Origin of the sequence: Rhodovulum bhavnagarense (genome assembly GCF_004343505.1) — a bacterium.
Lineage (GTDB): Bacteria > Pseudomonadota > Alphaproteobacteria > Rhodobacterales > Rhodobacteraceae > Rhodovulum > Rhodovulum bhavnagarense.
Genome location: NZ_SLXU01000018.1, coordinates 1 through 52,943 on the forward strand (window position 1 = coordinate 1; position 52,943 = coordinate 52,943).

54 protein-coding genes are annotated in these 52,943 nt (G+C 65.5%); 32 read left to right on the forward strand and 22 right to left on the reverse strand.

The features are described from left to right. The 4 genes from bchO to EV663_RS13610 form a co-directional block, all read right to left on the reverse strand. A partial coding sequence (gene bchO / locus EV663_RS13595) for an alpha/beta fold hydrolase BchO (RefSeq protein WP_132952777.1) occupies positions 1-548 on the reverse strand: 548 nt, incomplete at its 3' end. Between the two features lie 11 nt (positions 549-559). Beyond that, positions 560-2,260, reverse strand: a complete 1,701-nt coding sequence (locus tag EV663_RS13600) for a magnesium chelatase subunit D (RefSeq protein WP_132952779.1) — start codon at positions 2,258-2,260, stop codon at positions 560-562. Further along, positions 2,257-3,261: a magnesium chelatase ATPase subunit I gene (gene bchI, locus EV663_RS13605; protein ID WP_132952781.1), complete on the reverse strand. Its 1,005-nt coding sequence runs from the start codon at positions 3,259-3,261 to the stop codon at positions 2,257-2,259. Before bchI ends, EV663_RS13600 begins: the two co-directional genes overlap by 4 nt. Further along, a complete protein-coding gene (locus EV663_RS13610) occupies positions 3,258-4,034 on the reverse strand; it encodes a spheroidene monooxygenase (RefSeq protein ID WP_132952783.1) in 777 nt (258 codons plus the stop codon). The genes bchI and EV663_RS13610 overlap by 4 nt, the downstream gene beginning before the upstream one ends. Positions 4,035-4,164: 130 nt before the next feature. Between EV663_RS13610 and EV663_RS13615 the strand changes: the two genes are divergently transcribed. The 3 genes from EV663_RS13615 to tspO are packed head-to-tail and all read left to right on the forward strand — an operon-like array spanning position 4,165 to position 7,284. After that, positions 4,165-5,733: a phytoene desaturase gene (locus tag EV663_RS13615; protein WP_132952785.1), complete on the forward strand. Its 1,569-nt coding sequence runs from the start codon at positions 4,165-4,167 to the stop codon at positions 5,731-5,733. A gap of 1 nt (position 5,734) precedes the next feature. Beyond that, positions 5,735-6,793: a 15-cis-phytoene synthase gene (crtB, locus tag EV663_RS13620; RefSeq protein WP_132952787.1), complete on the forward strand. Its 1,059-nt coding sequence runs from the start codon at positions 5,735-5,737 to the stop codon at positions 6,791-6,793. 5 nt (positions 6,794-6,798) lie between these two features. Next, entirely contained in the window at positions 6,799-7,284 is a 486-nt protein-coding gene (tspO, locus tag EV663_RS13625) for a tryptophan-rich sensory protein TspO (protein WP_341799040.1), read from the forward strand. Positions 7,285-7,287: 3 nt separating this feature from the next. Here the strand turns inward: tspO and EV663_RS13630 are convergent, their stop codons facing one another. After that, positions 7,288-7,956: a sugar transferase gene (locus EV663_RS13630; protein WP_243697968.1), complete on the reverse strand. Its 669-nt coding sequence runs from the start codon at positions 7,954-7,956 to the stop codon at positions 7,288-7,290. Beyond that, complete coding sequence (locus EV663_RS13635) at positions 7,953-8,885, reverse strand: NAD-dependent epimerase/dehydratase family protein (RefSeq protein ID WP_243697969.1); 933 nt, start codon at positions 8,883-8,885, stop codon at positions 7,953-7,955. Before EV663_RS13635 ends, EV663_RS13630 begins: the two co-directional genes overlap by 4 nt. 131 nt (positions 8,886-9,016) lie before the next feature. On the opposite strand from EV663_RS13635, the gene EV663_RS13640 reads away from it, so the two are divergent. Next, positions 9,017-10,129: a polysaccharide biosynthesis/export family protein gene (locus tag EV663_RS13640; protein WP_132952789.1), complete on the forward strand. Its 1,113-nt coding sequence runs from the start codon at positions 9,017-9,019 to the stop codon at positions 10,127-10,129. 97 nt (positions 10,130-10,226) lie between these two features. Then, positions 10,227-10,466: a GlsB/YeaQ/YmgE family stress response membrane protein gene (locus EV663_RS13645; RefSeq protein ID WP_132952791.1), complete on the forward strand. Its 240-nt coding sequence runs from the start codon at positions 10,227-10,229 to the stop codon at positions 10,464-10,466. Here EV663_RS13645 and EV663_RS13650 read toward each other — a convergent pair. Next, positions 10,463-11,512 carry an NAD(P)/FAD-dependent oxidoreductase gene (locus tag EV663_RS13650; RefSeq protein ID WP_132952793.1) on the reverse strand — a complete coding sequence of 350 codons (1,050 nt, stop codon included), beginning with the start codon at positions 11,510-11,512 and terminating at the stop codon, positions 10,463-10,465. The genes EV663_RS13645 and EV663_RS13650 overlap by 4 nt on opposite strands. Before the next feature lie 53 nt (positions 11,513-11,565). On the opposite strand from EV663_RS13650, the gene mnmC2 reads away from it, so the two are divergent. Continuing rightward, positions 11,566-12,240 (forward strand): tRNA (5-methylaminomethyl-2-thiouridine)(34)-methyltransferase MnmC2, encoded by a 675-nt coding sequence (gene mnmC2, locus EV663_RS13655; protein WP_132952795.1) that lies wholly within the window; start codon positions 11,566-11,568, stop codon positions 12,238-12,240. A gap of 73 nt (positions 12,241-12,313) precedes the next feature. Here mnmC2 and EV663_RS13660 read toward each other — a convergent pair whose 3' ends face one another. Then, positions 12,314-14,245 carry a lytic transglycosylase domain-containing protein gene (locus tag EV663_RS13660; RefSeq protein ID WP_132952797.1) on the reverse strand — a complete coding sequence of 644 codons (1,932 nt, stop codon included), beginning with the start codon at positions 14,243-14,245 and terminating at the stop codon, positions 12,314-12,316. Between the two features lie 178 nt (positions 14,246-14,423). Between EV663_RS13660 and dapA the strand changes: the two genes are divergently transcribed. The 5 genes from dapA to EV663_RS13685 all read left to right on the forward strand — a co-directional run bounded on the left by dapA (position 14,424) and on the right by EV663_RS13685 (position 18,440). Beyond that, on the forward strand, positions 14,424-15,299 hold the full coding sequence (dapA, locus tag EV663_RS13665; RefSeq protein ID WP_132952799.1) for a 4-hydroxy-tetrahydrodipicolinate synthase: 876 nt from the start codon (positions 14,424-14,426) through the stop codon (positions 15,297-15,299). A gap of 3 nt (positions 15,300-15,302) precedes the next feature. Continuing rightward, entirely contained in the window at positions 15,303-15,782 is a 480-nt protein-coding gene (locus EV663_RS13670) for a TrmO family methyltransferase domain-containing protein (RefSeq protein ID WP_132952801.1), read from the forward strand. Between the two features lie 71 nt (positions 15,783-15,853). Beyond that, positions 15,854-16,330, forward strand: coding sequence for an SsrA-binding protein SmpB (smpB, locus tag EV663_RS13675; RefSeq protein ID WP_132952803.1), 477 nt, complete (start codon positions 15,854-15,856; stop codon positions 16,328-16,330). 68 nt (positions 16,331-16,398) lie between these two features. Then, entirely contained in the window at positions 16,399-17,256 is an 858-nt protein-coding gene (sseA, locus tag EV663_RS13680; protein ID WP_132952805.1) for a 3-mercaptopyruvate sulfurtransferase, read from the forward strand. Continuing rightward, entirely contained in the window at positions 17,256-18,440 is a 1,185-nt protein-coding gene (locus tag EV663_RS13685; RefSeq protein ID WP_132952807.1) for an amino acid aminotransferase, read from the forward strand. The genes sseA and EV663_RS13685 overlap by 1 nt, the downstream gene beginning before the upstream one ends. 114 nt (positions 18,441-18,554) lie before the next feature. Here the strand turns inward: EV663_RS13685 and rpsU are convergent, their stop codons facing one another. Beyond that, positions 18,555-18,761: a 30S ribosomal protein S21 gene (gene rpsU, locus EV663_RS13690; protein WP_005614280.1), complete on the reverse strand. Its 207-nt coding sequence runs from the start codon at positions 18,759-18,761 to the stop codon at positions 18,555-18,557. Between the two features lie 109 nt (positions 18,762-18,870). Between rpsU and EV663_RS13695 the strand changes: the two genes are divergently transcribed. Continuing rightward, positions 18,871-19,587, forward strand: coding sequence for a COQ9 family protein (locus tag EV663_RS13695; protein ID WP_132952809.1), 717 nt, complete (start codon positions 18,871-18,873; stop codon positions 19,585-19,587). A 14-nt stretch (positions 19,588-19,601) separates the two neighbouring features. Further along, positions 19,602-20,573 carry an NAD(P)H-quinone oxidoreductase gene (locus EV663_RS13700; RefSeq protein ID WP_425057144.1) on the forward strand — a complete coding sequence of 324 codons (972 nt, stop codon included), beginning with the start codon at positions 19,602-19,604 and terminating at the stop codon, positions 20,571-20,573. Positions 20,574-20,700: 127 nt separating this feature from the next. On the opposite strand, the gene EV663_RS13705 is transcribed toward EV663_RS13700, so the two are convergent. Beyond that, positions 20,701-20,889 carry a DUF2783 domain-containing protein gene (locus EV663_RS13705; RefSeq protein WP_132952811.1) on the reverse strand — a complete coding sequence of 63 codons (189 nt, stop codon included), beginning with the start codon at positions 20,887-20,889 and terminating at the stop codon, positions 20,701-20,703. Then, positions 20,886-22,436 carry an FAD-dependent monooxygenase gene (locus EV663_RS13710; protein ID WP_132952813.1) on the reverse strand — a complete coding sequence of 517 codons (1,551 nt, stop codon included), beginning with the start codon at positions 22,434-22,436 and terminating at the stop codon, positions 20,886-20,888. Before EV663_RS13710 ends, EV663_RS13705 begins: the two co-directional genes overlap by 4 nt. A gap of 283 nt (positions 22,437-22,719) precedes the next feature. On the opposite strand from EV663_RS13710, the gene EV663_RS13715 reads away from it, so the two are divergent. The 3 genes from EV663_RS13715 (at position 22,720) to EV663_RS13725 (ending at position 27,401) form a co-directional block, all read left to right on the forward strand. Further along, positions 22,720-23,166, forward strand: a complete 447-nt coding sequence (locus tag EV663_RS13715) for a MarR family winged helix-turn-helix transcriptional regulator (protein WP_132952815.1) — start codon at positions 22,720-22,722, stop codon at positions 23,164-23,166. 68 nt (positions 23,167-23,234) lie between these two features. Beyond that, a complete protein-coding gene (gene bktB, locus EV663_RS13720) occupies positions 23,235-24,410 on the forward strand; it encodes a beta-ketothiolase BktB (RefSeq protein ID WP_132952817.1) in 1,176 nt (391 codons plus the stop codon). A gap of 432 nt (positions 24,411-24,842) precedes the next feature. Further along, entirely contained in the window at positions 24,843-27,401 is a 2,559-nt protein-coding gene (locus EV663_RS13725) for a hybrid sensor histidine kinase/response regulator (protein ID WP_132952819.1), read from the forward strand. 5 nt (positions 27,402-27,406) lie between these two features. Here the strand turns inward: EV663_RS13725 and yaaA are convergent, their stop codons facing one another. The 3 genes from yaaA to EV663_RS13740 all read right to left on the reverse strand — a co-directional run bounded on the left by yaaA (position 27,407) and on the right by EV663_RS13740 (position 30,650). After that, a complete protein-coding gene (yaaA, locus tag EV663_RS13730) occupies positions 27,407-28,180 on the reverse strand; it encodes a peroxide stress protein YaaA (protein WP_132952821.1) in 774 nt (257 codons plus the stop codon). A 59-nt stretch (positions 28,181-28,239) separates the two neighbouring features. Further along, on the reverse strand, positions 28,240-30,285 hold the full coding sequence (gene recQ / locus EV663_RS13735; protein WP_132952823.1) for a DNA helicase RecQ: 2,046 nt from the start codon (positions 30,283-30,285) through the stop codon (positions 28,240-28,242). 77 nt (positions 30,286-30,362) lie between these two features. Beyond that, positions 30,363-30,650 carry a YggT family protein gene (locus EV663_RS13740; RefSeq protein WP_132952825.1) on the reverse strand — a complete coding sequence of 96 codons (288 nt, stop codon included), beginning with the start codon at positions 30,648-30,650 and terminating at the stop codon, positions 30,363-30,365. A 138-nt stretch (positions 30,651-30,788) separates the two neighbouring features. Here EV663_RS13740 and EV663_RS13745 point away from each other — a divergent pair, with 138 nt between their 5' ends. From EV663_RS13745 to arfB, 5 genes are all read left to right on the forward strand, one after another. Further along, complete coding sequence (locus tag EV663_RS13745) at positions 30,789-31,322, forward strand: acyl-CoA thioesterase (RefSeq protein ID WP_132952827.1); 534 nt, start codon at positions 30,789-30,791, stop codon at positions 31,320-31,322. A gap of 77 nt (positions 31,323-31,399) precedes the next feature. Further along, a complete protein-coding gene (locus EV663_RS13750; RefSeq protein WP_132952829.1) occupies positions 31,400-32,752 on the forward strand; it encodes an MFS transporter in 1,353 nt (450 codons plus the stop codon). Further along, positions 32,737-33,627 carry a penicillin-insensitive murein endopeptidase gene (mepA, locus tag EV663_RS13755; protein WP_132952831.1) on the forward strand — a complete coding sequence of 297 codons (891 nt, stop codon included), beginning with the start codon at positions 32,737-32,739 and terminating at the stop codon, positions 33,625-33,627. Before EV663_RS13750 ends, mepA begins: the two co-directional genes overlap by 16 nt. 97 nt (positions 33,628-33,724) lie before the next feature. Further along, the gene (locus EV663_RS13760; protein ID WP_132952833.1) at positions 33,725-34,345 is read left to right on the forward strand and encodes a queuosine precursor transporter; all 621 of its coding nucleotides are present in this window, start codon (positions 33,725-33,727) and stop codon (positions 34,343-34,345) included. 239 nt (positions 34,346-34,584) lie between these two features. Beyond that, positions 34,585-35,007, forward strand: coding sequence for an alternative ribosome rescue aminoacyl-tRNA hydrolase ArfB (gene arfB / locus EV663_RS13765; protein ID WP_132952835.1), 423 nt, complete (start codon positions 34,585-34,587; stop codon positions 35,005-35,007). Positions 35,008-35,157: 150 nt separating this feature from the next. On the opposite strand, the gene pncB is transcribed toward arfB, so the two are convergent. Both pncB and pncA read right to left on the reverse strand, forming a co-directional pair. After that, positions 35,158-36,450: a nicotinate phosphoribosyltransferase gene (pncB, locus tag EV663_RS13770; protein WP_132952837.1), complete on the reverse strand. Its 1,293-nt coding sequence runs from the start codon at positions 36,448-36,450 to the stop codon at positions 35,158-35,160. A 2-nt stretch (positions 36,451-36,452) separates the two neighbouring features. Then, on the reverse strand, positions 36,453-37,061 hold the full coding sequence (gene pncA, locus EV663_RS13775) for a bifunctional nicotinamidase/pyrazinamidase (protein WP_132952839.1): 609 nt from the start codon (positions 37,059-37,061) through the stop codon (positions 36,453-36,455). Positions 37,062-37,246: 185 nt separating this feature from the next. On the opposite strand from pncA, the gene EV663_RS13780 reads away from it, so the two are divergent. Next, positions 37,247-37,933, forward strand: a complete 687-nt coding sequence (locus EV663_RS13780; RefSeq protein WP_132952841.1) for a hypothetical protein — start codon at positions 37,247-37,249, stop codon at positions 37,931-37,933. 53 nt (positions 37,934-37,986) lie between these two features. Here EV663_RS13780 and EV663_RS13785 read toward each other — a convergent pair whose 3' ends face one another. Together EV663_RS13785 and EV663_RS13790 are read right to left on the reverse strand one after the other, a co-directional pair. Further along, on the reverse strand, positions 37,987-39,348 hold the full coding sequence (locus EV663_RS13785) for a vWA domain-containing protein (protein ID WP_132952843.1): 1,362 nt from the start codon (positions 39,346-39,348) through the stop codon (positions 37,987-37,989). Continuing rightward, a complete protein-coding gene (locus EV663_RS13790; protein ID WP_132952845.1) occupies positions 39,345-40,463 on the reverse strand; it encodes an AAA family ATPase in 1,119 nt (372 codons plus the stop codon). The genes EV663_RS13785 and EV663_RS13790 overlap by 4 nt, the downstream gene beginning before the upstream one ends. A 199-nt stretch (positions 40,464-40,662) precedes the next feature. On the opposite strand from EV663_RS13790, the gene EV663_RS15660 reads away from it, so the two are divergent. The 10 genes from EV663_RS15660 to EV663_RS13835 all read left to right on the forward strand — a co-directional run bounded on the left by EV663_RS15660 (position 40,663) and on the right by EV663_RS13835 (position 47,404). Next, positions 40,663-40,818: a hypothetical protein gene (locus EV663_RS15660; protein WP_165910203.1), complete on the forward strand. Its 156-nt coding sequence runs from the start codon at positions 40,663-40,665 to the stop codon at positions 40,816-40,818. Positions 40,819-40,824: 6 nt separating this feature from the next. Beyond that, positions 40,825-40,977 carry a hemin uptake protein HemP gene (gene hemP, locus EV663_RS13795; protein WP_132952847.1) on the forward strand — a complete coding sequence of 51 codons (153 nt, stop codon included), beginning with the start codon at positions 40,825-40,827 and terminating at the stop codon, positions 40,975-40,977. Positions 40,978-41,153: 176 nt separating this feature from the next. After that, a complete protein-coding gene (locus tag EV663_RS13800; RefSeq protein ID WP_132952849.1) occupies positions 41,154-42,476 on the forward strand; it encodes an ABC1 kinase family protein in 1,323 nt (440 codons plus the stop codon). Positions 42,477-42,646: 170 nt separating this feature from the next. Beyond that, positions 42,647-43,258 carry a ribonuclease D gene (locus tag EV663_RS13805; protein ID WP_132952851.1) on the forward strand — a complete coding sequence of 204 codons (612 nt, stop codon included), beginning with the start codon at positions 42,647-42,649 and terminating at the stop codon, positions 43,256-43,258. 8 nt (positions 43,259-43,266) lie between these two features. After that, positions 43,267-44,226, forward strand: coding sequence for a KpsF/GutQ family sugar-phosphate isomerase (locus EV663_RS13810; protein ID WP_132952853.1), 960 nt, complete (start codon positions 43,267-43,269; stop codon positions 44,224-44,226). Between the two features lie 4 nt (positions 44,227-44,230). After that, complete coding sequence (locus tag EV663_RS13815) at positions 44,231-44,839, forward strand: hypothetical protein (RefSeq protein ID WP_132952855.1); 609 nt, start codon at positions 44,231-44,233, stop codon at positions 44,837-44,839. Positions 44,840-44,850: 11 nt separating this feature from the next. Then, positions 44,851-45,363, forward strand: a complete 513-nt coding sequence (locus EV663_RS13820; protein WP_132952857.1) for an LptA/OstA family protein — start codon at positions 44,851-44,853, stop codon at positions 45,361-45,363. Further along, on the forward strand, positions 45,363-46,127 hold the full coding sequence (lptB, locus tag EV663_RS13825) for an LPS export ABC transporter ATP-binding protein (protein ID WP_132952859.1): 765 nt from the start codon (positions 45,363-45,365) through the stop codon (positions 46,125-46,127). Before EV663_RS13820 ends, lptB begins: the two co-directional genes overlap by 1 nt. Before the next feature lie 207 nt (positions 46,128-46,334). Then, positions 46,335-46,898 carry a ribosome hibernation-promoting factor, HPF/YfiA family gene (gene hpf / locus EV663_RS13830; RefSeq protein WP_132952861.1) on the forward strand — a complete coding sequence of 188 codons (564 nt, stop codon included), beginning with the start codon at positions 46,335-46,337 and terminating at the stop codon, positions 46,896-46,898. A gap of 38 nt (positions 46,899-46,936) precedes the next feature. After that, the gene (locus EV663_RS13835) at positions 46,937-47,404 is read left to right on the forward strand and encodes a PTS sugar transporter subunit IIA (protein WP_132952863.1); all 468 of its coding nucleotides are present in this window, start codon (positions 46,937-46,939) and stop codon (positions 47,402-47,404) included. Positions 47,405-47,467: 63 nt separating this feature from the next. On the opposite strand, the gene EV663_RS13840 is transcribed toward EV663_RS13835, so the two are convergent. Genes EV663_RS13840 through EV663_RS13855 form a run of 4 tightly spaced genes read right to left on the reverse strand, consistent with a single transcriptional unit; the run spans position 47,468 to position 52,920 of the window. After that, positions 47,468-48,901 carry a sulfotransferase domain-containing protein gene (locus EV663_RS13840; protein ID WP_243697970.1) on the reverse strand — a complete coding sequence of 478 codons (1,434 nt, stop codon included), beginning with the start codon at positions 48,899-48,901 and terminating at the stop codon, positions 47,468-47,470. 1 nt (position 48,902) lies between these two features. Further along, positions 48,903-50,600, reverse strand: a complete 1,698-nt coding sequence (locus EV663_RS13845; RefSeq protein WP_481883023.1) for a DUF5927 domain-containing protein — start codon at positions 50,598-50,600, stop codon at positions 48,903-48,905. Then, positions 50,597-51,607, reverse strand: a complete 1,011-nt coding sequence (locus EV663_RS13850; protein ID WP_132952865.1) for a glycosyltransferase family 2 protein — start codon at positions 51,605-51,607, stop codon at positions 50,597-50,599. Before EV663_RS13850 ends, EV663_RS13845 begins: the two co-directional genes overlap by 4 nt. Before the next feature lie 47 nt (positions 51,608-51,654). Then, a complete protein-coding gene (locus tag EV663_RS13855) occupies positions 51,655-52,920 on the reverse strand; it encodes a glycosyltransferase (RefSeq protein WP_132952867.1) in 1,266 nt (421 codons plus the stop codon). Positions 52,921-52,943: the final 23 nt, after the last annotated feature.

The following is a 52,943-nucleotide window of genomic DNA, read 5'->3' on the forward strand; positions in this document are numbered from 1 at the left end:
CTGCCGGTCCCGCCAATGATCGCCCCAACACCCGCCGCATTGCCAAGCCAGCGCGAAACCTCAGACGCCGAAAACGGGTTGAGCGCCATCAAACGGGCCATCAGCGGAAACAGAAAACCGGCCATGCCCTTGAAATTCTCCAGCGCCGCGTTGATCCCCACCAGCGCCTTTGGCGGCCGTTTCAGGTCGCGCAGCATCCGCAGACCCAGCGCCGCCCCCGCAGAATGGCCAATAATGACATCGGGCAGCAATCCCTCGCTATCCACCAGGGCGGCGATGTCCTTGCTCATCCCGTCGATGCCGCACCTCTGGCGTGCGCCCATCCGGGTGAAGCCCTGCCCCGGCAGGTCCAGCGCCACGACGTGATAGTGGCGTGCGAGGATCGGGAAAATGTCGCGCCAGCTATGGGTGGTCGCACCCGTGCCATGCAGTAAAAGGACGATCGGCCCCTCGCCCGCCTCTTGCAGGTGCCACAGGTGAGGGCGGTGACGGACAAATCGGGAATGCTCCCGGTTGGGCCAGTCCCGTCCGTCCCGCCCCCAATCCATGAGCGGCCTCCTCAGGCGTCAAGAACGGCCGATACCGCCGAGGACAGGCGGTTTGCATCGGCCCGAGGCAAAGGAATATAGGGTGCGCCCAGCGTATCGGCGAGCGCCTTGAGCGACCGTTCGGGCCGCTGGCCCATGTCGATGACCATCGCGGGAAACTCGTTCAACCGGATCGCGGCGGCCATTTTCGTGGCATCCTCGCCCGCCTGCGCACGGTTGGGCGTGCCGTCCAGCGCGATATTGGCCCGGCCATCGGTCAACAGCGCCACTGTCGGCGTCATCCCCCGCCCCTTGGCCTGGATCGCGACCTCAAGCGCGGTTTTCAACCCGGCCGCCAACGGCGTGCCGCCCCCGCCGGGCAGCGCGGCAAGCCGCCGCTTGGTCTGCACCAGCGACCGGGTAGGCGGCAACAGCAATTCGGCGTCTTCGCCGCGAAACGCCACCAGTGCGACATGGTCACGCCGGGCGTAGGCCTCGGCCAGCAGGATTTCGACCGCACCCTTGGCCTCGGCAAGGCGGGTCATCGCCGCCGAGCCCGAAGCATCGACCACGAAGATCAAGAGCCGGTCGGATTTCTCCTCGAACCGGCGAATGCGGAAATCGTCGGTGCGGATATGCAGGTTCCGCTCGATCCGCGATTCCTGCTTGCGGATCGTCTGCCAGGGCGCGGCCGCGCGCAGGGTGGCGATCACGTCCAGCCGGTTGCCACTGTCCAGCCGCCCCCGGCGCGAGGGGATCGGACGACCGCGGCGGTTGCCTTTCAGCTTGGCCCCCGCGCCCGCGCCGCCCATCGCGCCCCGGCCGCTTTTCTTGGCGGCCAGTTGCGCCAGAAGATCGGCAGGCAGGGCGGCCTGCGCGGCCTCCAGCAGGATATCCTGCAAGGGTAACTCGTCCAGCGACTGGCTTTCGCCCTGCTCCTGGTCCTGGCGATCCTCGGGTTCGGGTTCCGGGGGGGGCGGCTCTTGTTGCTGGTCCTGGTCTTGCTCTTGTTCAGGGAATTGCGTGGCGCGAGGGGCAAGCACGAGTTCAACCGCGGTGGTCAGGTCGTCGATATCTACCTCGTCCTCACCGCCAAGTGCGGCAAGCGCGCGCGCGGTGCGCAGCGCCAGCATCGGCGCGCGCAGGCTGTCGATGCCCAGCCGCACCGCCAGAAGCGTCAGATCCTCCAGAACCTTGGGCGCGGCCTTGACCTGACCCAGGCGCGCGCGGGCCTGGGCCAGCGCGTCCTTATCCAGTTCGACCGGATCGGTTGCGCCGTAAGGCAGCGCGTCAAGATCCACATGCAGCGCCAACCGGTCGGTCAGCGCGGCGGGCAGCGTTTCGTCCGGTTCGGCGCCCTCGTCCATGGCGATCAGGCAATGCCCGGCGCCCATGTCGATGGCCCCGGCCAGCCGCGCGGCCAGTCCCGGCTGAGTACGTTCGGCCATCGGCAGGACCAGGACCGCCGGCTCGGCCAACAGGCCCTTTCGCTGCACCACGCGGCCCTCGGCCAGCGTCGCGGTCAGGTCGATCCCCCCGAATAACTGTTCATCCCCGATAGAGGGGTGCAGCCGTTTCTGAGGCAGCGGCAGCGCGGGAAGCGCCGCCATCACCCGGTCGCGCACAGGACCGGACCGGGCGCGCAGCCACAGACCGCCCAGCCCCGCCGGATCGACGGCCAGAACGTTCAGTCCGACCTCGACCCGTGTCCAGACGGACCCTGCGGTGCTCACGCCAGCACCTCCTCCACGACACGCGTGACGCGGGTGGTCGACCCCGCCTCGTCCAGCGGGTCGCGGCGCAGGCGATGGCGCAGCGCAGAGGACGCGATCTTGCGCACATGATCGCGGGTGACCTCTTCGGCGCCCTCGAAGGCAGCCACCGCACGAGAGGTCTTGAGCAGGGTCAATTCCCCCCGCAACCCGTCCGAACCAAGCGCAAGACACAGTTCGGCACAATCGCGCAGCACCGCGTCAGAGGTCTTCAGGGTATTGAGATGGGCGCGCGCGGCCAAGATCCTGTCGCGCAGTTCGGCATCTTCCTGACGCCATTTTCCCATGAACCCGTCATAGTCCATTTCATAGGCATCACGGCGACGGATGACCTCGATCCGCGTGTCGATATCCTTGGGCGAGGCCACCTCGACCGACAGGCCGAACCGGTCCAGCAGCTGCGGCCGCAACTCGCCCTCTTCGGGGTTGCCGGACCCGACCAGCACGAAGCGCGCCGGGTGCCGGATCGACAGGCCTTCCCTCTCGACCACGTTTTCGCCCGACTGGGCGACATCAAGCAGAAGGTCGACGATGTGGTCCTCAAGGAGGTTGACCTCGTCGATATACAGGTAGCCGCGGTTGGCCCGCGCCAGCAGGCCCGGCTCGAACGCCTTTTCGCCAGAGGACAGCGCCTTTTCGATATCCAGCGCGCCGACGACCCGGTCCTCGGTCACGCCCAGCGGCAGGTCTACCACGGGGGTGGGCCGTTCGACGATATCGTGCTGACCGACATGCGCCCAGTCGGGGCAGCGGTCAAGCGAGGGCGAGTTGACCGGGCACCCGGCCACCACCTTGATCGGCGGCAGCAGGGCGGCCAGGGCGCGCACCGCGGTCGATTTCCCCGTCCCGCGATCCCCGAACACCAGCACGCCGCCGATGCCCGGGTCGATCGCGGTCAGGATCATCGCCTGTTTCATTTCCTCCTGCCCGACGATGGCAGAGAAGGGAAAGGGTTGTGTCATGCGGGCTCTTCCGTTTTCTTCGGCGCCTTCTTCTTTTTCGGCGCCGCCTTGGGTTCGTCGAAGGTCCGGCCGGTTTCCAGCAGACTCATCGGGCTTCCGCCTTCCCAAGTACCCTCTTCTTTCAGGATGTTGAAGCGGGCATACATCTCTTCCTTGAACCAGTCGCCTTCACGGACGTGTTTCACCGCGTGGCCGTGCGGGCAGTCGCCATAGGCAAAGCCGCCCATCTCCTTCTTGTTGTTCCACAGCGAGAAGGTCACCTGCTGCACCCAAGGCACCTCGGCCATGCCGATATGGAAGGCGCAGTTGGGATGCTTGGCGACACGTTCCTGCACTTCGGGCACCTCGGCCCAGAACTTCAGGGCGGCCGGCAACTTCACCGTGGCACGCGTCAGAACGGCGATATTTCCGGTGTCATCGGGTTTCTCGGTGACCCTCAGCGGCTCTACCCCCGACCACAGGCCGCGCGCCGAGGTCGGCGTCAGGTAGATCGTATAGGTTTCACAGGCATGATCGCGCAGGGTCTTGTGCGTGATGCTGGCCTTGAGGCCGTTCTCGGCGGTCTCCATATCCTTCCAGACACAGAGAATCGCGTTCACGTTCACGTTCGGGCGCGGATTGAATCCCGCATCCGACCCGGTGCCCAGCAACTTGAAAAACTCAAGCCCCGGCACATTCTTCAGCGCGAAACGGCCGCGCGCCATCTGGCTGAAGGCCTCTAGCCGAGAGGCCCAGTTGTCGTAACGAAAATAGCTGATGGTGGTGACTTGCATTGCCGACTCTCCATTCGCAACTGTCAAGTATGTGTGACACATTGGGGTGCGACCGCAAGTATCCTGCCGCCCCCGGCGCGCATCCGGTAGAAGCATTGTAAACTAAACTAGACAGGTTTAACCTAGCGACATGATGACACGAGTCGATCCCGCCCTGGCGGATGAAGCAGTTCGCGCCCAAAGGCCCCAAGCTGTTGTGATCGGGGCAGGACTTGGTGGTCTTGCCGCCGCGATGCGCCTCGGTGCCAAGGGCTATCGCGTAACCGTTATAGACAAGCTGGACGTGCCCGGCGGGCGCGGCTCGGCGATCTGGCAGGATGGCCACCGATTCGACCTGGGCCCAACCATTGTCACCGTGCCGCAGATCTTCCGCGAACTGTGGAAAACCTGCGGGCGCGATTTCGACCAGGACGTGAAACTGGTCCCGATGGACCCGTTCTACGAAATCGTCTTTCCCGATGGCGAACGCTTCAAGGCCCAGCAGGACACCGAGGGCATGCGCGCCGAGGTCGCCCGCCTGTCGCCCGGGGACCTGGCCGGCTACGACAAGTTCCTTGAGGACAGCGAGAAACGCTACTGGTTCGGGTTCGAACAGCTCGGCCGCAAGCCGATGCACAAGTGGGAAGACCTGATCAAGGTGCTGCATATCTTCGGCATGCTGCGCGCCGACAAGTCGGTCTATGCCCATGCCGCGTCCCGCGTTCAGGACGAACGCCTGCGCATGGCGCTGTCCTTCCACCCGCTGTTCATCGGGGGCGATCCGTTCAACGTCACCTCGATGTATATCCTGGTGTCCTACCTCGAAAAGGAATTCGGGGTGCATTACGCGATGGGCGGCGTCGCCGCGATCGCCAAGGCCATGGCCGACGTGATCGAGTGGCAGGGCGGCACCCTGCGGATGAACACCGAGGTCGACGAGATCGTCACCGAAAAGGGCAAGCGCAGCTACAAGGCAACCGGCGTGCGCCTGGCCTCGGGCGAGGAAATCAAGGCCGATGTGGTGGTGTCCAACGCCGATGCGGGGTTCACCTATAACACCTTGCTGCGCAACGTCCGCCGCTGGCGCTGGAGCGACGAGAAACTGGCCAAGTCGCGCTGGTCGATGGGCCTGTTCGTCTGGTACTTTGGCACCAAGGGCACGCGCGGCATGTGGAAGGACGTCGGTCACCACACCGTGCTGAACGGCCCGCGCTACGAAGGGCTGGTCAAGGACATCTTCTTCCACCAGGAAAAGCTGGCCGACGACATGAGCCTGTATATCCACCGGCCCACCGTCACCGACCCCTCCGCCGCGCCCGAGGGCGACGATACCTTCTATGCGCTGTCGCCGGTGCCGAACCTGCACAGCGACGATCCGGTGGACTGGGAGGCCAATGGCGAACGCTACCGCCAGATGGTGCAGGACTTCATGGAAGACAAGCTGATGCCGGGGCTGGGCAAGCACGTCTCGACCAGCATGTTCTTCACCCCGAACGAGTTCCGCGACCGCTACCTGTCGCCCTATGGCGCCGGTTTCTCGCTGGAACCGCGGATCTTCCAAAGTGCGAACTTCCGCCCGCACAACATCAGCGAAGAGGTTGACGGCCTGTACATGGTGGGCGCGGGCACCCATCCCGGCGCGGGCCTGCCCAGCGTGATCACCTCGGCCGAGGTGATCGGCAAGGTCGTGCCCGACGCAACCCCGGTCAAGGCGCGGTAAGATGATCGACCCGGCGGATCTGGAGCATTGCAAAGCCTCGATCCGCACCGGGTCGTATTCCTTTCACGCGGCCTCACGCCTGTTGCCGCCCCGCGTGCGCGACCCGGCGCTGGCGCTCTATGCCTTTTGCCGGCTGACCGATGATTCGGTCGACCTGACCAACGAAAAGACCGAAGCCGTGCTGATGCTGGGCGAACGGCTGGACGCGATCTATCGCGGCCAGCCCCGCAACGCGCCCACCGACCGCGCCTTTGCCGCCGTGGTCGAGGATTTCGAGATGCCGCGCACCCTGCCCGAGGCCCTGCTGGAGGGCATGGCCTGGGACGCGATGGAAAAGCGCTATCAGACGCTTTCGGAAGTCTATGCCTATTCTGCCCGCGTTGCCGCGGCAGTGGGCGTGATGATGAGCGTTCTGATGCGGGCGCGTTGTCCCCACGCGCTGGCGCGGGCCTGCGACATGGGCGTGGCGATGCAACTGACCAACATCGCACGCGACGTGGGCGAGGATGCCCGCGCGCGGCGTATCTACCTGCCGCTGGACTGGGTCGAAGAGGCCGGCATCGACATCGACGCCTTCTTTGCCAACCCGCGCCCGAACCGTGAAATCCGCAAGATTACCCGGCGTCTTCTGGCCGATGCGAACCGGCTGTATTTCCGGTCAGAACCCGGCGTAGCCGAGTTGCCGCTGGCCTGTCGGCCCGGCATATTTGCCGCCCGCCACATCTATGCGGGCATCGGGCGCGAGGTCGCGCGACGCCATTACGACAGCATCAATTACCGCGCCTACACCACGAAGGGTCAGAAAATCGGCTGGCTGATCCAGTCCATGCTGGAAACTCTGATCGTCACGGTCATGCCGCGCTCGGCGGTACTGTATGGCAAACCGCTGCCAGAATGCGCCTACCTTGTCGAGGCCGCGGCCGAACGCCTGCCCTCGGACAATCCATGGGGCGAGGGCCGCGCGGGCGAGGTCATCGCCGTTCTGGCCCAGCTTGAGGCAAAGCGGCGCAAGGCGCTTCCTCCTGCCGCATTGGTCGAAGGGCGGCAACGCGCTATCTAAGAGGCATGCTTATTGACTGGCCCCTATTCGCGCTTTTCGTTACGACCGCCTTCGCCGCGGGATCGACGGGGGCGTTCTTTTCGCCGGGACGCTGGTACGCCAACCTCGACAAACCCGGCTGGACCCCGCCCAACTGGCTGTTTCCGCTGGCGTGGTTCGTTCTTTACCTGTCGATGGCCTATGCCGCGACACGCGTGGCGATCTCGGGTCATCCCGAGGTGATCTACGCGCTGGCGATCTGGGGTCTTCAGATCGTGTTCAACACGCTCTGGTCGCCGGTATTTTTCGGATTGCACCGACTTTTGCCCGCCCTCGTCGTGCTGTTCGGGATGTGGGCGTCTGTTCTGGCAATGGCGGTTGCCTTCTGGCGGATCGACCTTGTGGCGGGCTTGCTCGTGGCGCCCTACGTGGTCTGGACCAGCTACGCCTTTGCGCTGAACTTTTCGATCTGGAGGCGCAATCCCGATGCCGCCCAGATGGCGGGAAGCTGATCCTCAAGCGCGTCCGAAAGGCGGCCTGGGCATCCGCCGGCCCGGCCTCATAACCCCGAATGCCCGCATGGCCGTGATCCAGATCAACCACAGGTCAAACCCGACCGAGCGGTGGCGAAGATAGATCAGGTCAAGCCGCGCCTTGCGCGGAATACAGCGCCGCGCATAAACCGCGTCAGTCTGTTCCGGCGTTGCACAGCGGGCCAGCAGCCATTGTTCATGGGGGCTGAACACCAGGGTTGCCAACCCGGTGATCCCCGGCGGCGTGCGCAAAACGTCGGCGTAAAGTTCTGGAAACCTCTCGACATATTCACGCAGAGGCGGGCGCGGCCCGACGAAACTGATATCGCCCCGCACCACGTTCCACAGTTGCGGCAATTCGTCGGCGCGCGTGCGGCGCAGCCTGCGCCCCATCGGCGTGATCCGCGCGGCCTTGTCTCCGCCCGAAACGCCCGCATCGCCCGGATCGGGGCGCATGGTGCGGAATTTCAGCAAGCCAAAGCCTTGTGCCGGGCTTTTCATCCGTTCCGACACATGCAGCACCGGCCGACCCTGACCACGCCACAACAGGACCGCCAGGCCCAGGCTAACCGGCACCAGCACCGGCGCGAAAAGGGCCGCAAGCCCTAGGTCCAACGTCCGCTTGCGCCTGTCGGTTGCCGTTTGCATCATACCCCGTCCGCCTGCATCGCCCGCCATTCCGCCACCAGCCCTGCCGCCGTTCCCGCACAAGGCGGCAGCGCGCAGAGCCGGGCCAGTCGCGCGTCATCAAGCGCAAGCATGGGCAAGGCCCCGGCTGCCGCCGCACGCCACGTCCAGTCCCGGCCCGCAACCAGCCCCGTTTCCCCCAACAGGGCGGCCATGTCCACCACCCCCGGCGCGGCGATGTTCAGACAGTCGGGCAGGGGGCCGGTCATCGCATGCCGGCACAAACAGGCCAGCACCTTGGCCAGGCTTTGGGGCCCGATATAGGCACGGCGCGGCCCCGGCGCGGCCGGCCCGTCGCCGAACCGGTCCAGGACAAGGGGAACCCGGCGATCGGACGGGGTGGTCTGCCACGTCGCCACGCTCCCTCCCAACAGCGCATCCGCGCCCGCCACGTTGCCGATCCTCAGGCAGGTCAGCCCCGGCGCCCCCGGCCCGATCGCGCGGACCTCAGCCCGAGCGGCCTGTTCCATTTCCAGCTTGGCCCGGCCATAGGCGGCGGCGGGGGCGGGGGCCTCGTCCTCGGAATGGGGGGCCTCGCCCCGACCGTAAACCGCCACCGACGAGGCAAGGAAAACGTGGCGCGCACCCACTGCATGGCCCGCCCGCAAAGCGGCCAGCCCAAGCCGGGCATTGTCGCCCAGCGCCGCGCCGGGGCGCGGCACCACGCCCGCCAGCCCCAGAACCACGTCGATACGACCCGACAGGATCTCGGGCACCGGCGCACCCAGCGGGGACCAAACCACCTCGTCCACGCCCGCCGGTTCGTGCCGCAGCTGCCAGACCGGACGCAGGTCCGCGCCCGCCCAGCCCCGGCGCAGCATCCGGCCCAGCCGCCCGCTTGCCCCCAGAACCAGAACTCGCGGCCCCACCATCAGGCCCTGCCACGCAGCCATGTCACGCGCCCCTCGCCCATTCCGAACCGTATGTTGACCGGACCGGTCCAGACAGTATCTTGCGCCGGGACACAAGCAAAGCCGCCGCCACCGGATTCTCCGGCCCCGCGGCCACACGCCCCGGAGACCATATGACAGATCTTTCCAGACGGCATGTTCTGGTAACCGGCGTCGCGGCGGTACTGGCCGGATGCAGCGTTCCGCGTAACGCCCCGATGAAACGCGAAGTCCTGGAAGGCGCGGGAGAGTTCAGCGAGTTCTCGGTCTACCAGGTCACACGGGCCAGCCTGCCGCGTTTTGGCGCCTGGCCGGTGACAGGGCGCGAGGTCCTGTCAAACTGGCCCTCGCGCAACGACCGCAAGGGCCTGCCCCGTATCGCGCCCGGTGACCGGCTGAGCCTGCGCATCTGGGATGCCGAGGAAAACTCGCTTTTGACCGGGCCGGGAGGCAATGTCACCGACATGCCCGACATGATCGTGTCCACGCGAGGCACCATCTTCGTGCCCTATGTCGACGAAATCCGGGTTTCGGGGCTGACGGTAGATGCAGCGCGCAGCCATATCCAGCAAGAGGTGACCGACGTCATCCCCTCGGCGCAGGTCCAACTGAACCACCAAAGCGGCCAGGGCAACTCGGTCGAACTGGTCAGTGGCGTCGCCGTGCCGGGCCGCTACCCGCTTGAGGCACCGCAAACCACGATCCTCGGCGCGATCTCGGCCGCAGGCGGGGTCCCCGGTGCGATGCGCAACCCGCAGCTGCGCCTGCAACGCCAGGGCCGGGTCTATGGAATCTCGCTGCAAGAGGTGTTTGACGACCCCGCACACGACATCCCGCTTTGGGGCAATGACCGGATCATCGTCGAGGAGGACAAGCGCAACTTTATCGCGCTGGGAGCCTCGGGCCAGCAGAACGTGATCGATTTCGACGCCCAGCAGGTCAGCGCGCTGAGGGCGATTTCCCTGATGGGCGGAATGGCCGATACCAGCGCCGACCCCGGCGGCGTTCTGGTGATGCGCCAATACCCGCGCGCCCTTGTCGGCCCGCAGGGCGGCCGGCCCGAGACCGAGCGGGTGGTGTTCAGCTTTGACCTGACCAGTGCCGACGGGCTGTTCAGCGCGGGCCAGTTCCCTGTCAATTCCGGCGATGTCGTGCTGGCGACGCAGGCGCCGGTCACGACCATGCAAAAGGTGCTCTCGCTGCTTGGCAGCACGATCGGGCTGGGCGCTCGGGTCAGCAGTTTCTGAGGCAGTTTCTGAGGCAGGTCATGAGGCGGGGCGGGGCAGCCCCGGACCGCCCACACAGCCTCTAGGCGAATCCCCCCTCCATGCCCATATTCGAGGCATGGGTATCGTGTTCCTGATCATCGTGGGCGCAGCCGCGGGCTTTCTGGCCACGCGGCTGATGGGGCTTGAGGCCGACATTCCCACCACCATCGCAATCGGTATCGCGGGCGCGCTGATCGGTGGGCTGATCTTGCGGGTGCTCCTGGCGCTGACCGGGTTTGCCGCGGGGCTGGTGGGCGCGGTTCTGGGGGCAATGGTGCTGATCTGGGTCTACCGGCTTTACCTGGGCGGCCGCTAGAGGCTTGCCTCGACGCCAAAGCCCGCAGGAATGCCGGTGGGGTTATCCTCCAGAACCAGGTCGGCCATGACCTGCCCGATCCCGGGCGCAAGGCCAATGCCGATCTTGAACCCCCCGTTTGCCACGAAATGACCCGGCCGGCCGGGCCATGGCCCCAGCATCGGCGCGATGGTGGCCGCCCGCGGCCGCACCCCTGCCCAGCGTTCGATCACCTCTGCACCGGCCAGCGCCGGACAGGCGATCCGCGCCCTGGCAATCACCTCGTCCAGCCGGGCATCGGTTCGGTAGGGATCGTCGAAATCGCGCTCGGTGGTAGAGCCCACCGCGACCGTCCCGTTCGAATGTGGCACGATCAGCAATCCCTCGGCATAAATCTGCGGCGCCTGGCGCGCATCGTGATCCAGGATCGCGGCCTGCCCCTTCACACCGCTGCCGACCTGGTGGTCGAGATCGGCCGACAACGCGGCCAGCCCCGGATAGCCCGTGGCCCAGATCACCCGCCCCTCGACCGGGCCCTCGGCGCCACATGCGACCTCGCCCCCCAGCGCGACAATGGCCGCAGCCAGCGCCTGGCAGGCAGCACGGGGCGCGATACGGGCGGACAGGGTGTCATGAATCAACAGCCCCGTAGGCGTGAGCGGGGCGAAATTCCCTGCCTCGGCCGCCGCGACCACGCGCCATGCCGCCCTCCCCCGCCAGAGCGTTTCGGCCTCGGCCGCCCGGTCGCGCGCACGTGCCAGCGCCGCATCGTCGGCGATCGGCTGATAGCGGCCCAGGCGGCCATAGCCTGTGGGCCGGCCCGAGACCTGCTGGACGCCCGTCCAGAAGGCATCCCCCATCAGGAGGCTGTCGAGCTGGAACGCCTTTTTCGCGTTCCAGCGCTCGGGCACATGCGGCGACAGCGCACCGACCGGCGTGCCGCTGGCCCCCGCCGCGGGATGGGACCATTCGACCACCCGCACGCGCGCGCCGCGACACGCGCAGACATAGCCGCAAGCCAGGCCCAGGATGCCCGCCCCCATCACCGTCACATCCACCGTTGCCATTGCCACGGCCCTCTTTCATTCTTGCCGTCCGGACCTCGCATCTAGGACAGATCATGCCAGAGCGCCAGCACGCGGAAATCGAGTGGAACGAAGGCGGCGTACCCGTTTCGACCCGGTTCGCCGATCCTTATTTCTCGCTTGCCGACGGGCTGGCCGAAACCCGGCACGTATTTCTTGCGGGCAACGATCTACCCGCGCGGTTCGTGCCAGGGTTCCATATCGCGGAACTGGGGATCGGCACCGGGCTGAACCTGTTGGCCGCGCTGATCGCATGGCGCGAGGCGGGGATGGAGGGACCGTTGCGCTATACCGGGTTTGAAGCCTACCCGATGACCGCCCACGAGATCGACCGGGCCCTGTCAGCCTTTCCCGAGGCCCATGCCATGGCCGGCCCGCTGATCGCGGCTTGGCACGCAGGGGCCACGCGGATCGAAAACGACATGCTGCACGCCACCCTGGTCTTCGGCGATGCGCGCGAGACGCTGCCCACCTGGCCGGGCCGGGCCGATGCCTGGTTCCTGGACGGTTTCGCGCCGGCAAGGAACCCCGAACTGTGGTCGCCGGAGCTGATGGCCCAGGTCGCGGCCCATACCGCACCCGGCGGCACTGCGGCGACCTATACCGCGGCCGGTTTCGTGCGCCGCGGGCTGGCCCGGGCCGGGTTCAACGTGGAACGGCGCCCCGGATTTGGCCGCAAGCGACACATGACCGTCGCAAACCGGGCATGACAGCAGCGCAGACCGTCATGCGGAGCCTTCTCGGACGCGTCGGGATCATGGGTATTTTTGCCAAGAAGAAGGCTCAGTCGGACTTGAGTTCCGCAGACAGGCGCAGGGGTTCGGGCCGACCCGACAGGCGCGCGCGATAAATGGCCAGGGATTCGCTTACCCGCATCACGTAGTTGCGGGTTTCACGGAACGGAATCATCTCGATCCAGTCGACGACATCGACCCCGGCCGAGCGCGGATCGCCGCGTTCGGTGATCCAGGCGCGGGCGCGGCTGGGCCCGGCATTATAAGCCGCCGCGACCAGCACCGGGTTGGGACCGAATTCCTCGACCAGCTGCGCGAGATAGGCCGCACCGAGCCGTGCGTTGTAATCGGGATCACGCGTGAGCGCGGCCTCGGAATAGGCGAGACCGAGTTTCGCCGCCATCGCCTGCGCCGTGCCGGGCATCAGTTGCATCAATCCGCGCGCGCCCGCCCCCGAAACCACGGAAGGGTCGAATTCGCTTTCGCGGCGGGCGACAGCAAGAACCAGCTCGGTCGCCACCGGGTGGTCGGCGCGCGCCAGGCCGCTCAGCGGGAAATAGGCATCGATCATCACGTTGCCGTCGCCCGCGGCCAGCTTGGCCAGCCGCAGGGCGATATGGGGCTCGTCAAGACGCAGCGCGAGCCCGGCCAACTTGCGCTGTCCGATGGGATCGGCCGAGTCGGCAAGGTGGGTCAGGAACCATTCCACCAGGTTACGTTCGCCCGCCTCGTGGAACATCAGCGCCGCGCGCAGGACCGATCCGTTGGCCCAGGGCGCGTCGCGCCAGCCGGGATAGGTTTCGCCCCCGGCCAGGGCCGGGTCCATCGGCAGGCCCGCGCGTTCGGCGGCGAGCTGACCGTAGAACGCGGTCTGGTGGGCGGCGGCCCCGGCATAGGCGGCGCGGGCCTCGTCGGGGCGGCCCATCGCCTCGAGCGCGCGGCCGCGCCAATAGCCGCCGCGCGACAGGCTGATCGGGGTTTCGACCACGGCCTCGAACCGGGTGAAATGGGTCAGCGCCGTGGCAGGGTCGTCCAGCTGGCGCAGGGCGATGAAGCCCGCCAGCCATTCCAGGTCGGCATAGGCATAATCCGATCCGGGCGGGATGTGATGGCGCGCGGCCAGCCGGTAGGCGCGGGCGCCCTCGCCCTCGCGCATCAGCTTTCGGGCGTAGATACGCCGCCAGTTGGCCCATTCCTCCGGGCGGCCCAGTGTCTCGGCAGAGAGGCTATGCGCCTCGATCAGGGCGATGGCATCCTCTGCCCGGCCCTTTTGTGCGCGCCACAGGAAACGTTCCCGGGCCAGGCCCGGATGATCGGCCAGCGATGCGGGCACGGCCGCGATCAGGGCATCGACCCCGGCGGCGCCCGCGCGCAGCGCAAGACGCGCATCGGCCAGCGCAGCCCACCCCCCGGCCACGAGCGGCAACATGCGCCGCACCTCGGCGGCCTCGCCCGCCCAGAGCATCGCATCGATGCGGGCCTCGTGATGGACCGACAGCGCAGGCGCAAAGCGCGCCAGGAACGCGGCATGTGCCTCGGCGCCCAATGGCAGGGTACGCCACGCCAGGACCGCAAGCGCCTGGGCATCGCCGGAATTGCCCAGCGCCGCATGCGCCTGCACCAGCCGGAGCGCCCCGAGCCCGGTCACCGGCCGGCGATTCGCGAAAAAGGCCAGGACCGCGGCCGGGTCGACATCGGGCGGGATCTTGCCCTCGGCCTGCATGTGCAGGCGGTCGAGACCGGGCCAGTCGCCATTGCGCGACAGGAAAGCGACATAATCGGCAAAAGTGCCTTCGCCCGCGCGCAGCCGCCGCCATTCCACGATGTCGAGCGCAACCTGGCCCGCAGGCGCGGCCTGGGCGCGCGCGGCCTGCCAGTTATCGGCGCGCAGTTCGACCATGGCGCGGGCCAGGGGTGTATCGCCGGCGGCCGCCGCATCGGCGGCGAGTGCAAGTGCAAGGCAGGCAATAAAGGTGCGCATGGCGACAGATCGAACCGGGGGCTTGGTTTCGCCAGCCTGTCATGGCGGGCGTGGCCGGGACAATTCACAAACTTGGCAATCGGGCAATCGCGCTATAGGGTCCGCGCGCCCGTGACGGGCGGCGAGTCGCGCCGACGTTCCGGTCCCGGACAACATTATCATGCGAAAGGAGCGTGTCATGATCAAAGGGTCCCTTCCTGCCCTGGTGACGCCGTTCAAGGACGGCGCGGTGGATCGCGACGCGCTCAAACGACTGGTGGAGTGGCACCTCGATGAAGGCAGCCACGGGATCGTGCCGGTCGGCACCACCGGCGAGAGCCCGACGCTGAGCCATGCCGAACACGAGATGGTCATCGAAGAGGTGGTCAAGGCCGCCGGTGGCCGGGTGCCGATCATCGCCGGGGCGGGGTCGAACAACACGCAAGAGGCGATCCGCTTCATGCAATATGCCGAAAAGGTCGGCGCCGATGCGGCGCTGGTGGTCACGCCCTATTATAACAAGCCCACCCAAGCGGGCATGATCGCGCATTTCACCGCGCTTCACGATTGCTGTGAATTGCCAATCATCATCTACAACATCCCCTCACGGTCCGTGGTGGACATGACGCCCGAAACCATGGGCGAGCTGGCAAAACTGCCCAGGATCATCGGGGTCAAGGACGCCACCGGCGATCTGTCCCGCGTGCCGAAACAACGCATCACCTGCGGCCCGGATTTCCTGCAATTGTCGGGCGAGGATGGAACCGCGCTGGGGTTCAACGCCCATGGCGGGCGGGGCTGCATCTCGGTCACCGCCAACGTGGCGCCGCGGCTGTGTGCGCAGTTCCAGGAGGCGACGCTGGCAGGCGATTATGCCCGCGCACTGGAATTGCAGGACCAGCTGATGCCGCTGCATATCGCGATCTTTCTCGAGCCTGGCGTTGCCGGGGCGAAATACGCGCTGTCGCGGCTGGGGCGTTGCACCGAAGAAGTCCGCTCGCCGCTGGTCGGGTTGACCGAAGGCACGAAGGCGCGGATCGACGACGCGATGCGCCACGCCGGCATCCTGGATTGATCCATGGCGGGCCTGCGCCCAGGTGAAGTGGTGGCCGAGGGCCTGAAAGACCCCGATGGGCCAAGGTTACGGGTGATCGGGCGAATCCGCACGCCGTGGGGGCCGGACGATTGTCCGCGCAACATGGGCACCGCCCGGCAACGCGGCGGCCGTTTCGTGGTCGAACTGGACCCGGACCTTGGTCCTGCGCTTGAGGGTCTGGCCGTTGGCCAGCCTGTCATCCTGCTATACTGGATGGACCGGGCGCGGCGCGATCTCTTGCGCCAAAGTCCCCGCCATATCGAGGGCACACGCGGCACGTTCGCGCTGCGTTCACCCAACCGGCCCAACAGCATCGGGGTGGCGACGGTGGTGATTACCGCGCTCGATCCGGGGGACGCGACACTCGGTATCGACGCGATCGATTGCTATGACGACACTCCGCTGATCGACATCAAGCCCTGGACGGAACGGGCCGACCTGCCGCCGGGCCGTGACGGCTAGAATCGCACGAGACATCGGGACATTCGGCACACCTTTCCCCCGGCGCGGCTTTGGCCTATATGCGCCCCACCATGGCCAAACCGAAATCAGACCCGAATTACAAGGTAATCGCCGAAAACAGGCGCGCGCGGTACGACTACGCGATCGAGGACGACCTGGAATGCGGGATCATCCTGCAAGGGTCCGAAGTAAAATCGCTGCGCGAGAACGGCGCCAACATCGCCGAGAGCTATGCCTCGGTCGAGGATGGCGCACTGTGGCTGGTCAACGGCTATATCCCGCCCTACGAACAGGCGAAAACCTGGGGCCACGAGGAACGGCGCAAGCGCAAGCTCTTGGTCAGTCGCAAGGAACTGGCGCGCCTGTGGTCGGACACGCAGCGCAAGGGCTACACGCTGGTGCCGCTGGTTCTGTATTTCAATCACAAGGGCATCGCCAAGCTGAAGATCGGGATCGCCAAGGGCAAGAAGACCCAGGACAAGCGCGCCACCGAGGCCAAGCGCGACTGGCAACGCCAGAAACAGCGCCTGTTGAAGGATCACGGTTAGGCCGCGGCCTTGCCTAGGTCACGCCAGCGTTCTAAGCATTCCTGAACGCGATACGGGCGGAGGGGTGCATGGCCTATAACGATCCGAAAACGCTGGTCTCGACCGAGTGGCTGGCCGATCACCTGAAAGACCCCGACCTGCGCATTCTGGACGGGTCATGGTACCTGCCGACAGATCCGCGCGACCCACGCGCCGAATACGACCAGGCGCATATTCCCGGCGCGCGCTTTTTCGATATCGACGAGATTTCCGATCAGCGATCCGATCTGCCGCACATGGCGCCCCCGGTGGAAAAGTTCATCGCGCGGATGCGCGCGATGGGCGTGGGCGACGGGCACCAGGTCGTCGTCTATGACGGCATGGGCCTGTTTTCAGCGCCGCGCATCTGGTGGACCTTCCGCCTGATGGGCAAGACCGATATCGCCGTGCTGGACGGGGGCCTGCCGAAATGGCTGGCAGAGGGGCGGCCTGTAGAGGATCTGCCGCCCTTGGTGCGCGACAGGCACATGACCGTGCAGCGCCAGGCACATCTGATCAAGGACGTGACGCAGGTCGCCGCGGCCTCGAAACTGGGCGATTACGAGATCATCGACGCCCGCGCGCCCGGCCGTTTCGAGGGGCGCGAGCCAGAGCCGCGGCCGAACCTGCGCTCGGGCCATATCCCGAATTCCCGGAACGTGCATTTCGCCACCCTGCTGAACGCCGATGGCACGATGAAATCCCCCGACGATCTGCGCGCGGTGTTCGCCGCGGCGGGCGTGGACCTCGGCAAGCCCGCGATTGCAAGCTGTGGATCGGGCGTTAATTCTGCCCTGGTCTGCCTTGCGCTGGAACTGATCGGTCATCGCAACCACGCGGTTTACGACGGGTCGTGGACGGAATGGGGGATGTATAACGACCTGCCCGTGGCGACGGGGCCGGCATGATGCTGGGCCATCTCAGCCCACAGACCCCCGACAAGATCATGGCCTTGATGCAGGCCTATGCCGCCGATCCGCGCACCGACAAGATCGACCTGGGCGTGGGCGTATTCCGCGACGCGGCCGGGCACACCCCGGTCATGCGCGCCGTCAAGGCCGCCGAGGAACGGCTGTGGCAGATCCAGGAAACCAAGACCTACACCACACTGGCGGGTGATCCTGCCTTTTTAAGCGCGCTATCGGACCTCGTGCTTGGGCAAGAATCGCCCGCCGAGCGCCGCGCCGCCATCGCAACGCCCGGCGGCACCGGCGCCGTGCGGATGGGACTAGAACTGGCGCGGCTTGCGAATCCCGGCACGCGCATCTTCGTGCCCGACCCGAGCTGGCCCAACCACGCAGCGATCATCGGATTCCTCGGGCTGGAACGCGTGGATTACCGCTATTACGACGCGCGGGCGCGGAGCCTTGACACAGGGGGAATGCTGGTTGACCTGGAACGGGCCGGGCCGGGCGACGTGGTGCTGTTGCATGGCTGCTGTCACAACCCCACCGGCGCCGATCTAACCGCCGCAGACTGGCGGGCTGTGGCAGAGCTGTTGACGAAAACCGGTGCGCTGGCGATGGTCGATATCGCCTATCAAGGCTTTGGCGACGGGGTTCAGACCGATGCGACGGGCCTGAGGATACTGGTAACCGCCCTGCCAGAACTGATCGTGGCAACAAGCTGTTCCAAGAATTTCGGCATCTACCGCGAACGCACGGGTGCGGTTTTCGTGCTGGGCGAGACTACGAAAAGCCGCGACATGGCACAGTCCAACCTGACCATGCTGAACCGCCAGACCTATGCCTTTCCACCCGATCACGGCGCGCGGGTGGTCACGGAAATCCTGAACGACGCAGACCTGCGCGCCTGTTGGCAGGCAGAGTTGGACGGCATGCGCCTGCACATGCAACGCCAGCGCCAGGCGTTGGCCGACACCCTGCGGGAGATGAGCGGGTCGGACCGCTTCGCCCACCTGGGCGCGGAAAAGGGCATGTTCTCTCTGGTGGGCGCCAACCCCGAACAGGTGGAAAGAATGCGGGCCGAGCACGGCCTCTACATGATAGGCGACGGCCGGATCAACCTCGCGGGGCTATCGCTCGACAGGGTTCCACGCGTGGCAGAGGCGATGCTGGCGGCCGGTCTGTAACGGGCGTGGCGCCCGAAATGACGCGCCAGGACAACACGCCGGAAACAACAAACCCCCGGGCAGGGCCACGGGGGTCGTCGCACGGGGCCAAAGCCCCCGTTCGCATGTCGATCCTCAGAGAAGACCTTCGCGCTGCGCTTTCTTGCGCGCCAGCTTGCGGGCACGGCGAATGGCCTCGGCCTTCTCGCGAGCCTTCTTCTCGGAGGGTTTCTCGAAATGCTGCTTGAGCTTCATTTCGCGGAACACACCCTCGCGCTGAAGTTTCTTCTTCAGGGCCCGAAGAGCCTGATCGACATTGTTGTCGCGAACGCTAACCTGCATGTGGTTTTCACCACCTTTCCAGTTCGAGTTTCAAAAAAGCAGGAGGTGGCCGTATAGCAAAGGCTGCCTAACTTGTCTATACATCGTCCCCGACAAACGGAGGCCCGCAATGACCGAGAGCCCGAACGACATGGACCATGTGAAAAATACCCTATTGGACGCGATCCTGATCCACGTCCCCTTTGATGGCTGGAGCGAGACAGCCTTTCGCACCGCGATTGCCGAATCCCATACCGATGCCGGCCTGGCGCGGGCCGCCTGCCCGCGCGGCGCGCTGGATCTCGCGGTTGCCTATCACAAGCGCGGCGATGACCTGATGGCGCAGCGCATGGCCGAAACCGACCTGACCGACATGCGTATCCGCGACCGGATCGCCCTGGCGATTCGTTACCGGCTTGAGGCTGTCGAAGACAAGGAATGCGTGCGCCGCGGCACCACGCTGTTCGCCCTGCCGCAGCATGCCGGCGAAGGCACCCGTCTGGTCTGGGGCACCGCCGACCGGATCTGGACGGCACTGGGCGACAGTTCCGAGGATGTGAACTGGTACACCAAGCGCGCCTCGCTTTCGGCGGTCTATGGCGCGACCGTGCTCTACTGGCTGGGTGACGACACTTTTGACAGTCAGCCCACCTGGGAATTCCTCGACCGCCGGATCGAGGGGGTTATGCGGTTCGAAAAGGCAAAGGCGCGGATGCGGTCCAACCCCTTCTTGAAACCCTTCACCCTTGGCCCACGCATGGTCGGCAGCCAGATCAAGCCGCCCCATGCGCGCAAACCGTTGCAGATGCCCGGTTTCCTGCGCCCCAACGCCGCCAAGGGCGCGTGAGCCTGCCCGGACTGATGCGCGCCGTCGAAATCGCCGAACCCGGCGGTCCCGATGTGCTGCGCGCGTGCGATCGTCCCGTTCCCGCAGCGCGGGCAGGGGAAATCGTGATCCGTCTGGCCTATGCCGGTGTGAACCGACCCGATGCCCTTCAACGCGCGGGACAATACGCGCCGCCGCCCGGTGCCTCGGACCTGCCCGGACTAGAGGGCGCGGGCGAGGTTGTGGCCCTGGGCGAGGGTGTGAGCGGGCTATCGGTGGGTGACAAGGTATGTGCGCTGTTGCCCGGCGGTGGCTATGCCCAATACGTGGCCACCCCCGCCGCCCATGCCCTGCCCATTCCCGAGGGGCTGGGCCTGGAACAGGCCGCCTGCCTGCCCGAGACCTTCTTTACCGTCTGGTCCAACGTGTTCATGCGCGGGGGTCTAGAGGCGGGCGAGCGGTTCCTTGTCCATGGCGGCAGTTCGGGTATCGGCACGACCGCGATCCAGTTGGCCAAGGTGTTCGGCGCCCGCGTCTTTGCCACCGCCGGCAGTACCGAAAAATGCGCCGCCTGCATCACCCTGGGCGCAGAACGCGCGATCAACTACCGCGACGAGGATTTCGTCGATGTCCTGCGCGCAGAGGGCGGCGCGAACCTGATCCTCGACATGGTCGGCGGCGACTACCTGCCCCGCAACGTGCGCGCGCTGGCCGATGAGGGCCGCCTGGTACAGATCGCCTTTCTCAAGGGGCCGAAGGTCGAGTTGAACTTTGCCCAAGTCATGATGCGGCGTTTGACGATCACCGGTTCAACCCTGCGCCCGCAATCCGACCTGGCAAAGGCGCGCATCGCGGACGAATTGCGCGAAAAGGTCTGGCCGCTGATCGCCTCGGGGCGCGTGGCCCCAGTGATGGATTCGGAATTCCCGCTGGAAGAGGCCGCCGCCGCGCATGCGCGGATGGAAAGCTCGGCCCATGTGGGCAAGATCGTCCTGAAGATCGACTGAGAACGGGCGCGCGCGACGTTGCCCGATCCCGGATGGGCGCGTCGTAACGGTTGGTCGATCTCGTCTGCTGTGCAGGCAAATTCGGCCCCCGCCTGGCGTGACTGGATGCCAGGCGCCTTGCCCCGCCCTATTTCTGGCCCGCTAGGGCCAGCGCCTCGCGCAGCACATCGAGATCGCCCACGTGATTGGCCAGGATCAGGATAAGTTGCGCGTTCAGCGCCTGGCTTTCGGCCTCGCTCAGGCCCCTGTGCGCGTCCAGCAGCTCGGCCATGAAGGCATCATGTCCATCCAGGTTGGGGGTCGTGATCAGCGTCATTCCCGTCCCTCCCACAACGCGCGCAACGCGGCCGAGACCGCCTTGGGCTCTGCCGCGACCCAGCGCGCCGCGACAACCTGGTCGGGGCGGATCAGGTAAAGCGCGCGATCGGCACGCCCCAGGTAGCGGCGGCGGACGGTTTCGTTCACCTCTGCCCTGAGCTTGGGCACCTCGAGACCCGCGGGCGGGTCGCAATTGAAGGCAACCAGCCTCGCCTCTGCCCCCAGTGCCTGCATCAGCCAGCCAGACCCCTGCGGCGCGTCGGGCGCCACGGCACCGGGGCGCGACAGCGCGGGCAAGAGCCGATCGTCGGGCGCATCGGTTCGATAGACCGTGGGTTGCGAAAAACGACCGGGGTTGACCCAAGGGCGGGCAAATTCCGCCTTGCCCGCCAGTGCCAGCACCTGGTCGCGAAAAAGCTGCTCGACCCCCGGACGGGGGGTCATGAAGCGGGTCGCGCGGATTGCCTGCGTCAGGTTCTCATCGGCCGATTGCACCCGCTCGCGGTCATAGCTTTCCAGCAAGGTTTCCGGCGCGCGGCCCTGCAACACGGCGGCCAGCTTCCAACCCAGGTTGTCGACATCGCGCAAGCCCCCGTTGCCGCCCCGCGATCCGAACGGCGCCACCACGTGCGCCGCATCGCCCAGGAAGATCACCCGGCCATGAACGAACCGCGCCAGCCGTCGACATTGAAAGGTATAGACGCTGACCCAGTCCAATTCGAAATCGGGGCCGACCACCTGTTCGATCCGGGGGATGACCTTTTCGGGCCTCACCTCTTGCTTGGCGTTGGCATCGCGACCCAGGTGCAGGTCCAGCCGATAGACATTGCCCGCCTGCCGGTGCAACAGTGCCGACTGCCCGTCGTGAAAACTGGGATCGAACCAGAACCAGCGTTCGGGCGGGAAATCGGCCTCCATCTCGATATCTGCGACCAGGAAACGTTCCTCGAACATCTCGCCTTCGAATTCCAGGTCCATGGTCGCGCGCACGGTCGAACGCGCCCCGTCACAGGCCAGCAGGTAGTCCGCCTCAAGCATGTAGGGGCCGTCGGGGGTCTTGATACTGAGTGTCGCTGCCTCTGTCCCGGCCTCGACATCAATCACGCGGTTCTTGAACCGCAGGTCGATCAGCGGGTGGTCCAGAACCGCATCAACCAGGAATTCCTCGATGAAATATTGCTGGATATTGACGAAGGGCGGCATCCGGTCGCCGGGGTCACGCCCGAAATCCTCGGTGAATACCTCCTGGTCGCCATAGCAGGTCCGCCCCACCTGCCAGGGCGTACCAATATCCAGCACCTTGTCTGCGACGCCCAGCCGGTCAAGGATTTCCAGGCTGCGCCGCGACCAGCAGATCGCGCGCGACCCGGTGGCCACCCGGTCACCCTCGTCCAGCAGGACCGAGGCGATGCCGCGATGGGCCAGGTCAAGCGCCATAGCCAGCCCCACAGGCCCAGCCCCGACGATCACCACCCCGTGACGTGGCTCGGGCGTGCGCAAACCTGGGGGGGGATTGTAAGCGAAAGACTTGTATTCGTGGGGCATCAGCGGGTTCCTCCGGGGCTATACGCCGCGGGCACCGGCGCACCCGCCCCGAAAACGCTAAGGCAAGGGCAGGCCCTGCAACCGGGACGCCCGGGACCAATGGTCATGGCGTTCTCCCACACCCGTTCCTGGTTCTTCTTATCGGCGGTCAAAGTGTTGCAGCCGACGGCCATCTGCAACCGCTTTTTTGGGCAGATCCATCGCTCGTGCGGCGGTTTCGCGCATTGACGGAGTCGTTGCAAGGTCAACAATTGACCAGCTGTGGCCACCCGGAGGCTCGACGATGGACGGCGCGACGGTTGACGCTTTCGATCTGGACGAATTCCTGCCCTACCGGCTGTGCGTGGCGGCCAACCACGTGGGGCGCGAATTTGCCGAAAGGTATCGCCGCGAATTTGGTATTTCCATCGCGGAATGGCGCGTGCTGGCGCATCTGTCGCAAACCGGCCCGGTCAGCGTGCGCGAGATCAACGCCGCCGTCGACATGGACAAATCCAAGATTTCGCGCGCCGCGGCGCGGTTGCAGGCGGCGGGCCACATCACCAAGCAGGAAAACCCACGTGACCGCCGACTGGTTGAGCTGTCGTTGACCGCGACGGGACAGGATCTGTTGACGCGCCTGATCCCGGTGGCCCGCGAATACCAGGCCGAACTGACCGCGCGGCTGGGACCCGACGCGCAAGGCGTGGCCGATGCGCTGGTCCGGCTGGCCGGGCAGGACGCAACGTAAGGGATGCAGCACCCCGCGCGCCTCGCTACGGTCCGTCCAACACAAACGACCCCTGCAAGAGAGGACGGATGACCGGCATTGTGATCCTGGGCGGCGCACGCACCGCAATCGGCAGCTTCGGCGGCAGCCTAGCGGCCATTCCGCCGATCGAGCTTGGCGCGATCGTCGCCCGCGCCGCGCTGGACCGGGCTGGCGTCGACGGCCGCCAGATCGGCCATGTCGTGTTTGGCCATATCATCAATACCGAGCCCCGCGACATGTATCTCAGTCGCGTCGCCGCCATGCAGGCCGACATCCCCGAGACCACACCCGCGATGAACGTCAACAGGCTATGCGGTTCGGGCGTGCAGGCGGTGGTATCGGTCGCGCAATCGTTGATGCTGGGCGATGCCGATTTCGCGCTTGCGGGCGGTGCCGAATGCATGAGCCGTGCCCCCCATATCCTGCCCGCCGCCCGCTGGGGCCAGAAGATGGGCGATGCGCCCGCCGCCGACATGATGCTCGGCGCGCTGACCTGCCCCTTTGGCACCGGCCATATGGGCGTGACCGCCGAGAATGTCGCCGCCGAGCACGGGATCAGCCGTGCCGACCAGGATGCATTTGCCCTGGAGAGCCAGGCCCGCGCGGCGCGCGCCATCGCGGCGGGCCGCTTTGCCGATGAAATCGTGCCGGTCGAGGTGCCCCACAAGCGCGAGACGGTGATCTTTGCGGTGGACGAACACCCCAAGCCCACCACATCCGCGGCGTTGGCGGCCCTGCGCCCGGCATTTCGCCCCGATGGCACCGTGACCGCAGGCAATGCGAGCGGCATCAATGACGGCGCTGCGGCGCTTGTGCTGGCGCGCCAGGAGGCCGCCGAGGCGGCGGGGCTGAGAGCCGTGGCGCGGATTGTCGGCTATGCCCATGCAGGCGTCGCGCCCAGGGTCATGGGGCTGGGTCCGATCCCGGCCGTCCGGGCGGTTTGCGAAAAGACCGGGCTGAGCCTGGCCGAGTTCGACGTGATCGAAAGCAACGAGGCCTTTGCCGCGCAGGCCATTGCCGTGAACCGGGCCCTGGACCTGGACCCCGCCCGCGTCAACGCCGATGGTGGAGCCATCGCGCTGGGCCACCCGGTGGGGGCGACCGGCGCGATTCTCGTGGTCAAGGCCATCCATGCGCTTGCCCGCAACGGCGGACGCTATGGGCTGGTGACCATGTGCATCGGCGGCGGGCAGGGCATTGCGCTGGCGCTGGAACGTGTCTGAGACGTGATCTGATCGCGGCCCCTTGCGGGGCCATGCCTTTGCGGGTGCGCGCGCAAGGGCGCGCGGTTATGGGTATTTGACCCAAGAAGAAGACCCCAACGCAACGTGATCATCGACCGGACGATACGCCCTCGGCATCGACCAGCGAAAGCATGACAAAGCCCGGTGGGGGAGAGGCCAGACAGGTCTGACGCAGGTGGAGCCCCCCGGGCCAGCGGCGCACCATCTGCCGGCCGCATGAACGGCGGCGTGCCGCCGCTGCGCCTCGGGGGGCAGGTTCAAGGCATTTTCCCGCACCGCACCGCCGGGCGGGACAGCGATGCGCGGGCGGGCGTTTCCCGTCAACGGCGGGCAACGGGGCCACCACCCCGCGTTAATCCCGCGTTCACTCCGATCGCCAAGACTGATCCCTGATCGCAGCGGGAGAGGGCGATGGATCTGAACGATAGACTCGCACAGGAACGGCGGGCGCGGTTGGCCGCGGAACTGCTTCTGGATCGCAAGAGCCGCGCGTTATCCGCGGCCAATGCCCGTCTTGCCCGCCATGCACAGACCTTGTCCGACGAGATCTTGCAAACACGCCAGACCGCCGCCGATCTGCGCGACCGCAATGACGAGATGCTGTCCGAACTCGCCCATGCCGAGGCCGAGGCCCGGCTGGCCAATCGCCGGCTGTGGGAATCGCTCGAAACGATCCGAGACGGGTTTGCCCTGTTCGACGCCGAGGATCGTCTGGTGATGGCCAATCGCGCCTACCTGGCCGTGTTCGACGGGCTTGAGGGGGTTACACCAGGCGCGCGTTATGGCGAAATCCTGCGCCTGGCCGCAGAAGAGGGAGTGATCGATCCGGGCGGCGAAAGTCCGGGGGACTGGGTGGCGCGGATGCTGACCCGCTGGCGGGAAGAGCGGATCGCGCCGGTCGTCCAGCGGCTATATAGTGGCGAATACATCAAGCTGGTGGACCGGCGCACGCCTTCGGGGGACATGGTATCGCTGTGCCTGGACATCACCGACATGATGCGAATGTGGGCCGCGGTCGAGGCGATACCGGATGGTTTCGTTCTCTATGATCACGAGGACCGGCTAGTGATGTGCAACGAACACTATCGCGAGATCTACACGGAAAGTGCGGCGGCCATGGTGCCCGGCACCCCGTTCGAGGATATACTGCGCCACGGCCTGGACCATGGCCAGTATCCCGAGGCAGAGGGGCGCCGGGAGGACTGGCTGGCCGCGCGCATGGCCCGACACAACGCCCCGGACGAGATGCTGGAACAACGGCTGCGCGATGGCCGCTGGCTGCGCATCCTCGAAAAGCGTACCCCCGATGGCGGGCTGGTAGGGTTGCGCGTGGACATCACCGAACAAAAACGCCAGCAAGAGGCGCTGGAGCGCGCCCGCGTCGCCGCCGAGGCCGCCAACCGGGCCAAATCCGCCTTCTTCGCCAATATGAGCCACGAATTACGCACGCCCCTGAATGGCGTTGTGGGCATGGCCGAACTGATCTGCGACACGGACCTGACCGAGGAACAGCGGCTTTACGCCCGGACGATCCGCGATTCGGGCGAGGCGCTTTTGACCCTGTTGAACGACGTGCTGGATTTTTCCAAGATCGAGGCCGAAAGGCTCCATCTGCATCCCGAACCGTTCGACCTGGAACGCACGATCCACGAGATCGTGCTGTTGTTGCAGGCGCCCGCCCGCGACAAGGCGCTTGAGGTGCTGATCGATTACGACATGTTCCTGCCGACGCGGTTCACCGGCGACCGCGGCCGCATTCGCCAGGTTCTGACGAACCTGATCGGCAATGCTCTCAAGTTCACAGAGGCCGGCCACGTCCTGATCCGGGCCACCGGGATCGAGGATGATGGCGACATGCAGGTTCATATCGCGGTCGAGGATACCGGCATCGGCATCGACCCCGAGATGCAGGAACACATCTTTGGCGAATTCAACCAGGTCGAAGACCAGCAGAACCGCAAGTTCGGTGGCACCGGCCTGGGCCTGGCCATTACCCGCCGGCTGGTCGGGCTGATGGGGGGTGATATCTGGGTCGACTCGGAAAAAGGCAAGGGGTCCTGTTTCGGCATACGCCTGCCGCTGTCGGTGACCGAACGGGACGAGGCGCTGATCCTGCCACCGGGTACTGCGGCGCGACGGGTGCTGGTGATCGACGACCAGGCCGTGAACCGCACCATCCTGGAACGCCAGTTGGGCCAGATCGGGTTGATGGTGTCCTGTTTCGACACCGCCGCGGCGGCACTGGACAGCGCGGGGCAGACCGACCTGGTGGTGACCGACCACCGGATGCCCGGTATGGATGGCCCCGCCCTTGCCTCGGCATTGCGCGCGCGCGGCTATGGCGGCCCGATCCTGATGCTGACCTCGCACCCGGCAATGCTGCGCGAGGGGGCCGCAGGATCGGGGCCGGTGGACATGGTGTTGCAAAAACCGTTGTTGCGGCGCACCCTCTACGAGGCCATCACCCGTCTGGCACCGCCGCCATGCCCGTTGCCGCCAATGCGCAACAGGCCCCGCGCGATGCGCATCCTTGCCGCCGACGACAACCGTACAAACCGGCTGGTTCTGCAAAAGATGGTCGCGGAGCTGACGGTAGACATGCGCTATGCCACCGATGGCGATGCCGCGCTTGCCGCCTTTGCCGAGGATCGGCCTGACCTGGTGCTGATGGATATCTCGATGCCTGGCCGGGACGGAAAGGCCACCACCCAAGCACTACGCACGCTAGAGACGGAAAGCGGTGCGCCCCCGGTGCCGGTCGTCGCGCTGACCGCCCATGCGCTGGATGACGATCTGGGCGACATACTGGCCGCGGGATTGGATGCCTGCCTGACCAAGCCGCTGCGCAAGGCCGATCTCATGGCGATGATTGTGCGTTATCGCCCCGCTGACTGTCTGCCGACGGGGGCCCCCGGCGACGCGCCCGCGCCCGATGCACCCCCGCGCCGGGCCGCGGGCGCGCCGTCCTGATCGACCTAGTCGGCCTCTCCGCGCAGGAAAACCGGGCGATCCGGCTCAGAGGCATCAGGCATGTAGCGATATCCGCCGCTGTCGAACTCTGCCAGCGCTTGCGGATCGGTCACGCGATGTTCGACGATAAAACGGGCCATCGCGCCGCGCGCCTTCTTGGCGTAGAAACTGACGACCTTTGGCCCGCTGGGGCGTTCCTCGAAAAAGACCGGCGTGATCACCCTCAGATTCAGTGTCTCACGCGCCACCGCGCCGAAATATTCCTGGCTGGCGCAGTTGACCAGGACATCGGTGCCCGCCGTCCCGGCCGCCTCGTTCAGGGCGTGCGCAATCTTGTCACCCCAGTAGTCATAGAGGCTCTTGCCCCGGTCAGTAGCAAGTTTGCTGCCCATTTCCAGCCGGTGCGGCTGGATCGCGTCCAGCGGGCGCAACAGGCCGTAAAGCCCCGACAGGATGCGAAGGTGGTCCTGCGCATAGCGCAGCGCATCCTCATCCAGGGTTTCGGCCTCCAGCCCGGCATAGGTATCGCCATCGAACAACAGTGCGGCGGGCGTCAGCGCCTCGGGTGCGGGATCGGCGGCAAAGTCTGAAAAACGTGCGGCATTCAGCCGGGCCAGCTTGTCGCTGATCCCCATCAGTTTCGACAATTGCTCGTGGGTCAGTGCCCCGGCGACGCCCGCCAGGTACACCGCGTCCTGCTGAAACACGGGAAGGGTGATGCCCGGGCGCGTTCCCGGGGTCGGATCGAGGCGCTTCGCGGGTGAGATGACGACAAGCATTCGACAACCTTTCGTTTGATCGACGCGCAACCTAGCGATTGCGCCGGTGGCGTCCAGCCTCAGCCTCCCGCCAGCACCTCCAGGAAAGCCGGGCCAAAGCGTTCGGCCTTGGCCGGACCCATACCGGGCAGGCGGGCCAGTTCCTCGACCGAGGACGGCCGGCGTTCGGCGATATGGCGCAGCGTGGCATTGGGACAAGACAGGTATTTGCCCGTGCCGTCCGTGCCGCGGCTGAGATCGCGCTGCACCTCGGCCAGCCGATCGAACAGCGCGCCGGCCTCGCGCCCGGCCAGCCGGCGGCGCACGGGATGGGGTCTGTCCGCCGCGGCCCCGGTCACGACCTCTAGAAACGCCTGCCCGTATCGGTCCAGCTTGGTCGCGCCGACACCCGAAATCCGCGCCATGGCGTCCAGAGTGTCAGGGCGGCGCTCGGCCATCTCGATCAACGTGCGATCGTTGAAGATGACATAGGCGGGCACCCCGGCCGCCTTGGCCAAGGCGAACCTCTTGGCCTTTAGCGCGGAAAACAGCGGGGCATCCTCATCCGACACCTGTGCCTTGACCGCAGGCCGTACCGTGGCCGCCGCGATGGTATCCCGGCGCAGCTCGATCCCGTCCTCGCCGCGCAGGATCGGGCGGGCGGCCGACATCATCCGCAGCGCGCCATGGCGTTCGGGATCGGGGCGCACCAGGTCGCGGCCCATCATCTGACGGAACACCGCCTGCCATTGCGCCCGGTTCATATCGCGCCCCACGCCAAAGGTGGGCAGGCCGTCATGTCCGCGCTGCCGCACCTTGTCGGTCTCGTTGCCGGTCAGGATGTCGATCAGGTGGCCGGTGCCGAAATACTCCCCGGTGCGCAGCATGGCCGACAGCGCCTTGCGCACGGCCTCGGTCCCGTCGAAGCGGTCTGGCGGGGCGTCGCACAGGTCGCAATGGCCGCAGGGGTCGGCCTCTTCCCCGAAATAGGCCAGCAGCGTCTGGCGGCGGCATGTCAGCGCCTCGGCCAGGCCCAAGAGCGCGTTCAGCCGCGCGTGATCGGCGGCGCGGCGTTCGGGCGGGGCCGGGCTTTCGTCGATCTGGGACCGGCGCAGGCGGATGTCGTCGGGGCCGTACAGGGTCAGCGTCTCGGCCGGGGCGCCATCGCGGCCCGCCCGGCCGATTTCCTGGTAATAGGCCTCGATCGACTTGGGCAGGTCCGCATGGGCCACCCAGCGGATATCGGGCTTGTCCACCCCCATGCCAAAGGCGACGGTGGCCACCACGATCAGACCGTCCTCGGTGGCGAAGCGTTCCTCGACGGCGCGGCGCGCGTCCGCCTCCATCCCGCCGTGGTAGGCGCAGGCGGAATGCCCCTCCGCGGCCAGAGCGGCGGCAAGGCTTTCGGTCTTGGCGCGCGTGCCGCAATAGACGATGCCCGCCTGGCCCTTGCGTGCGGCGGCAAAGCCCAGGATCTGGCGGCGCGGGCTGTCCTTGGGTGCAAAGGCCAGATGGATGTTGGGCCGGTCGAAGCCGCGCAGGAAGGTTTCCGGCGCCACGCCATCGAACAGCCGTGCGACGATTTCCTCGCGTGTTTCGGCATCGGCCGTGGCGGTAAAGGCGGCCAGCGGCACGTCCAGCGCGCGGCGCAATTCGCCGATACGCAGGTAATCGGGGCGGAAATCATGGCCCCACTGGCTGACGCAATGGGCCTCGTCCACGGCAATCAGGCCGACGCCTATCCGGCGCAGCATCTGAACCGTGCCGCCCGAGGCCAACCGCTCGGGCGCCATGTAAAGCAGCTTCAATTCGCCCGCTTCAAGCGCGGCGAACACGGCCTCTGTCTCGGCCTCGGTATTGCCAGAGGTCAGGGCACCGGCCGCAACACCCGCCTCGCGCAGGCCTCGCACCTGGTCGCGCATAAGCGCGATCAACGGCGAGATCACAACCGTCACGCCGCCCCGCATCAGCGCGGGCAACTGGAAACACAGCGACTTGCCCCCGCCCGTTGGCATGATGGCAAGCGTGTTGTGCCCTTGGGCAACGGCCTGGACGATTTCCTCCTGCCCCCGACGAAAGGCGTCGAATCCGAACACATCGGACAACAGCGTATGGGCAGAGGTCATGGCACCTGCGGAAACGAAAGGCTGGCGGGGTCGAACGGACACTCCCACACTAACCGCAGGGGGACAAGACCGAGATATCAGACAAAGAGATAGATGTTGTTAGAGATGACGATGCGGATGGCATATATCGCGATCAGAACGATCAGCGGCGCAAGGTCGAGGCCTCCGGTATTGGGCAATATGCGGCGCACCGGACCATAAAGAGGCTCTAGCAGCCGGTTCAGCCCCTGCCATATCTGCATGACCAGGGGTTGATGAAGATTAAGCACCTGAAAACTGATCAGCCAGCTCATGATGATCTGGACGATGATCACGAACCACACCACGTCGAGGATCAGCAGGATTATCTGGAAAAGCGAAAGCATCGGGCGCGACCCTCTGGTGATGGCAACTGTCACAGAGGTAGGCCGCCCGCGCCGCTCGCGCAACCACGATTCCGCCGCGTCGGGCTTGACGCGCCCCGCGCGTCGGGCGAGGCAGCGCTCAATGACAGGAGCGTGCGCATGTATCCCTTTCTGAGACTGGCCAAGGAATTCTACGTCCACCGCAATGATCCCGCGCTGCCACTGACGGGCACCCATGTCTCGCATCACCTGTGCTGGCCTTGGGATCTGGACCTGTGGATGGAACTGAACAACGGCCGCACGCTGACCCTTCTGGATCTCGGGCGGCTACCGCTGGCGCGGCGCGTGGGCCTGATCGCGGTCATGAAATCGCAGGGCTGGGGGCTGACCATGGCAGGCGTCAGCGTGCGCTATCGCCGGCGGGTGCGGATGTTCGACCGGTTTCATACCCGTAGCCGCTGTATCGGCTGGGATGAACGTTTCATCTATATAGAACAGGGCATGTGGCGCGGCGGCGAGTGTTGCAACCACGCCCTTTACCGCGCGGCAGTGACCGATGCCAACGGGATCGTCACACCCGACCGGGTGATGCGCGCGATGGGGCTGGACGTGGCCTCGCCCCCGCTGCCCGGATGGGTCAGCGCCTGGATCGAGGCCGAGGCCAAACGTCCCTGGCCCCCCATGGCCGAGTGATCCTGCGGCCACTGCGCAGTTGCGCGGCCCCTTAAAGCCCTGTCTTATGCCCCCGAAAGTTGAAACGAGGGCAGCACATGGAACGATCGGCGCGGCGGCGCATCTGGGGATGGTGGTTCTATGACTGGGCCAGCCAGCCCTATGCCACGCTGCTGCTGACCTTCATCTTCGCCCCTTATGTCACGGATCTGGTTGGCGATGGCACCGCCGCACAGGCGGCCTGGGGCTATGGCGTGGGGACGGCCGGGCTGGTGATCGCCCTGCTGGCGCCGATCCTTGGCGCGGTGGCGGACAAGTCCGGGCACCGGATGCCGTGGATCGTTCTGTTCTCGGTGTTCTACATCCTGGGCGCCAGCGGCCTGTGGCTGGCCAATCCCGAGGCATTCAACCTGTGGCTGGTGCTGTTCTTCTTCGGCCTCGGCATGGTGGGGCTGGAATTCACCACGATATTCACCAACGCGATGCTGCCGGATCTGGCGCCGCGGGCCGAACTGGGCCGGATTTCCGGCAGCGGCTGGGCGTTCGGCTATGTCGGCGGGCTGATCGCCCTGGTGGCGATGCTGACGCTGTTTGCAGAGGGCGACACCGGTACGACCCTGATCGGGATCGAACCGATGCTAGGCCTCGACCCGGCCCTGCGCGAGGGTACGCGCTTTGTCGGGCCTTTCACCGCGCTTTGGTACGCGCTGTTCATCATACCGTTCTTCCTGTGGGTGCGCCTGCCGCGCCAGCCCGCCCGCGCCACGGTGCGCCAATCCCTGTCCGGGGCCCTGCCGGAATTCCGCGCAACGCTGGCGCATCTGCCACGCACGCCCAGCCTCACTGCGTACCTGCTGTCATCGATGTTCTATCGCGACGCGCTGAACGGGATGTATGTCTTTGGCGGCATCTACGCGGCGGGCGTGCTGGGCTGGTCGGTGATCGAGGTCGGCGTCTTCGGCATCCTCGCCGTGATCGCAGGGGCGGCCTTTTCCTGGCTGGGCGGACGGGCAGACCAACGTTTCGGCCCCAAGCCGGTGATCCTGTTCAACGTGATCGTGCTGACCATGGTCGGAATCGCCGTGATCTTCGTTTCGCGCGAGGCGGTGTTCGGCCTGCCTGTCGCACCGGGATCAAACCTGCCCGATATCGCTTTTTACATTCTCGGCGCGATCATCGGCGCGGCCGGCGGCGCATTGCAAACGGCAAGCCGCACGATGATGGTCCGTCAGGCCAACCCGGCGCGGATGACCGAAAGTTTCGGGCTTTACGCGCTATCGGGCAAGGCAACGGCATTCCTCGCGCCTCTCTCGATCGGGATCGTCACGGATTTGACCGGGACCCAGCAAATGGGCATCACGCCACTGGTTGTTCTGTTCGCATTGGGGCTTTTCCTGCTATTCTTCGTCCGGGCAGACGGCGAAAGGGCAGAACGATGGGACGCATCCTGACGGCAAGCCTGGTGGCGCTAGCCCTCGCCGGCCCAACCCATGCAGAGCCCCGGGCCAAGGACCTGTTCGGCGCCAAACGTGCGGCCAGCGCACAGGCCCCAGACCCGATCGGTCACTATTCCCGTGGCTGCGCAGCCGGGCTGGTGCAACTGCCCGAAACCGGGCCCACCTGGGCCGCCATGCGCCTGTCGCGCAACCGCAACTGGGGCCACCCCGACACGATCGAGTTCATCAAGCGGCTATCGGCCAAGGCCACGCAGGTTGGCTGGAAGGGGCTGTATATCGGCGATATCAGCCAGCCGCGCGGCGGGCCGATGGTGTCGGGCCATGCCAGCCACCAGATCGGGCTCGACGTGGATATCTGGATGTTGCCCCCCGAACGGCTGAACCTGACCCGCGCCGAGCGCGAAACCCTGTCCTCGATTTCCGTCCGCAGCACGGATCAACGCCACGTGAACGGTAATTTTACCCCTGCACATGCCGCGATCTTGACGGCTGCGGCCCGCGATCCAGCCGTTGATCGCATCTTTGTCACCCCGCCCGTCAAGATCGCACTATGCAAGACCGCCACCACCGCAGACACCCCCTGGATGCAAAAGATCCGGCCGCTTTACGGGCATCACTACCATTTCCACGTGCGCCTGAAATGCCCCCGCGGCGCGCGCCACTGCATCGACCAGGAGCCGACGGTAGCGGAACTGTCCGGGGGCGGGAACGGCTGCGACAAGACGCTAGAATGGTGGGTAACCGACTATCTCGAACCGCCCGCCCAGAGCGGTAGATCGAAAACACCCGTACCGCAAAAACGCCACCCGCGAGACTTCACCATGGATGACCTGCCCCGGGAATGCCGCGCGGTACTGGGCGCGGACTGAACAATCGCTTGAAATTCGCGCAAGTCGGCGCTAACTGCCATCCCGCCCGCAGCGTCGGGCCAAGTCTCCGCAACCTTGTAAAAACGGACCAGATCCCATGAACCGTATCCTGCCCGGCATCCTTGCCATGGCCGCCATCGTGGTGGCCTCCAACATCCTCGTGCAGTTCCTGTTCGGCCAATGGCTGACCTGGGGCGCGTTTACCTATCCGCTCGCCTTCCTCGTGACCGACGTGATGAACCGCGTCTACGGCCCCGGCCCCGCGCGCCGCGTGGTCTTAGCCGGTTTTCTGGTCGGGGTGGCCTGTTCCTTTGTCGGCACCCAGATCATGGGCGAATTCGGCCCACTGGTGACCCTGCGCATCGCCATGGGCTCTGGCCTGGCCTTCCTGACGGCGCAACTGCTGGACGTGGCGATCTTCGACCGGCTGCGGCAGGGGCGCTGGTGGCGCGCGCCGCTTGCCTCTACCCTGGTGGGGTCGTCCGTCGATACGGCGATCTTCTTCACCCTGGCCTTCTCGGCTTCGCTGACCTTCCTGGAACCGGGCAACGACGTGTCCTGGGCGGGCGAGGCGCTGCCGCTTCTGGGGCTGGGCCCGGTGGTGCCGCTCTGGGTGTCGCTGGCGGTGGCCGACTGGTGTGTCAAACTTGCCCTCGCCTTGATCGCGCTGATCCCGTTCCGCCTGATTGTTAGGCGCCTCACCGCACGGGTTGCGTAAAAGCGTTTGACGAACACAAGATCTGTGGCACGCTATTCCTGACGGCAACAACAGAAAGGAGGTGGTCCAGTGTCTAGAGTGATATTGGAGAGAGAGGTTGGAACAGTCGGAGGGGCCGTGGTCTGAGGGCAACCCCCGGACCGAAACGCTTTCGATTGGGCCTCACGCTCTAACCGGCCCATCTCCGTAGCTCTCGGGGCCGCCTGACACAGGCGGCCCTTTCCTGTTAAGAGCGTCCCATGCTGCGCATCAGTGACGATATTGCCATCGAAGACTGGGAACTGACCGAGGTGTTTTCCCGGTCCTCAGGCCCCGGCGGGCAGAACGTGAACAAGGTGTCGACCGCCGTGGATCTGCGGTTCGAGGCCGCCCGCTCCCCCAACCTGCCCGCCCCGGTCAAGACCCGCCTCAAACGGCTGGCCGGCCGCCGCTGGACGGCCGACGGCGCGGTGCTGATCCGCGTGGAAGACACCCGCAGCCAGGCCCGCAACCGCGAGATCGCGCGTGAGCGGCTGGCCGAGCTGGTGAAGAAGGCGCTGGTGGCGCCGAAGAAACGGCGGCCGACGCGGCCGACCCTCGGCTCTCAGCGCCGCCGCCTGAAAGCCAAGAAGGAACGCGGCGAAATCAAGAGCTTGCGCGGGCGGGTGACGGGCGAGGACTGACCGCCGCGCCCCCTGCCGGCGCCGCGCGGGCTGCGGCCGCCCAACATGGGTATTTTTTCCAAGAAGAAGACAAGGGCGCGCGATACCCCCCTTCTTCTTGGGAAAAATACCCATGGCCGAACAACAGCCACCGGGCGCGGGGCTGGGGGTTCAGACCACCACCTCCCGCGCCACCTGCTCGCCCACCCCGAAGACCCGCTTGTAGCGGGCGATCTCGGCCTCGGGGCCCATCGCCTTGTTGGGGTTGTCCGACAGTTTGACCGTGGGGCGCCCATTGGCCGAGACCGCCTTGCAGACCAGGCTGAAGGGCGCCAGCCCGTCATCGGGCACAAGCCCGCGGAAATCGTTGGTCAGCAGCGTGCCCCAGCCGAAGCTGATCTTGGCGCGGTCCTTGAACCGGTCGTAAAGATCGTGGATCAAGTCCACGTCCAGCCCGTCGGAGAAGATGATCAGTTTCTGCGTCGGGTCCTCGCCACGGTCCTGCCACCAGCGGATCGCGGTTTCCGCGCCTTCGAAGGGGTTGCCCGAATCGATGCGGATGCCGGTCCAGCCGGCCAGCCAGTCGGGCGCGTTGTCGAGGAAGCCCCTGGTGCCATAGGTGTCGGGCAGGATGATGCGCAGGTTGCCGTCATGTTCCTCGTGCCAGTCGGCCAGCACCTTGTAGGGCGCCTCGCGCAACGCGGCGTCGGTTTCGGCCAGCGCGGCATAGACCATGGGCAATTCGTGGGCGTTGGTGCCGATCGCCTCGATATCGTGGCGCATGGCGATCAGGCAGTTGGAGGTGCCGACGAACTTGTCGCCCAGCCCTTCCATCATCGCCTGCACGCACCAGTCCTGCCACAGGAAGGAGTGCCGCCGCCGCGTACCGAAATCGGCGACCTTGAGCTTGTCCAGCGGTTTCAGCCGCTCGACCTTTTCCCACAGCTTGGTCATGGCGCGGGCGTACAGCACCTGCAGCTCGAACTTGCCCATATGCGCCAGAACCGCGCGCCCGCGCAGTTCCATCAGCACGGCAAGCGCGGGAATTTCCCACATCATCACCTCGGGCCAGCGGCCCTCGAAGGTCAGCTCGTACTGGCCGTCGCGCTTTTCCAGGGTGTAGGGCGGCAGTTGCAGGTTTTCGTACCACTCCATGAAATCGGGGCGGAACATCTGGCGCTTGCCGTAGAAGGTATTGCCGCGCAGCCATGTGCTTTCGCCGCGGGTCAGGCGCAGGGTGCGGATGTGGTCAAGCTGTTCGCGCAGCTCTCCCTCGTCGATCAGCTCGGCCAGGCGGATATCGGTGGAGCGGTTGATGATCGAGAAGCTGACCTCGGTATCGGGTTTGTTTCGGAACACCGACTGGCACATCAGCAACTTGTAGAAATCCGTGTCGATCAGGGACCGCACGATCGGGTCGATCTTCCATTTGTGGTTATAGACCCGCGTGGCGATATCGACCATCTTCACGGTTCCAGCACGATATTGGCGTCGAGCATCGTCGTGCGCGCGTCTTCCAGCGAGCCGTTAAGGTCGATGCCGCGGCAGGCCCCCTCGACGATAGTGACCGCGTAGCCCAGGCGGACCGCGTCCAGCGCCGAATAGAGCACGCAGAAATCGGTGGCCAGCCCGACCAGCGTCAACTTGTCGATACCTTTGGGGGAGAGGTAATCATCAAGCCCGGTGGACGTTTCGTGGTCGTTCTCGAAAAAGGCCGAATAGCTGTCGATCTCGGGGCGGCAGCCTTTTCGGACGACGTGATCGGCCCTTGAGACATCGAGATCGGGGTGGAAAGCTGCCCCGCGGCTGTCTTGCACACAATGCACCGGCCACAAGATTTGCGGCCCGTAGGGCATCTCTATGACTTCGAGGGGCTGGCGCCCCGCATGGTTGGCCGCGAAAGAGCCGTGATCGGCAGGGTGCCAGTCCTGGGTGAGGATACGGGTCTGGAATTCGTCCATCAGCGCATTGATACGCGGCACGACGGCATCGCCATCCGGCACGGCAAGCGCACCGCCGGGGCAGAAATCGTTCTGCACGTCGATCACGATCAGGGCTTCGTTGGCGGGTCGCATGGGCCTTCCTCCGGTCTGATGCCGACTCGGGTTACGCACCTGCCCCGCGCAGGTCAATGGCTGCGCCTGTCGCGGGCGAGGCACAGCATGGGGCGGCGTGGGCCGTCCGAGGGGCCGGGCAGTCTGGACCCGCCCCGTCGCAAACCTAGATCTTTGCGGGTCCGAATCCAGACGGGGATCAGCCCATGCTGCATGTTGTCACGCCCTCGACCGTCTCCAACCGCTCTGCGCTCAAGATCCGCAAAGTGCCCCGGTCGTTTATCGGCTTTGGGCTCGGGATGCTGCCGCGGGGGGCCATGACGCGCTCGATCTACTGGCGCATGGCGATGGAGATAAATTTCCTGCGATATTGCGCGGCGCTGGTGCCGTTTCCGCTTGCGATGCTGATCTTTCCCGAAAAGGCGTTGCTGATCGGGCAGGCGCCGGCGCTGATGTTCCTGGCCGTCTATTTTTTCGAATCGCGCCTGCTATCGGTCGATACCCCCGAACGTCGCCGCCGCCTGATGGCCGAGGAAGAGGCCGAGCGTGGCGCCGACATGCTCGGGGCGCGTGGGCGCGAGGTGCTGACGCAGATCGCGGCGCAACGCGGGCTCGGGGCCGGGGTGCTGCATCTGGTGGTCGAACAGTCGGCGCTGGCGCGGCTGCCGCCGATCACGCTGGTTTCACTTCAGCGCGCAGAGCCCCAGCCCGAGGTGCTGGACCTCAGCGCGCAAGAGCAAGCCGCGATCCGCGCGGGCCTGTTCGACGGCACGTTTACCGAAAAACACATGCATACCTGTAGCCTCGCGCTTGGCCGGTTCCTGCACGATGTCAGCCTCGATGCGCGAGGCGTTTCTGCCCATGCGCGGCTGGCGGCGCTGGCCGCATCCTAGAACGCGACCAGAGCGACGGCGCGGTGCCAAAGGGTCTGGCGGGCGCGCGGGATCTATCGCGCAAGACTCAGGATACGCCCGAACGGAACACCAGTTGCGGGCGGCTTCCCCGGTACGGCCCAGACCACGGGCAGACCCTTGGGCGGGGGCGGGCCGAATGGCCCCTCCAGGTCGGTCAGGATCACGATGGCGGACGGGTTCAGGGCCAGCGCCTCTTCGATGACCGGGATGAAGGACGTGCCCCCGTCGCGGGCAAACAGGATATCGGTGATCCGCCGTCCCCACAGCCCCCCCGCGCCAAGGACGGTTCTGGTGCGCACGACGACGTCAAAGACCAGAAGGTGTGTTTCGGCACCGGTACGCTTGGCGATGGCCGCAACTTCGGCCGCGAATTTTGCCAAGAGTGGACCATCGACCGAACCCGAACTGTCCACCCCCACCACGATGCGGGGGATTTCGCGGTCGCGGCGCCAGCCGGGTTGAAACGCCGGGGGCCGGGTGCCCGCGATGCGGGCGGCACTGTCCATTGCCAGCCAGCGGCGAGAGGGACGTGTGACCTGTGGCCGGGGGTCATGGAGCACCGCGCGCGTCACAAGACCGCGCAGGGTGACCTCCCAGGGGGTGCGCGGCTCTGGCAGGTCGGCCAGCCGATGACCCAGCGCACCGATCCCGTAACCGGCCTGTCGACCCGATTCCAACGCTCGGGCGAGGTGCTGACGCCAGGCGGCGTCTTGCGCGCTGCTGCCGCTGGCAGCCGTTGCCGCGCCGCTGTCGATATCCGGGGAAAAGCCCTGCTGTTGCGCATAGCCGCGTGCGGCCTCGGCAAGCGCGCCGCCCGGACGGGGCCGGTTACCGCCCGCGCTGCCCTGGCCTGCGGCCTTGCCCGCGCCGCCTTGCTGCGCGCCGCGCCTGTCGCCGGTACGCCTGCGCGGCGCGCCGCGTTCCTGCATCAACGCGATATAAAGCCGTTCGGCATCCCAGGCCGTGATCGCCTCGTCAGGTTTCATGTCATCGCGCGTTGTCGCCTTGAGCAAGCCCGTCAACCGCACCAAGGGACGGGGCAGGATATGCCCGGCCAGCATCAGGGTTTCGTTCACGATCGCATCGGTGGCGAGGTTGAAGAGATCGCCGTCATACCGCTCGCCAAAGCGGCCTTTCATGGCCTGCGCCCGGTTCGCATGGCGAAAGGCGACATGCAGGATGTGATGGGCGGCCAGTCCCACCTGTTCGGGCAAGCTCAGGGCCTCGTAGGCCGGCCCGTAACAGATGGTTTCCCCATCGGTCCAGGCCGGTCCCTCGCGCAGGTCGCTATCGGTATGACGGCACCACAGCGCCAGCGCGGCAAAGGCCGGGTCCTGCTCGGCCAGCTTTTGCAGGGCGCGGGTGGCGCGGGCGGAATGGCGCGTCGGTTTCACGCGAGACCAGCCTCTTGGCGCTCTTTCGCGTAGGTCTTGTAGGCGTCATGGGACAGGAACCGTTCCCCCAGCCCGAGATCAAGACCCTTTCGGATCAACCCCTCGAAACCGTATGTCGTCAATTCGCCCAAGGGCATCCTCTTGAACTCGGGCTCTTCGCGCTGGTGCGACAGGATGCGTATATCGGCCATGACATCGATCACGCCCTCGACATTGCGCCCATCCAGCACCCCGATCAGCCCATAGATCAACGCGTTCAACCCGTGCATCGAGGCAGGGTAGAGACCGATCCGGGTCTTTCGATCCGCCTCCAGCATGTCGTGAACCTGCACGGTGGCGGCGATGTCGTCAGCGATCATCGCAAACTCTGCCGCCACGGCCTCGCCCAGGGTGCCTGCGATCAGGACGTTGCGGATGCGCCGGTCGGGCACCGCCCGCATGATCTGGCTGACCCGTTCCCAACTGCGCGGCGTCGTGGCGATCAGCATTCCCTCGGCCAGCGCACGTTCGGTGGTATCGAGCAGGTCGGCGCGGGTCTTGATGAAGGCGATCACCGCCGGGTGCAGGCCACGCGGCACCGCGTAACTGTCCAGCCAATCGGTTGCGGCGGCCTGCACATGCAGATGGATCAACCGGTCGGAAAGGGCCGTGTTCATCTGGTAGGCGATGGCGCCATCCTCGACCGTGTTCCCCGCGGCCACGACGAACACGTTACCAGGCAGCCGGTGCCGCCCGACGCGGCGTTCCTGCAACAGGCCATAGACCGTGGGTTGCAGCATGGGCGAGGCGGCGGTGAGTTCGTCGAGAAACAGGATCGCGGGATGGGCCGGGTCGTCGGGCAGATCCTCGGGGCGGTACCACCGGGTTTTCTGGGTGTCGTGGTCGTAATAAGGCAGGCCGCGCAGATCATGGGGCTCGATCGTGGTCAGGCGCAGGTCGAATAGCAATGCGCCCTTTTCTTGGGCCAGTTGCGCCACGATCTGGGTCTTACCCACACCGGGGCGCCCGTGCATCATGTAGGATGCAAGCATCTGCCCCTCGCTTTGCGCCTGCCATCCCGCGCGCAGCACCTCCAGCGCCTCGCCTGCCGATACCGTCATCGCGTTAACGCTCATCCTGCCTCCGATCCTGAGTCTTGCCAGCGCAATCTAGGGCGCGGCGTGCGGGGATCACGGGGAAATAATCGATTGGACAGGCTTTATCCCAAGTAAAACCATCAGGCTTTACATATCTGATAATTTCCGTCAGTTTTTATCCCGGATTCCTATCAACCCCGCGGTGCAGCCCGGAATCCGTTGCACACAGGAGACGAGAATGCATCCGACCCAAGGTCACCCGCAGCCCCGCCCGCACGCAACCACACTGCTGCGTGATGTCTGGAATGAAATGATCTCGACCGGTCTTTTTGAGGTCTCTGCCGGCGAGCGCTTTGTCGAACACATGATCGAGCGGATCGAACGGCGCGCCTGACACAACATGACCCAAGGCAGCGTTGAAAGTCAGGCCGATTACCCCGCCCATGATGCCCGCGTTCTGACGGGCGGAGGGACCTGCGCGGCAATCGTGCTGGACGGCACGGTCTATACCTTGCGCATCACCCGCGCGGGCAAGCTCATCCTGACGAAGTGACCTCCGATCGGGGCGCGTTTCCCTCGACCTGGTCGGCCGCAGGGAACGGTGACCGGGTTGCATTGCCTGCGACATTCCCAGCATTGTCGCAGGCAAATCCATTCCTAAGTAGAAGACTAATGTTTTCTCCGGACGTGGTTCCTGCGTCCGGCAGCCAGTCGCAGAAGAGACCCCCGATGTCCCAGAACAAGTACGAACCCCGCCCCCTTGCCGTTCCCAGCGGGCGCTTGTCGCGCCTCGCGCGGTTTGGCGGCATGGCCTCCAACATCGCAGGCTCCATGGCCGTAGACGGCGCCCGCCACCTTGCACAGGGCAAGCGGCCCAAGGCCAGCGACCTTTTGCTGACGCCGGCCAATGCGCGCAAGGTCGCCGACCAGCTTGCGCATATGCGCGGCGCGGCGATGAAGGTGGGGCAACTGATTTCCATGGATGCGGGCGACATGCTGCCGCCCGAGTTGTCGGAAATCCTGGGTCGGTTGCGGGCCGATGCCCATTACATGCCAGGCGGGCAGCTCAAGAAGGTGCTGAACGAGAACTGGGGCGACGGCTGGCTGGGCAAGTTCGAGAAATTCAACGCCCGCCCCATTGCCGCGGCCTCTATCGGGCAGGTGCATCGCGCGCTGACCAAGGACGGGCGCGACCTGGCGATCAAGGTGCAATATCCCGGCGTGCGCAAGAGTATCGACAGCGACGTGAACAACGTGACCTCGTTGCTGCGGCTGTCGGGCGCGATCCCCAAGGAACTGGATGTCGCCCCGATGCTGGCCGAGGCCAAGCGCCAGTTGCACGAAGAAGCCGATTACGAGCTTGAAGGCCGGCATCTGCGCCGCTTCGGTCAGTTGCTGGCGGGCGCAAACGATTACATCGTGCCCGAATTGCAAGAGGATCTGACCACCAAAAACGTCCTGGCCATGACTTTTGTCGAGGGCGTTGCAATCGAAAAGCTGGCCGACGAGCCGCAAGACGTCCGCGACCGGGTGATGTATCTTCTGATCGACCTGCTGTTCCGCGAACTTTTCGAGTTCAAGGTGATGCAGACCGACCCCAACTTTGCCAATTACCGCTATAAACCCGAGACGGGGCAGGTAATCTTGCTGGATTTCGGTGCGACGCGCGAATTCAGCGACAAGATGACCGAGGATTTCCGCCGCCTGATGCGGGCGGGGCTAGACAATGACCGCGAGGGCGTGCGCCGGGCGATCATGGATATCGGCTTTTTCGCCGAGGACACCAAGGACAAGCACCAGACCGCGATGCTGGATATGTTCGAGATGTCGATGGAACCCCTGCACCGTTCCGGTGCTTTCGATTTCGCCGATAACGACGTGGCACTCAGGATGCGCGACGCGGGCATGAAACTGGGTCAGGATCGCGATTTCTGGCACATCCCGCCGATGGACACGCTGTTCATGCAGCGCAAGTTCGGGGGCGTTTACCTGTTGGCCAGCCGACTCAAGGCGCGGGTGGATATCCGCGCGATCATGGAACAGCATATGTAACGCAACCATCGCCCGGCGGGGCGGATGCAGCCCCGCCCGGCGCGGGGCAGGCGTCGGCCTGTGAATGGCCGGTCTGCGCATCGTGGCAGGCCCGGTGCGGACGCGTTGCATATGCGCCCCCGTTTCCTTATGTCGTCGGGCAAGACGACCGACAGGAAAGGCACCGGACCGTGGCGAATACCCTTTACAAGCGCGACCTGCCCGACGGGCTGGACCTGGGCCCGGTGGTGGCCATCGACTGTGAAACCATGGGGCTGAACCCGCACCGCGACCGGCTGTGCCTGGTTCAGTTGTCGGGCGGCGACGGCAACGCGCACCTGGTCCAGATCGAACAGGGACAGACCGAGGCCCCGAACCTGGCGCGAATGCTGGCCGATCCATCGGTGCTAAAGCTGTTTCATTTCGGGCGCTTCGACATTGCCGCGCTTTACCATGCCTTCGGTGTTCTGACCGCCCCGGTCTATTGCACCAAGATCGCCTCGAAACTGGTGCGCACCTATACCGACCGGCACGGGCTGAAATATCTTCTGGCCGAGATGCTGGATGTCGATATCTCGAAACAGCAGCAAAGTTCCGACTGGGGGGCCGAGACGCTCAGCGAGGCGCAGATGGCCTATGCCGCCTCTGACGTTCTGTATTTGCACCGTTTGCGCGATGCGCTGGATGCCCGGCTGGCGCGCGAGGGGCGGAGCGCAATCGCGCAGGCCTGTTTCGAGTTCCTGCCGACACGCGCGAAACTGGATCTTGCGGGCTGGCCCGAGATCGACATCTTTGCCCATTGAGCCCGCTCATGACCCGCGACACCCATATCGCCATCGGCCGCCGCGTCCTGAGCGGCGAGGCCGAGGCGCTGAGCATGCTGGCAAACGCGCTGGACGACCGTTTCGCGCAGGCGGTTGACCTGATCCTGTCGGCCACGGGGCGGGTGATCGTGTCTGGCATGGGCAAGTCGGGCCATGTCGCGCGCAAGATCGCGGCGACCTTTGCCTCGACCGGCACGCCCGCCCATTTCGTTCACCCAGCCGAGGCCAGCCATGGCGACCTGGGCATGCTGACCAAGGGAGATGTGTGCCTGGTGCTGTCGAATTCCGGCGAAACGCCGGAACTGGCCGACATCATCGCCTATACCCGCCGCTTCGGCATCCCGCTGATCGGGGTCGCGGGGCGGGCTGACAGCACGCTTTTGCGTCAGTCTGACGTGGCACTGCTGCTGCCCCCCGCGCCCGAAGTCTGCCCCATGGGGCTGGCGCCGACCACATCCACCACGATGACTCTGGCGCTTGGGGATGCGCTGGCTGTTGCGCTGATGGAACACCGCGCCTTTACCCCCGAACATTACCGCGAATTTCACCCCGGCGGCAAACTGGGCGCACGGCTGGCAAAGGTGGGCGACCTGATGCACCGGGGCGACGAGGTGCCGTTGGTGGCCACGCAAACCGCCATGTCAGAGGCCCTTCTGGTGATGAGCCGGCAGGGATTCGGCGTGGTCGGCGTGATCGGTGCCGAAGGCCGGTTGACCGGGATCGTCACGGATGGCGACCTGCGCCGTCACATGGAGGGATTGCTCGGCCATACGGTCGACCAGGTGATGACCCCGAACCCGCACACGGTCGGGGCCGGGGCGCTGGCCGAAAAGGCGCTGGCGATCATGAACGGGTCAAAGATCACTTGCCTGTTCGTCGTCGACGAGACAGGCCGTCCCGAGGGTATTCTGCATATCCACGATTGCCTGCGCGCCGGGGTGGCCTGAGGCCATGGCCTCGTTCGACAACGCCTATTCCCGCTTCGTGGCGCTGGCCCGGATTGTGCTGCCGCTGGCGGCGCTGGGGATACTCTCGACGCTATTCCTGGTTTCGCGCGGGCCCGATCCGGGCGACGATCTGCGCCAATCCCGCGATACGGTTGCCGAGATCGCTCGCGAACAGCGCATAGGCGCCCCGGAATTCGCCACCGTCACCGCGGATGGAACCGCGGTCGCGCTGAGCGCAGAAACCGTGCGCCCCGACGCGGCGTATCCCGGACAGGCCACCGCCGACATCCTGCACCTGCGGCTGGACATGGCCGGTGGCGCGCGGGCCGACCTGCGCGCCGCGCGCGGCGCGCTGGACATGGCGGCAGGCCAGACCGTTATGGAGGGCGGGGTACGAATCGAAAGTTCAGCCGGTTACCGGCTGGAGGCCGCGCGCGTCACCGCCGCGATGGACCAGACCGATATCCTTGCCGAGGGGCCTGTCACCGGCGAGGGTCCGGCGGGCAGGATCACCGCCGGCCAATTGCAACTGACCGCCGACCCACAGGCGGCGGGTAGGTATCTTCTGGTTTTCAAGGACGGCGTGAAACTGGTATACGAGCCGGGACGATAGGGGGGAACAACATGGCTGTGCTGCTTCGTGTTGCCGTGGCTGCGATGGCCCTTGTGCTTTTCCCTGTCAGCGTCTCGGCACAGGATACAGCGATTGCCTTTGGCACGCTTGCCCATGACAGCGGCTTGCCAGTCGAGATCACCGCAGAGGCGCTGGACGTCGACCAGGAAGATGGCACCGCCACCTTTCGCGGCGGGGTTTTGGTGGGCCAGGGCGAGATGCGCCTCTCGGCCGACCGGGTACTGGTCGTCTATGGCGAAACCCCCGAGGGCGCGCGCGCCCGGATCGCGCGGCTAGAGGCATCGGGAAACGTTCTGATGACGCTGGGCGCCGAAGCCGCAGAGGCGCAAAACGCCGTCTACACCATCGACCGCGCCAAGGTCGTCATGACCGGCGATGTTCTTTTGACCCAGGGCGACAGCGCGATCGCCGGCCAGCGGCTTGAGGTCGATCTCGGGCGAGGCACCGGCGCGATGTCGGGCAGGGTGCGCACGGTCTTTCAGCCCGAAGGCAGGGCGGATTGATGAAAGACACACCCGACCTGACCCTTGCCGCCAATCGCGATACCGGCTTGCGCATCGTCAACCTACGCAAGAGCTATCGCCGCCGCCCGGTGATCCGCGATATCAGCCTGCGGCTGGACCGGGGTGAGGTCGTCGCGCTTCTGGGGCCGAACGGGTCGGGCAAGACCACCTGTTTCTATGCTGTGGCGGGCTTGGTCATGCCCGAGGGCGGCCACGTGGTCATTGACGGGCGCGAGGTGACCGGTCTGCCGATGTATCGGCGCGCGCGTCTGGGCATCGGCTATCTGCCGCAAGAGGTCAGCATCTTTCGCGGCCTCAGCGTGGAGAACAACATCCTCGCCATTCTCGAACTGCGCATTTCCGACCGCCATCGCCGCCGCGAGCGCCTCGAAGAGCTGTTGTCGGAATTCGCCATCGAACATTTGCGCCGCGCGCCGGCGGTTTCGCTGTCGGGCGGGGAAAGGCGTCGGGTGGAAATCGCCCGTTGCCTGGCGGCAGAGCCGAAATACCTTTTGCTGGACGAACCCTTTGCCGGTGTCGACCCGATCGCGGTGGGTGAAATCCGCGCGCTGGTGGGCGATCTGAAAACCCGTGGGATCGGGGTGCTTATCACCGACCACAACGTGCGCGAGACGCTGGAAATCGTGGACCGCGCCTATATCTTGCATGATGGCCGCGTCCTTATGAGCGGCACCGCGCGGGAAGTCACCCGCGACGAGAACGTGCGCCGCGTCTACCTGGGCCAGAACTTCCGAATTTCGTGACCGCCGCGGCGCGGCGCGAGGGCGTTGTTGACATTTCCCGCCCAACTGACGCCAAATGACACACGATCAAGAGGCCAGAACATGACCTCGACCGCAGGCACGGAAAGGCACATGGCACCTAAACCGGGCCGGACCCCAGTTGACCCCGGCGCGCACCGGCTTTAACGGGGGGCAACCCTGCGAATGCAGGCAATTCGAGGAGGCGAAATGCTGTATCAGATCAGCGGCAAACAGATCGACATCGGGGAAGCGCTGCAAACCCACGTCAAGGATGAACTCAGCGCGGCCGTGGCCAAGTATGCCGAGCGGCCCACCGACGCGAATGTGGTATTCTCCCGCAACGCGCATGAATTCGTCTGCGAGGCGACCGTGCATCTGTCCACCGGTCTGACCGCGCAGGCCAAGGCCCACGCGACCGAGATCTACGCCGCTTTCGACAGCTGCTGTGACAAGATGGAAAAACAGCTTCGCCGCTACAAGCGCCGGCTGAAGGATCACCATCGCGATCGCAGCGAGCCGGTTGAACTGACGGGTGCGTCTTCTTATGTTCTGGCCTCGTCCGGCGACAACGAGGAATCCGAACCCGAAAGCCTTCAGCCCATGATCATCGCCGAGATGGAAACCAGGATTCCGTCGATTTCGGTCGGTGAGGCAGTGATGCAGATGGAACTGGCCGGGCAGTCCGTCCTGGTGTTCCGCAACGAGAAAACCGGCAAGATCAACGTCGTTCACACACGCGAGGACGGCAACGTGGGTTGGATCGACACCTAAGGGCCGCACCCGAACCCGCCGCCACAAGCGAGAGGCTCATGCAGCTTTCCATCCTTCTGAAGCCGGAGGCCGTGCGCGTCTTCGGCAAGATGTCGAGCAAGAAGCGCCTGTTCCAGGAACTGGGCGAGATTGCCGCCACGGCCTACGGGCTGGCGTCCAGCGATGCCATCGACGCGCTTCAGGAACGCGAAAGCCTGGGGCCCACCGGCGTGGGGCACGGCGTAGCCCTGCCCCATGCCCGCCTGCACGGGCTCGACCATGTCCGCGGCGCCTTTGTCCGGCTGGAAAAGCCGCTGGACTTCGGCGCGGTAGACCGTCAGCCGGTCGACCTCGTCTTTGCCCTTTTCGCACCGCAGGATTCAGGGGTCGACCACCTCAAGGCGCTGGCATTGGTGTCACGTACCCTGCGCGATACCGCGACATGCGAGAAACTGCGCGCCAATACCGACCCGGCCACCCTGCATGCCGTTCTGACAGAGGCCCAGACCTCAAGCCAGGCGGCCTGAGCGCCGGCCGGGCCGGGACGCCCGGCCCCGAAACCGTTACACCGGGAATGTCCCCGGCGGACCCTAGCCGCACCAGGCGCGATAACCGAAGGCAAGGTAATCGCGCTGATAGGCGTCGCGGGCGGCGGCCTCGATCTCTTGATCATATATATCGGCTAACGGCACCGGCCCATCTGGATCGGCCTGCGCCAACTCCGGTGCGGGCAGGCCGATCCCGGCGGCGAGAAAAGCCAGTTCCGGGCCCAGACGCTCTGCCCGCAAGACCATGTCGGGCATCACCACCTGCGCCATGCCGGCCAGGATACTCGACTGGCTGGCCCAGCTTGCATCGACGCGCAGCGCGGTCTGCCCGCCCAGGTGGCCCTTGAGAAATCGCAAGAAGGCCAGGAATGCCGCACGATGCGCACCGGCATCGTAGCCGGGTCCGGGATCGCCCACAGGCAGCGGCAGTCCATAGGTCTGGCGCAGCGTCTCGCGGATCTGGGGAAAACAGGCGCCGCCGGTGGGCAGGATATGGGTGCAAAACGCCCGATGTGCCCGCACCAGCGGATGACTGACCACGGTGAAACAGCGATGTCCGGGATGGCGGCGTTTCCATTGGCGCAAGCTTTTCTGGGTAAAGTCGCGTCGCACCTCATCCATTGCCTTGCCGTCCAGCGCACCAAGCCATGCCTCGACCTGTCCGACCGGCCCGCCCCGGATCGGCAGGAACAACAACGCACTGTCGGGCGCGGCAACATAGCTGGTCACGGCGGGGCCGCGGCGCGGTTCGAAATTGGGCGTGCGCGACAACTCGAACAGGTCAAGCCCGGCCAGCGCCTGTTCCATCTCGTCGAAATTGGTGACCTTTTCCGATAAAGGTTCGGGATTTTGCTTTTTCAGCTTGGCCGAAACCGCGTCCAGTCGCGCCTCGACCCCGAGAAAGGCCAAAAGCCCGTTCAGAACATCCAGCTCGGCGATATCCTCGTAACCGATGTAAAATGCCGTCTGCCCCCGGATCTGCAAGCCACGCAAAAGACGCAGTTGAAAGCCCTGGATACTGTCCAGAAAGGCGCCGAATTCAGCCGCGTCAAAACGTACCCGTGCCGAGCGCGAGTGTTTCATGTCGGTCAGCCGCCATTGCCCGGTTTCGCCCGCGATCTTGCGCGAGACATAGGATTCGGCGGGGTTGCGCGTCAGCACGATCTTGGCACAGCGCCGATCGTCGAGAACCCGGTCAAGGACACGCGGATCATGATCATGGAAATACCGAAATCCGGGCAAGGCCGCACCATCGCGCCGCATCGCCGCCAACAGGCGCGCGGGATCGGCGTCGCGTTGTTCCTGGGTCACCCCCAGCATCGCGCGCTGATCCTTGTGGCCGACGAAATGCGGATTGAATACCTCGCCGTAACAGTGCAGGCCGGGCACCGAATTGAGGTTTTCCTCAAGAAAGTTCGAGCCGGTGCGCATCTCGGCAAAGATCACGAAACTGTCGAAGGTGCGGGGATCACTCAATTCACTTCACCAGGTAGGGTTTGCTGGTTTGCCGTGGGGCCGGGTGGGGATCGTCGCCCACGGGGAAATCCCCCATCAGGTAAGGCTTCATCCCCTGGTTCTTGAGATTTTGAAGGAACTGGCCGAACCCGTCCAGATTGACCATCGTCGGCGCCTCGGTCAGCCGCCGCTGGGCACGCGGCGCGATCTCGTCGATGATGATCTGCAACGGCTCCATCGGGTTTTGCACGAAATCGGCCATGCTCCAGATCCGCACCCTAGCCCGGGTATGCGGCGAACGCAGGATATCAAGATGCGCCGCCTCGACCCGTTGCAGATGCGCCGCGCGCTTGCGCAGATCGACAAAGCTCTGGCGCGAATGGAACAGCGGCACCGCCCAGGCCCCGGTAATGACCGAGATCTGCGCATTCGGGTCGCCGACCATGAACCAACTGATCTGTTGCCGGTCATGCGGGCCGAACTGGAAACACTGCCGTTCGCCGCGGGTATTCCAGATCAGGTTGGTCAGAAAGGCGCGCGGATCGTAATCGCGCAACGGCGCGCTGTCGCAAAGCGCACCGTTATAGACCGCCTCTCCGCCGGCGAATTCCACCCGGTCGGGGTGATACAGGTGGCCATGCACCCGCGCGCCGATGGTCTTGCCAAGCCAGGTCTCGAAATTCTCGAACAGTTCGGAAAACCCCTCGAAAACCGAGTATCGCGCACAGGTCTTGCCGTTTTCCCAGCCCTCGTTGGGAAAACGGCTTTGCATGTATAGACCGGGCCGCCCCCGGGTGCGCCGATCGACGGCCTTTGAAAACAGCCGGTCGATCTTGCCGGGGTTGGGTTCTGCCCGGTTGGTGCGCCCGGCATCGGGGGCAAGGAAGGTCTGGTACAACAGATCGGCCTGCGGCCAGATCTTGCGCGCCACGAAACAGTCGGACCGGCGCAGCAATTGCAGGTGGTCATCGTAGAAGATATGCGGCTTGCCCTGGAAATCGAACTTGGACAACGTCAACGAGCGGCTTTCGATCTGGCCGGAATGCTTGCGCACCAGCGTCTGGAAATAGCTTTCATCGGGAATCCAGACGCGGTGGAAATAGCGTTCGTAAGTATCGCGTTCGGGGTCTGTCAGGATCGCCTCAAGCGTGCGCCGGGTCAGGCACCACCATTGCGACCCCAGGTGCGGTTCCAGACCCTCGGGAATCCGCCGCTTGAAATTTATCCGCCGTTGCAAGGCAACATAGCGGTCGAACAGGCGACGGTTCTTTTTCCACGAAAATGGAAAGCGCAGGGTAAAGCGTTCCCGGTCCAGCCCCCCGATGGTCCAGGGAACCTCGTCGGTGGTGACGGATTCTATGAAATCGGTGCGGGGCCGTGCGGCAAGGTAATGGCGCAGCTCCTCAACCGGGCGCAGCGGCAGGCAAGATCCCGAGGCCAGGTAGATATGGGCAATCTCGGGAAACTCGCGCAACACCATCTCGACCCCGGCGATCGTGGCCTGCACGATCGACCATGTTCCCCATTCACAGCGATATCTCTTGCAGAACCGCACATTGTCCAGCCCGGCCAGTTCGGCGTGAAACGCCCTGACCTCGGCGTGGCTCGCCCGGCGGTCGACATGGATAACAACGGGACAATCATGGCTGGCCCAGTGCCGGGCCACCGCCGCCGCCCGGTCAAAGGCATTGTGAACCAGCATGACGAACCCGATGCTCACGCCCAGTTCCCCTTGGACATGAGGCCCAGGATTTCCAACTGGCGCCAGTTGATGTATCGTTCCGACCACTTGCACCAGAGATCGGGATCGTCCTTGAGAACGGCGTTATAGGCGCGGTACTCGTGGCTGTTGGCGTAATGCTGGCGCCGGGTCAATTCCTCGGCGGATTTCTGAACGAAAGTATGCAGGAACTTGGCGTGCAGCAACGCGCCGCTGGCCTTTTCGCCCCCCCATTCGTCATAGACCAGGTTCAGGCCCCGCGGCAGCAATTCGTGGGTCGATTTGACATAGGCATAGCCCGGCTGCCACTTGACCAGAGGAATCTTGTTCAACGCCGGCGCCCGTTCGGGCCGGTCGGCAAAAAACGCCCGCGCCCGCGGCCCCCCCTGTATCCACAGGTTTCCAAAGCGGCTGTTCTTCTTGATCGTGTAATTGCCGCTGTCGAACCAGCAGGCGATTTCGAACGGGTCCTGGCCCGCACGGTAGGGCACCGCATCGATCGGCCCCTTGGGATACATGTCGACCAGCATCGCGCCGAACGACTTGATCGAAGAGGCGTCAAGCCAGTCGGTCAGCGCCCGGATGGGCCGCGTATCGCAAAACGGATAGATAAAGAATTCGTCCACATCGACGGTCAGGCACCAATGCCCCTTGCCATACCAGCGCGTCAGCCAGTTCAGCCAATCCACACCAAAGCGCGCGCGCTTGTAACTCTTTTCGGTGGTCCAGAGCGAAACGTCGTCCTGCGCCTCGAGATATTCGCGCGACCCGTCATCAGAGCCGTTATCGACCATCAGGAAATGGCCAACCCCCAGGTCGCGGTAATATTTCAGGAAAAACGGCAGGCGGATGCGTTCGTTGCGCAGGGTGGTAAAGACCAGAACGTCATCGGCGCGGATCGACCCCGTGCGCAGCGCGACCTTTTTCAATTCGCGCCGCTTGCGAAAGGCCCGTATGCGCCAGCGCTTGCGCTGAATCCGCAACCGGTATGAGGACACGATACCCATTCACATACACCTAAGTTCCGACCCGCAAGGGCGGTCCGGGGCCCGGCTTAGCCCGCCTTGCTTAACACGGTCTTGCAATGTGCCCGCCATGTCGGAACATTCGGCCCCGCTCTGCGCCCGTTTTCGGGATTTTTCCCGTTCCCTGCAAATTCAAGGATCGTATTGCGCCAAGAATAGGCATCCGTTGGCGCCAGGTAAACGGGGTAAGACCCCAATGTCTCGCGGTAGATGGCCAAATCGGCACAAATGACAGGGGTGCCAAGTGCCGCGGCCTCAAGCGGCGGCAGCCCATAGCCCTCGGCAAGGCTTGGCTGTAACAGCGCCGCCGCCCCCGACAACAATGCTGCAACCGCCCTGTCGTCCAGGTCCGCGCGCTCGATCACCGGCCAACCCTCGGCATGCGCCGTATCAAGGCGCGCGAAAACCTCGGCATTGCGCCAACCCCGGCGGCCAATGACGACCAGTGCCGGTATCCCGCCGAGCGGCGGATCATCGACAAGCCCTTGCCACAGATCAAGCAACAGCGCGTGGTTCTTGCGCGGCTCGATCGTGCCCAGCGTCACGAAATAGGGCCCCGGCGGCGGCAGGCCCGCGGGCAACGCGGCCGGATCGGGGCGGGCAACATCCACGCCCAGCGGCACAACCAGGCCTGGCGGGACGCGCCCCATATGCGCCATGTGCCATTCGGCGCGGGCACGGGTATCGGCGGAATTGTAGATCACCAGGTCTGCCTGCGCTGACACCCGCGCAAGCCGCGCACCAAAGGCCTGCGGAACGCCCTCGCGCGCATGGTCCGGGAAATCCAGCGGGATCGTATCGTGGATCAACACGTTGATCCCGGCACCCGGCACGGCCCGAAGCCCGCGCAGGGTGCGCGCCGTCAGGTTGGCATGGCCCACGTTGAAACAGGCCGTCCCGGCCGGCAGGTGACGGCACAGCATTTGCCCCAGCCCCACCGCCATGCAGCGCGCAATCGCGTGGCGGCGCAAGAGCGCCTCTGCCGCCGCGCGCGCAGGGTCGCGTGGGCGTAGCACCCGATCGGCCAGCCCTGCACGCGGCCAGCCCCGCCCCCTGATCGCATCGGCCAGCGCGATCATCCCGGCGCGACCCGTCAGCACGTAACCGGCCCGCGTCCGCGAAAGGGCAAAGGCCGGCACATCACCGCCCGCAAGGTAATCAAGGTAGGCCAGTTCGACCCGGTCGATGCCAGTCAGTGCCCCCTGCCCCGCGCGCGAAACCAGGCGCGAGACATCCAGCAGCCACGCAGGCCGTCTAGCGGCGATAGGGGCCGCGCTGGTACCATTTCCACGCATCGGCGATCATCACCCCGAGATCA

Coding starts and splice junctions, on each gene's coding strand:
- smpB (WP_132952803.1), top strand. CDS start 15,854: ATGGCCAAACCGAAATCAGACCCGAATTACAAGGTAATCGCCGAAAAC.
- EV663_RS13790 (WP_132952845.1), bottom strand. CDS start 40,463: ATGAGCGTTAACGCGATGACGGTATCGGCAGGCGAGGCGCTGGAGGTG.
- EV663_RS13850 (WP_132952865.1), bottom strand. CDS start 51,607: ATGGGTATCGTGTCCTCATACCGGTTGCGGATTCAGCGCAAGCGCTGG.
- EV663_RS13615 (WP_132952785.1), top strand. CDS start 4,165: ATGATGACACGAGTCGATCCCGCCCTGGCGGATGAAGCAGTTCGCGCC.
- EV663_RS13645 (WP_132952791.1), top strand. CDS start 10,227: ATGGGTATCGTGTTCCTGATCATCGTGGGCGCAGCCGCGGGCTTTCTG.
- yaaA (WP_132952821.1), bottom strand. CDS start 28,180: ATGCTTGTCGTCATCTCACCCGCGAAGCGCCTCGATCCGACCCCGGGA.
- arfB (WP_132952835.1), top strand. CDS start 34,585: ATGCTGCGCATCAGTGACGATATTGCCATCGAAGACTGGGAACTGACC.
- mnmC2 (WP_132952795.1), top strand. CDS start 11,566: ATGCCAGAGCGCCAGCACGCGGAAATCGAGTGGAACGAAGGCGGCGTA.
- EV663_RS13725 (WP_132952819.1), top strand. CDS start 24,843: ATGGATCTGAACGATAGACTCGCACAGGAACGGCGGGCGCGGTTGGCC.
- EV663_RS13650 (WP_132952793.1), bottom strand. CDS start 11,512: ATGGCAACGGTGGATGTGACGGTGATGGGGGCGGGCATCCTGGGCCTG.
- pncB (WP_132952837.1), bottom strand. CDS start 36,450: ATGGTCGATATCGCCACGCGGGTCTATAACCACAAATGGAAGATCGAC.
- crtB (WP_132952787.1), top strand. CDS start 5,735: ATGATCGACCCGGCGGATCTGGAGCATTGCAAAGCCTCGATCCGCACC.
- EV663_RS13695 (WP_132952809.1), top strand. CDS start 18,871: ATGACCGAGAGCCCGAACGACATGGACCATGTGAAAAATACCCTATTG.
- bktB (WP_132952817.1), top strand. CDS start 23,235: ATGACCGGCATTGTGATCCTGGGCGGCGCACGCACCGCAATCGGCAGC.
- recQ (WP_132952823.1), bottom strand. CDS start 30,285: ATGACCTCTGCCCATACGCTGTTGTCCGATGTGTTCGGATTCGACGCC.
- tspO (WP_341799040.1), top strand. CDS start 6,799: ATGCTTATTGACTGGCCCCTATTCGCGCTTTTCGTTACGACCGCCTTC.
- EV663_RS13710 (WP_132952813.1), bottom strand. CDS start 22,436: ATGCCCCACGAATACAAGTCTTTCGCTTACAATCCCCCCCCAGGTTTG.
- EV663_RS13740 (WP_132952825.1), bottom strand. CDS start 30,650: ATGCTTTCGCTTTTCCAGATAATCCTGCTGATCCTCGACGTGGTGTGG.
- EV663_RS13610 (WP_132952783.1), bottom strand. CDS start 4,034: ATGCAAGTCACCACCATCAGCTATTTTCGTTACGACAACTGGGCCTCT.
- EV663_RS13815 (WP_132952855.1), top strand. CDS start 44,231: ATGGCCTCGTTCGACAACGCCTATTCCCGCTTCGTGGCGCTGGCCCGG.
- EV663_RS13855 (WP_132952867.1), bottom strand. CDS start 52,920: ATGCGTGGAAATGGTACCAGCGCGGCCCCTATCGCCGCTAGACGGCCT.
- EV663_RS13750 (WP_132952829.1), top strand. CDS start 31,400: ATGGAACGATCGGCGCGGCGGCGCATCTGGGGATGGTGGTTCTATGAC.
- EV663_RS13630 (WP_243697968.1), bottom strand. CDS start 7,956: ATGATGCAAACGGCAACCGACAGGCGCAAGCGGACGTTGGACCTAGGG.
- bchI (WP_132952781.1), bottom strand. CDS start 3,261: ATGACACAACCCTTTCCCTTCTCTGCCATCGTCGGGCAGGAGGAAATG.
- hpf (WP_132952861.1), top strand. CDS start 46,335: ATGCTGTATCAGATCAGCGGCAAACAGATCGACATCGGGGAAGCGCTG.
- dapA (WP_132952799.1), top strand. CDS start 14,424: ATGATCAAAGGGTCCCTTCCTGCCCTGGTGACGCCGTTCAAGGACGGC.
- EV663_RS13835 (WP_132952863.1), top strand. CDS start 46,937: ATGCAGCTTTCCATCCTTCTGAAGCCGGAGGCCGTGCGCGTCTTCGGC.
- hemP (WP_132952847.1), top strand. CDS start 40,825: ATGACCCAAGGCAGCGTTGAAAGTCAGGCCGATTACCCCGCCCATGAT.
- EV663_RS13800 (WP_132952849.1), top strand. CDS start 41,154: ATGTCCCAGAACAAGTACGAACCCCGCCCCCTTGCCGTTCCCAGCGGG.
- sseA (WP_132952805.1), top strand. CDS start 16,399: ATGGCCTATAACGATCCGAAAACGCTGGTCTCGACCGAGTGGCTGGCC.
- EV663_RS13660 (WP_132952797.1), bottom strand. CDS start 14,245: ATGCGCACCTTTATTGCCTGCCTTGCACTTGCACTCGCCGCCGATGCG.
- EV663_RS13820 (WP_132952857.1), top strand. CDS start 44,851: ATGGCTGTGCTGCTTCGTGTTGCCGTGGCTGCGATGGCCCTTGTGCTT.
- EV663_RS13715 (WP_132952815.1), top strand. CDS start 22,720: ATGGACGGCGCGACGGTTGACGCTTTCGATCTGGACGAATTCCTGCCC.
- EV663_RS13810 (WP_132952853.1), top strand. CDS start 43,267: ATGACCCGCGACACCCATATCGCCATCGGCCGCCGCGTCCTGAGCGGC.
- EV663_RS13670 (WP_132952801.1), top strand. CDS start 15,303: ATGGCGGGCCTGCGCCCAGGTGAAGTGGTGGCCGAGGGCCTGAAAGAC.
- rpsU (WP_005614280.1), bottom strand. CDS start 18,761: ATGCAGGTTAGCGTTCGCGACAACAATGTCGATCAGGCTCTTCGGGCC.
- EV663_RS13745 (WP_132952827.1), top strand. CDS start 30,789: ATGTATCCCTTTCTGAGACTGGCCAAGGAATTCTACGTCCACCGCAAT.
- EV663_RS13705 (WP_132952811.1), bottom strand. CDS start 20,889: ATGACGCTGATCACGACCCCCAACCTGGATGGACATGATGCCTTCATG.
- lptB (WP_132952859.1), top strand. CDS start 45,363: ATGAAAGACACACCCGACCTGACCCTTGCCGCCAATCGCGATACCGGC.
- EV663_RS13640 (WP_132952789.1), top strand. CDS start 9,017: ATGACAGATCTTTCCAGACGGCATGTTCTGGTAACCGGCGTCGCGGCG.
- EV663_RS15660 (WP_165910203.1), top strand. CDS start 40,663: ATGCATCCGACCCAAGGTCACCCGCAGCCCCGCCCGCACGCAACCACA.
- EV663_RS13780 (WP_132952841.1), top strand. CDS start 37,247: ATGCTGCATGTTGTCACGCCCTCGACCGTCTCCAACCGCTCTGCGCTC.
- EV663_RS13685 (WP_132952807.1), top strand. CDS start 17,256: ATGCTGGGCCATCTCAGCCCACAGACCCCCGACAAGATCATGGCCTTG.
- EV663_RS13635 (WP_243697969.1), bottom strand. CDS start 8,885: ATGGCTGCGTGGCAGGGCCTGATGGTGGGGCCGCGAGTTCTGGTTCTG.
- EV663_RS13700 (WP_425057144.1), top strand. CDS start 19,602: ATGCGCGCCGTCGAAATCGCCGAACCCGGCGGTCCCGATGTGCTGCGC.
- EV663_RS13760 (WP_132952833.1), top strand. CDS start 33,725: ATGAACCGTATCCTGCCCGGCATCCTTGCCATGGCCGCCATCGTGGTG.
- pncA (WP_132952839.1), bottom strand. CDS start 37,061: ATGCGACCCGCCAACGAAGCCCTGATCGTGATCGACGTGCAGAACGAT.
- mepA (WP_132952831.1), top strand. CDS start 32,737: ATGGGACGCATCCTGACGGCAAGCCTGGTGGCGCTAGCCCTCGCCGGC.